Origin of the sequence: Streptomyces odontomachicola, from assembly GCF_039605595.1 — a bacterium.
GTDB lineage: Bacteria > Actinomycetota > Actinomycetes > Streptomycetales > Streptomycetaceae > Streptomyces.
The window spans coordinates 168,914-211,233 of sequence record NZ_JBCFOK010000018.1 but is presented as its reverse complement, the minus strand read 5'-3'; the positions used below and the strand labels follow the sequence as shown (position 1 = coordinate 211,233).

General features: G+C 72.9%; 43 protein-coding genes (1 of these 43 cut by a window edge). 27 read left to right on the top strand and 16 right to left on the bottom strand.

Annotated features, from left to right (window positions below; all coding sequences use genetic code 11):
* Positions 1–152 precede the first annotated feature (152 nt).
* Positions 153–710: an EF-hand domain-containing protein gene (locus ABEE00_RS29370; RefSeq protein WP_345748756.1), complete on the bottom strand. Its 558-nt coding sequence runs from the start codon at positions 708–710 to the stop codon at positions 153–155.
* A gap of 142 nt (positions 711–852) precedes the next feature.
* Between ABEE00_RS29370 and cqsA the strand changes: the two genes are divergently transcribed.
* Entirely contained in the window at positions 853–2,043 is a 1,191-nt protein-coding gene (cqsA, locus tag ABEE00_RS29365; RefSeq protein ID WP_345748755.1) for an alpha-hydroxyketone-type quorum-sensing autoinducer synthase, read from the top strand.
* 22 nt (positions 2,044–2,065) lie between these two features.
* On the opposite strand, the gene ABEE00_RS29360 is transcribed toward cqsA, so the two are convergent.
* From ABEE00_RS29360 to ABEE00_RS29340, 5 genes are all read right to left on the bottom strand, one after another.
* Entirely contained in the window at positions 2,066–2,653 is a 588-nt protein-coding gene (locus ABEE00_RS29360) for an O-methyltransferase (protein WP_345748754.1), read from the bottom strand.
* A gap of 64 nt (positions 2,654–2,717) precedes the next feature.
* Positions 2,718–3,587, bottom strand: coding sequence for an alpha/beta fold hydrolase (locus ABEE00_RS29355; protein ID WP_345748753.1), 870 nt, complete (start codon positions 3,585–3,587; stop codon positions 2,718–2,720).
* An 81-nt stretch (positions 3,588–3,668) separates the two neighbouring features.
* A complete protein-coding gene (locus tag ABEE00_RS29350; RefSeq protein WP_345748752.1) occupies positions 3,669–3,821 on the bottom strand; it encodes a hypothetical protein in 153 nt (50 codons plus the stop codon).
* Positions 3,822–3,845: 24 nt separating this feature from the next.
* A complete protein-coding gene (locus ABEE00_RS29345; protein WP_345748751.1) occupies positions 3,846–4,502 on the bottom strand; it encodes a restriction endonuclease in 657 nt (218 codons plus the stop codon).
* Between the two features lie 162 nt (positions 4,503–4,664).
* The gene (locus ABEE00_RS29340) at positions 4,665–6,539 is read right to left on the bottom strand and encodes a CASTOR/POLLUX-related putative ion channel (protein ID WP_345748750.1); all 1,875 of its coding nucleotides are present in this window, start codon (positions 6,537–6,539) and stop codon (positions 4,665–4,667) included.
* A gap of 496 nt (positions 6,540–7,035) precedes the next feature.
* Between ABEE00_RS29340 and ABEE00_RS29335 the strand changes: the two genes are divergently transcribed.
* From ABEE00_RS29335 to tatA, 3 genes are all read left to right on the top strand, one after another.
* Entirely contained in the window at positions 7,036–8,085 is a 1,050-nt protein-coding gene (locus ABEE00_RS29335; RefSeq protein WP_345748749.1) for a sporulation protein, read from the top strand.
* 121 nt (positions 8,086–8,206) lie between these two features.
* Entirely contained in the window at positions 8,207–8,788 is a 582-nt protein-coding gene (locus ABEE00_RS29330; protein ID WP_345748748.1) for a TerD family protein, read from the top strand.
* Positions 8,789–8,816: 28 nt separating this feature from the next.
* Positions 8,817–9,092 (top strand): Sec-independent protein translocase subunit TatA, encoded by a 276-nt coding sequence (tatA, locus tag ABEE00_RS29325; protein WP_345748747.1) that lies wholly within the window; start codon positions 8,817–8,819, stop codon positions 9,090–9,092.
* 86 nt (positions 9,093–9,178) lie between these two features.
* Here tatA and ABEE00_RS29320 read toward each other — a convergent pair whose 3' ends face one another.
* Positions 9,179–9,865 carry a DUF4232 domain-containing protein gene (locus tag ABEE00_RS29320; RefSeq protein WP_345748746.1) on the bottom strand — a complete coding sequence of 229 codons (687 nt, stop codon included), beginning with the start codon at positions 9,863–9,865 and terminating at the stop codon, positions 9,179–9,181.
* 528 nt (positions 9,866–10,393) lie between these two features.
* Between ABEE00_RS29320 and ABEE00_RS29315 the strand changes: the two genes are divergently transcribed.
* Positions 10,394–10,597, top strand: a complete 204-nt coding sequence (locus tag ABEE00_RS29315) for a hypothetical protein (RefSeq protein ID WP_345748745.1) — start codon at positions 10,394–10,396, stop codon at positions 10,595–10,597.
* Positions 10,598–10,704: 107 nt separating this feature from the next.
* On the opposite strand, the gene ABEE00_RS29310 is transcribed toward ABEE00_RS29315, so the two are convergent.
* Positions 10,705–11,976, bottom strand: a complete 1,272-nt coding sequence (locus ABEE00_RS29310; protein WP_451918689.1) for a CynX/NimT family MFS transporter — start codon at positions 11,974–11,976, stop codon at positions 10,705–10,707.
* A 22-nt stretch (positions 11,977–11,998) separates the two neighbouring features.
* On the opposite strand from ABEE00_RS29310, the gene ABEE00_RS29305 reads away from it, so the two are divergent.
* From ABEE00_RS29305 to ABEE00_RS29275, 7 genes are all read left to right on the top strand, one after another.
* A complete protein-coding gene (locus ABEE00_RS29305) occupies positions 11,999–12,685 on the top strand; it encodes a FadR/GntR family transcriptional regulator (protein WP_345748744.1) in 687 nt (228 codons plus the stop codon).
* 968 nt (positions 12,686–13,653) lie between these two features.
* Positions 13,654–14,316: an HAD family hydrolase gene (locus tag ABEE00_RS29300; RefSeq protein ID WP_345748743.1), complete on the top strand. Its 663-nt coding sequence runs from the start codon at positions 13,654–13,656 to the stop codon at positions 14,314–14,316.
* Between the two features lie 59 nt (positions 14,317–14,375).
* Positions 14,376–15,587, top strand: a complete 1,212-nt coding sequence (locus tag ABEE00_RS29295; RefSeq protein WP_345748742.1) for a questin oxidase family protein — start codon at positions 14,376–14,378, stop codon at positions 15,585–15,587.
* 194 nt (positions 15,588–15,781) lie between these two features.
* Positions 15,782–16,492, top strand: coding sequence for a uracil phosphoribosyltransferase (upp, locus tag ABEE00_RS29290; protein ID WP_451918688.1), 711 nt, complete (start codon positions 15,782–15,784; stop codon positions 16,490–16,492).
* A complete protein-coding gene (locus ABEE00_RS29285; protein WP_345748741.1) occupies positions 16,489–20,373 on the top strand; it encodes an amino acid adenylation domain-containing protein in 3,885 nt (1,294 codons plus the stop codon). Before upp ends, ABEE00_RS29285 begins: the two co-directional genes overlap by 4 nt.
* Before the next feature lie 138 nt (positions 20,374–20,511).
* Entirely contained in the window at positions 20,512–20,745 is a 234-nt protein-coding gene (locus ABEE00_RS29280) for a tautomerase family protein (RefSeq protein ID WP_345748740.1), read from the top strand.
* A gap of 35 nt (positions 20,746–20,780) precedes the next feature.
* Positions 20,781–21,722 carry a pseudouridine-5'-phosphate glycosidase gene (locus ABEE00_RS29275; protein ID WP_345748739.1) on the top strand — a complete coding sequence of 314 codons (942 nt, stop codon included), beginning with the start codon at positions 20,781–20,783 and terminating at the stop codon, positions 21,720–21,722.
* A 34-nt stretch (positions 21,723–21,756) separates the two neighbouring features.
* Here the strand turns inward: ABEE00_RS29275 and ABEE00_RS29270 are convergent, their stop codons facing one another.
* On the bottom strand, positions 21,757–22,188 hold the full coding sequence (locus ABEE00_RS29270; protein ID WP_345748738.1) for a hypothetical protein: 432 nt from the start codon (positions 22,186–22,188) through the stop codon (positions 21,757–21,759).
* A 139-nt stretch (positions 22,189–22,327) separates the two neighbouring features.
* Here ABEE00_RS29270 and ABEE00_RS29265 point away from each other — a divergent pair, with 139 nt between their 5' ends.
* Both ABEE00_RS29265 and ABEE00_RS29260 read left to right on the top strand, forming a co-directional pair.
* Positions 22,328–22,606 (top strand): hypothetical protein, encoded by a 279-nt coding sequence (locus ABEE00_RS29265; RefSeq protein WP_345748737.1) that lies wholly within the window; start codon positions 22,328–22,330, stop codon positions 22,604–22,606.
* A gap of 540 nt (positions 22,607–23,146) precedes the next feature.
* Positions 23,147–23,755 carry a MarR family winged helix-turn-helix transcriptional regulator gene (locus ABEE00_RS29260; RefSeq protein ID WP_345748736.1) on the top strand — a complete coding sequence of 203 codons (609 nt, stop codon included), beginning with the start codon at positions 23,147–23,149 and terminating at the stop codon, positions 23,753–23,755.
* Positions 23,756–23,764: 9 nt separating this feature from the next.
* Here ABEE00_RS29260 and ABEE00_RS29255 read toward each other — a convergent pair whose 3' ends face one another.
* Positions 23,765–24,217, bottom strand: coding sequence for a hypothetical protein (locus ABEE00_RS29255; RefSeq protein WP_345748735.1), 453 nt, complete (start codon positions 24,215–24,217; stop codon positions 23,765–23,767).
* Positions 24,218–24,480: 263 nt separating this feature from the next.
* Here ABEE00_RS29255 and ABEE00_RS29250 point away from each other — a divergent pair, with 263 nt between their 5' ends.
* From ABEE00_RS29250 to ABEE00_RS29240, 3 genes are all read left to right on the top strand, one after another.
* A complete protein-coding gene (locus ABEE00_RS29250; RefSeq protein ID WP_345748734.1) occupies positions 24,481–25,629 on the top strand; it encodes a hypothetical protein in 1,149 nt (382 codons plus the stop codon).
* 212 nt (positions 25,630–25,841) lie between these two features.
* A complete protein-coding gene (locus tag ABEE00_RS29245; RefSeq protein ID WP_345748733.1) occupies positions 25,842–27,338 on the top strand; it encodes an APC family permease in 1,497 nt (498 codons plus the stop codon).
* Positions 27,335–27,970 carry a GNAT family N-acetyltransferase gene (locus tag ABEE00_RS29240; protein WP_345748732.1) on the top strand — a complete coding sequence of 212 codons (636 nt, stop codon included), beginning with the start codon at positions 27,335–27,337 and terminating at the stop codon, positions 27,968–27,970. The genes ABEE00_RS29245 and ABEE00_RS29240 overlap by 4 nt, the downstream gene beginning before the upstream one ends.
* Before the next feature lie 136 nt (positions 27,971–28,106).
* Here ABEE00_RS29240 and ABEE00_RS29235 read toward each other — a convergent pair whose 3' ends face one another.
* Together ABEE00_RS29235 and ABEE00_RS29230 are read right to left on the bottom strand one after the other, a co-directional pair.
* The gene (locus ABEE00_RS29235; protein ID WP_345748731.1) at positions 28,107–28,814 is read right to left on the bottom strand and encodes a GAF and ANTAR domain-containing protein; all 708 of its coding nucleotides are present in this window, start codon (positions 28,812–28,814) and stop codon (positions 28,107–28,109) included.
* A 63-nt stretch (positions 28,815–28,877) separates the two neighbouring features.
* Positions 28,878–29,612 (bottom strand): GAF and ANTAR domain-containing protein, encoded by a 735-nt coding sequence (locus tag ABEE00_RS29230; RefSeq protein WP_345748730.1) that lies wholly within the window; start codon positions 29,610–29,612, stop codon positions 28,878–28,880.
* 414 nt (positions 29,613–30,026) lie between these two features.
* On the opposite strand from ABEE00_RS29230, the gene ABEE00_RS29225 reads away from it, so the two are divergent.
* Positions 30,027–30,359, top strand: a complete 333-nt coding sequence (locus ABEE00_RS29225) for a hypothetical protein (RefSeq protein WP_345748729.1) — start codon at positions 30,027–30,029, stop codon at positions 30,357–30,359.
* Between the two features lie 56 nt (positions 30,360–30,415).
* Here ABEE00_RS29225 and ABEE00_RS29220 read toward each other — a convergent pair whose 3' ends face one another.
* Both ABEE00_RS29220 and ABEE00_RS29215 read right to left on the bottom strand, forming a co-directional pair.
* Positions 30,416–30,769, bottom strand: a complete 354-nt coding sequence (locus ABEE00_RS29220) for an STAS domain-containing protein (RefSeq protein ID WP_345748728.1) — start codon at positions 30,767–30,769, stop codon at positions 30,416–30,418.
* A 571-nt stretch (positions 30,770–31,340) separates the two neighbouring features.
* Positions 31,341–32,132 carry a class I SAM-dependent methyltransferase gene (locus tag ABEE00_RS29215; RefSeq protein WP_345748727.1) on the bottom strand — a complete coding sequence of 264 codons (792 nt, stop codon included), beginning with the start codon at positions 32,130–32,132 and terminating at the stop codon, positions 31,341–31,343.
* Positions 32,133–32,200: 68 nt separating this feature from the next.
* Here ABEE00_RS29215 and ABEE00_RS29210 point away from each other — a divergent pair, with 68 nt between their 5' ends.
* The 6 genes from ABEE00_RS29210 (at position 32,201) to dgoD (ending at position 37,820) form a co-directional block, all read left to right on the top strand.
* Complete coding sequence (locus ABEE00_RS29210; protein ID WP_345748726.1) at positions 32,201–32,572, top strand: iron chaperone; 372 nt, start codon at positions 32,201–32,203, stop codon at positions 32,570–32,572.
* A gap of 174 nt (positions 32,573–32,746) precedes the next feature.
* Complete coding sequence (locus ABEE00_RS29205; protein WP_345748725.1) at positions 32,747–34,135, top strand: MFS transporter; 1,389 nt, start codon at positions 32,747–32,749, stop codon at positions 34,133–34,135.
* Between the two features lie 3 nt (positions 34,136–34,138).
* On the top strand, positions 34,139–35,152 hold the full coding sequence (locus ABEE00_RS29200; RefSeq protein WP_345748724.1) for a sugar kinase: 1,014 nt from the start codon (positions 34,139–34,141) through the stop codon (positions 35,150–35,152).
* Positions 35,149–35,892, top strand: coding sequence for an IclR family transcriptional regulator (locus ABEE00_RS29195; RefSeq protein WP_345748723.1), 744 nt, complete (start codon positions 35,149–35,151; stop codon positions 35,890–35,892). Before ABEE00_RS29200 ends, ABEE00_RS29195 begins: the two co-directional genes overlap by 4 nt.
* Positions 35,889–36,590, top strand: coding sequence for a bifunctional 4-hydroxy-2-oxoglutarate aldolase/2-dehydro-3-deoxy-phosphogluconate aldolase (locus tag ABEE00_RS29190; RefSeq protein WP_345748722.1), 702 nt, complete (start codon positions 35,889–35,891; stop codon positions 36,588–36,590). The genes ABEE00_RS29195 and ABEE00_RS29190 overlap by 4 nt, the downstream gene beginning before the upstream one ends.
* Before the next feature lie 84 nt (positions 36,591–36,674).
* Entirely contained in the window at positions 36,675–37,820 is a 1,146-nt protein-coding gene (gene dgoD, locus ABEE00_RS29185) for a galactonate dehydratase (protein WP_345748721.1), read from the top strand.
* Between the two features lie 43 nt (positions 37,821–37,863).
* Here dgoD and ABEE00_RS29180 read toward each other — a convergent pair whose 3' ends face one another.
* Both ABEE00_RS29180 and ABEE00_RS29175 read right to left on the bottom strand, forming a co-directional pair.
* The gene (locus tag ABEE00_RS29180; RefSeq protein WP_345748720.1) at positions 37,864–38,550 is read right to left on the bottom strand and encodes a DUF899 domain-containing protein; all 687 of its coding nucleotides are present in this window, start codon (positions 38,548–38,550) and stop codon (positions 37,864–37,866) included.
* Between the two features lie 263 nt (positions 38,551–38,813).
* Positions 38,814–39,767: a bifunctional helix-turn-helix transcriptional regulator/GNAT family N-acetyltransferase gene (locus tag ABEE00_RS29175; protein WP_345748719.1), complete on the bottom strand. Its 954-nt coding sequence runs from the start codon at positions 39,765–39,767 to the stop codon at positions 38,814–38,816.
* A 90-nt stretch (positions 39,768–39,857) separates the two neighbouring features.
* Here ABEE00_RS29175 and ABEE00_RS29170 point away from each other — a divergent pair, with 90 nt between their 5' ends.
* The 3 genes from ABEE00_RS29170 to ABEE00_RS29160 all read left to right on the top strand — a co-directional run.
* Positions 39,858–40,382 carry a MarR family winged helix-turn-helix transcriptional regulator gene (locus ABEE00_RS29170; RefSeq protein ID WP_345748718.1) on the top strand — a complete coding sequence of 175 codons (525 nt, stop codon included), beginning with the start codon at positions 39,858–39,860 and terminating at the stop codon, positions 40,380–40,382.
* A 192-nt stretch (positions 40,383–40,574) separates the two neighbouring features.
* Positions 40,575–41,792 carry a Cmx/CmrA family chloramphenicol efflux MFS transporter gene (locus tag ABEE00_RS29165; RefSeq protein ID WP_345748717.1) on the top strand — a complete coding sequence of 406 codons (1,218 nt, stop codon included), beginning with the start codon at positions 40,575–40,577 and terminating at the stop codon, positions 41,790–41,792.
* A gap of 94 nt (positions 41,793–41,886) precedes the next feature.
* A protein-coding gene (locus ABEE00_RS29160) for an FAD-dependent monooxygenase (protein WP_345748716.1) crosses the window boundary here: on the top strand, positions 41,887–42,320 show its beginning. The gene runs 1,135 nt beyond the window's last position; 434 of the gene's 1,569 nt are visible here — the first part of the coding sequence; the start codon lies at positions 41,887–41,889; its stop codon lies off the right edge, out of view.

Below are 42,320 nucleotides of genomic sequence, written 5' to 3'. Positions count from 1 at the left end.
GCGGCCCCCACCGGGGTGTTTGGGGGGTGCGCCCCGCCGGCTCCTACGGGCCGCGCCCGGGGCCCGACCGCGGGGCCCGGGGGCGCGGCCGCGTGCTGCTCACACCCTCAACGCGGGCCGGTCAACGACACGTTGAGGCCCCCGGCGCCATCTCACAGCGGTCCGAAGAGCCAGTTGCCCGGCGCCTGCGGGTCCTCGCTCGTGTAGAACTCCTGGGTCGCGCGGTGGATCTCCTCGCTGTCCAGGGTGCCGTCGCCGTTCAGGTCCAGCTTGGAGAAGGCGACCGCGAGGTCGTCGGGGTGGGCGCCGAGCGTCCGGTTGTACATCGTGATGAACTCCTGCTGGTCGATGAGGCCGTTGTCGTCGGCGTCGCAGACGCCCATCCACGCCCCCACCATCGCGCTCAGCCGCCCGAGATAGCCCTCCTCGTCGGCGGCCGCCGAGCGGCGCATGCCGGCGATGAACTCCTGCCGGTCCACCACCCCGTTGCCGTCCTCGTCCATGGCGCTCACGTCCGTCTTCCAGAGCTCCTCCAGGGCCGCCCTCAGCCGCTGGATCTTGGGCGAGTCGGCGGGCAGGGCGAAGGCGGCGCCCAGATGGTCCGCGAGCCCCATCACGTCGCTCTCGACGAGCCCGCCGTCCTTGTCGGTGTCGAGCATCGTGTAGACGCGATTGAGCTTGCGGTCCAGGACTCCGTCAACTGCGCTCATGTTCTCCCACCTCGAAGGTCGAATTATCCGGCCGATCCGACGCGTTGCCGCGAATCGGAAGCAAAATGCTGGCACCGATACCGCCCGCATTTCATCCGCCCCGCGGGTGGCGGAATTCCCGAGGCGTTGACGGAAGGAAAGCATGTACGAGCCCCTTCGCATCCCGGCCGGTTTCCGGGAACGCATGGACCATTTCCACTCGGCGCGGGTCCGGGAGGCCTGGGGCGGCCGGTGGCTCTTCGAGGGCGCGACTCCGGGTCCGGGTGCCGTACGCGTGTCGAGCAACGACTACCTGGCGCTGGCCGGCCACCCCGCGATCACCGGGGCCATGGCGCGCGCCCTCACCTCCCGGGGCAACGCCACCCTCATGTCCGGCGTGCTGCTGGACGACGGCGACCCGCAGGTCGTGCTCGAACGGCGGCTGGCCAGGCACCTCGGCTATCCGGGCGGCGTGCTGTGCCAGTCGGGCTGGGCTGCCAACACCGGCCTGCTGGAGACGGTCGCGGGACCGGAGACGCCCGTGTACGTCGACATGCTCGCGCACATGTCCCTGTGGTCCGGGGCCCGTTCGGCCGGCGCTCCCGTGCACCCGTTCCGGCACAACGACCCCGAGCGGCTGGCACGCGCCGTCGCCGCGCACGGCCGCGGGGTGATCCTGGTCGACTCGGTCTACAGCACCGACGGCAGCCTGTGCCCGCTCGCCGAGATCGCCGCTGTCGCGTCCTCCACCGGGTGCCTCCTGGTGGTCGACGAATCCCACTCGCTGGGCACACACGGGCCGCGCGGCGCGGGAATGGTGGCGGAACTCGGGCTCGGCGGGCAGGTGCATTTCCTCACCGCGAGCCTTTCCAAGGCATTCGCCGGAAGGGCGGGTTTCCTCGCCGCGTGCGAACCCGATTTCGCACGCTATTACAAACTCTCCTCCCATCCGGCGGTTTTCAGCTCCACCCTGCTCCCGCACGACGTGGCGGGAATCGCCGCCGCGCTGGAGGTGGTCCGCCGGGACCGGTGGCGCCGCGAGCGGCTGCACGCGGTCTCCTCCCGCGTACGGGAGGGGCTGCTGCACCACGGCCTGGATCTGCGCGGTTCGCTGAGCCAGATCATCGGCCTGGAGGCGGGCGAGGAGCGCGAGGTCATGAAGCTGCGCGACGCGCTGGAGCGGCGCGGCGTCTTCGGCGCGGTCTTCTGCGCACCGGCCACGGCACCGAAGCGCTCCATGGTGCGGCTGTCCCTCAACGCCGCGCTCACCGACGCGGAGGCGGACACGATCGTGTCGGCATGCGGCGAAGCGGCACGGGAACTGGCCAACCGCCCCCGAGCCCTGCGGTGTTGAACAGCGCCCGAGCGCGCACCGCTCAGCCCACCCGCACCCCCGTCAGCACCCCGTCCCCCACCTCGTGGAGCGCGACCGCGAACTCCGGTGCCCCGTCGAGCAGTTCACGGAAGGCGGCGAGCTGTGCGCCGTGGCTGACCGCGTTGTCGACGGCCAGCACGCCGTGCGGGGCGAGCACCCGCCGCAGGTGCGGCCAGTAGTCCGCGTACGCGGGCCGCTCGGCGTCCAGCACCACGAGATCGACCGAGGCGTCGGAGGCGCGGGCCAGCACCTCGCCGCCGTCGGCGTGCCGCACCTCCGCGTGGCCGGCGACCCCGGCGCTGCGCAGATTCCGCCGGGCCTCCTCCACCCGGGCACCGTCGGTCTCGACCGTGGTCAGCCGCCCTCCGGTGTCGCGAACCGCGTCGGCGAACCAGATCGCGGAGTAGCCGTTCGACGTGCCGATCTCCAGCACCGCCGCGCTGCGCTGCACGCGGATCAGCAGGGCGATCAGCCGGGCGGCCTCCGGCGTCATGTTGCGCAGCCGCAGCAGCCGGTCGGCCAGGGGCGCGTCGTGCGCACGCCCCTGGCGGTGCAGCTCGTCCAGTACGCGCGCCAGTTGATGATCCATCAGCTTCCCCCGTCGTCGCATGCCGCCCCGGCGCCGCCGTTCAGCCGGGCAGTCCCCGTACGAATCAGCCGGGCAGCCCCCGTACGAACTCCGTGACCAGCTTCGCGACCGCCTCGGGCGCCTCCATGATCATGGGGTGGGTCGCGTCGATGCGCTCGGTCTCCACCGTCGGGCGGGTGCGGGCGACCACCGCCAGCTCGTCGGCGACCTCCCGCGCGAACCGGTCGGTGAAGTCCTCGAACCACTCCATCCCCTGCACCGACGGCGGCCGCCGCCCGGCCTGCACGACCAGCAGCGGGCGCTCCACGCCCGCCAGCCACCCGGCGACGCCGGGCGCGCCCAGCCGGTGCAGTTCGTCGACGATCTCCAGCGCGGCCGCGCGCTCCGGCAGGGTCTGCCAGGTGCCGTCGGGCAGCGCGCGGGCGGCGGCGCGCGCCGCGGTCTCCGCGCGCTCGGCGGGAATCCCGAACCGTACGGCGTCGGCGACCTGTTCCGTGAGGTACGCGGGCGGCGCGACGGCTCCCGCCGAGGCCAGCAGCGCCTCGCCCACCTGCTCGGCGCCGGGGCGGGCGCTCCCCCACCAGAAGCCGTCGAGGTTCACGGCGCCGCGGACACGGGGTCGGCCCCCGCGCTGCGGGTCGCTCCTCGCGTACTCGACCGCGAGCAGCCCGCCGAGCGAGTGGCCCACCACGACGGCCTCCGGCACGCCGTGCGCGTCGAGCGTCTCGTCGATGCAGGCCAGCACGGCGGGAACGGTCCAGCGTGGGACGGAGGGAGAGCCGCCGTGTCCGGGGAGGTCGAGGGCGAGGACGCGGTGGGAGGGCGTGAGCAGCCCGGCCGCCGTGTCCCAGTCGGTGAGGGAGCGGGAGTATCCGTGCAGGAGTACCAGCGGGGGGCCGTCGCCGCCGTGGTCATGAGCGCGCAGAACAGTCATAGGCGCCTCACTGTAGGCGAACTCCCGCAACTCCGACCCGGTCCCGTACGGCTCCGATTGCCGGCCCGTAAGGCCCAACAATCAGTCGGCGAAGGAGATTTCCTCGCAGCGGGCGATGCTGCGGCGGATCGAGGACTTGTCCAGGCCGAGGAGGGCCGTCAGCCACAGGCCGTTCCGGATGACGTCGATGTCGGCCGACAGTTGCAGGCGCAGTATCCCAGTTGCCGCGATCACGACTGGACACTCGTTCAACGGATTTCAACGGCGCCAGGGCGGCGGCCCCGTACCGCTCGCCCACGCCGCCAGCGCGTGGCCGTCGACCCGCACGATGCCGTGCTGCCGCGCGTACTCCGTCGCGGGCTTGGTGAACGCGCTCGTCGTGACCACCACGGCGAGCCGCGCGGCGTGCACGGAGCAGCAGGTGCCGCCGAAGCGCTGGAGCGCGGGCGAGCCGACCTTGGTGTCGGGCCCGTAACGCTTGCACTGGACGGCCATCCGCCGCCCGTCGGGCGCCTCGGCCAGCACGTCGGCGCCCAGGTCGCAGGCGCCGCCGTTGACGCGCACGTCCCGGCAGCCGTCGCGCGCGCACAGGAACGCGACGGCCTCCTCGAACTCCCCCGCCGTCATGGCCGCATAGCGGGCGGCCTCCCGGGACCGCGCCTCCAGGACCGCCAGGCGGTGGCTCCGTATCCGCGCGCCGAGGGTGAGCGCGATGGCGACCCAGGCGACCGCGAGGACCCACAGGCCGACGGCGAGGCCCGGCTCCTGCGCCTCCCAGGCGCCCAGCCCGAGAAGACCCCAGAAGACGAAGAAGGCGGCGTGCGGGCCGCCGGTGTCCTGAGGCCGGCTCGGTGACCGTCGAGCGGGGCGCGCCGCCATGGCCCCATCGTCCTTGCCGCGCACGCGGAGCACCATGCGCGCGAGGGAAGTCGGTCCGGGCGACGACACGCGCGGCGGATCGCGCGTACGCCGCGAAGCGCGGGGCACCGCCCGTACGCCCCGAAGCGCGGCCGGCCCGATCACCCCACGTCGCGTACGCCCTGATCCGGCGCCCGCGGGGTCCCAGAGCCTGTGCTCTCAGCTCTCCGCGAGCACCACCACGGTGTCCGCCTCCTCCAGCGCGAGGGGCTCGGCCTTCGGCGGGTTGAGGAAGACGCCGTAGCGGGGCGGCGCGTCGCTCTGCCGGGCGACGCGGTAGCCGATGGCGGTCTCGCCGCGCTGCCTGGCCGCCTCGATGACGGTCGCGAAGTTCGCCTCCTCGCCGGGCACCACGTAGTCGTACGCGGGCTTGAGGTAGATCTCCGAGCCCTCGGGGTCGAAGAGGTCGGCGAAGACCGCGTACAGGTGCCGGTTCTCGGTGAGCTGGGTCAGCAGGAGGCTGATCACCTTGGTGCTGACGATGAAGTCGTCGGCCTCGGTGACCTGCGCGACCTCGCGATTGCTGTCGTCGTTCATCTCCGTGACGATCGAGTACGGCGCGTCCAGCCTGAGTTCGATGTCGCGCAGGTGCAGCAGGGTCACCAGCGTGCGGTCGTCGGCGCGCGCCGGGTCGATCCCGTCGTCGGCGAGCACCACGATGTGCCGGTATCCGTCCAGACCCACGGAGTCCAGCGAAGGCCGCACGGTCGGCTCGCACTGCCGGTAGCCGAGGGTGATGTTCTCCAGCTTCCCCTGGAGGTCCTCCTTGGGGCGCAGCGGGGCGGCGACGTCGACCACGGAGCCCGGTTCCACGAGCCGGTCGAGCAGCAGGATGAGCTTCGCGGCGCGGGCGTTCCAGCCGATGACCAGGGTGTGGTCGGGGGTGGAGTGCCGGGGCGCCGGCGCGGCGACGGCGGAGCGCACGACCGGGGTCCGCTCGGCGGCCGCGCGGATCAGCAGGTCGTCCTCGGCGATCATCAGCAGCCGGTCGCCCTCCCCGATGACGGCGTCCATCGGCGGGTTGACCTTGATCGTCCCGTCCGCGCGGTGCAGCCCGACGGGGATGCCGAGCTCGAAGTGGCCCAGCGCCTCCCCGTAGGTGGCGCCGGTCAGCGCGGGCTCGCGCCAGGGGTAGAACTCGTTGCCGTAGAAGCTCAGCAGCTCGTCGAAGACCGCGGAAAGGCCCGCCTGCCGGTGCGACTGCGCGATCAGGCGTACGGCGATGTCGTCGGCGTCCACCACGAGCGCGGTGTCGCCGGCGGCCAGCCGGGCCGCGGTGAGGTTGGTCGAGCTCTGCACGGCCGCCGCCACATAGGGCCGCGAACTGCCGCGCCACACCCGGCTGTTGAGCAGCAGCAGGACCTTCATCACGTCTATGTCGCCCTCGTCGCCGGCGGGCGGCAGGACCATGAGCGACTTGGCGGTGTCGGGGCTGACCAGCTCCACGTCCTCGCGGCGCAGCGGGCTGCCGGAGCGGCAGATCACCCGGGTGCGCCCGGTGTCCGGGATCCGGCGGCGGATCTCGTCCTCCATGTCGACCTTGTCGCGGTCGGCGAGGATGACGACGCAGGAGCGCCGCTCGCTCAGGTTGGCCTCGGCCAGCTCCGCGATGACCGTGAACACCTGCTCCGACCAGCCGAGCACGATGGTGTGCCCGCGCTCGACCAGGCGGCCCTTGCCCTTGCGGAGTTCCTGGATGCGGGCTTCGAGTCCCGTGGTCAGCACGCCGATGAGCGCGCTGACGATGAAGATCCCGCCGATGGTCACCACGAGCATCAGGATCAGGAACAGCGGATGCCCGCTGTCGTCGCCCATGGTGCCGGGGTCGAGGGTGCGCAGCAGGCTCATCCAGGCCACGCCCGGCCAGCCGCCGTGCTCGTCGGAGTCCCCGTGCGCGAACACGGCGACGAGCGTCGAGACGACGCCGACCAGCCCCACCGAGGCCAGCCCCAGCCAGCCGATCAGGGCCGGAGCGCCCCGGTCCATGGTGCCGTCGAACCAGTACCGCAGCCGGTCCCGCAGCTTCACACGCACGTGGAGAACCTTTCCTCTTCCGCCGCGCGCCGGGCCGCGCGCTCCGCCGCCGCGCGGCGCTTCCGCGGCCACATGTTGGTCATTGAGTTGCGCAATATTCAAATCGTTCCCCGGAGGGCCACCGCGCAGACGGAGACGCCGGCGCTCGCGAGCCCCGTACCCCAACGGGCTTACGGAACAGGTGCGTTGGAGAGCCGCGATGACCCCACAGACGATCTCCCCCACCCGTCCACGACATCTACAGAACTGTAGAAATCAAGCCGTATCCCCGGCGCGTGGACCGGGCGCGGAGGGAGCTTCCGCGCGCCTCCCGTACCGAAGGGCGCACCGCCGGCAAGGGCGCCGCACACCCGGCGGGCACCGCGGCGCCGCACCGGCACGGCGACTGAAAACGGCTGCTCACGCCTTGGACTTGGCAATTCCTTGACCAGAATGGGCCGCGGGGACCCGACAGGGAACGGCAGGACCGGGAACGAAAGAAGGAGTGGACGCCACGATGGTGTTCAAGAAGCTGCTCGGCGCACTGGGAGTCGGCGGCCCGTCGGTGGACACCGTGCTCCAGGACGGCGCGGCCACCCCGGGCGGCACCCTCACCGGCACGGTGCGCCTCCAGGGCGGGAAGAGCGCCGTCGACATCGAGCGGATCACCCTCGAACTGGTCGCCCGCGTCGAGGCCGAGGGCCACGGCGGGGAGCACGGCGAGGAGCACGAGGGCACGGTGGGCTTCGACCGCCACGTCGTCGGCGGCGGCTTCCGGCTGGACGAGGGCGAGGAGCACGAGGTCCCCTTCACGCTCACCCTCCCCTGGCAGACCCCGCTCACCGAACTGCACGGGCAGCCCCTGGGCGTGGTCCTCGGCGTGCGCACCGAGCTGGAGGTGGCGGGCGCGAAGGACAAGGGCGACCTGGACGCGCTGGCCGTCGCCCCGCTGCCGGTCCAGGAGGCGGTGCTGGAGGCGTTCGGGCGGCTGGAGTACGGATTCGCCTCGGCCGACCTGGAGTTGGGGCACATCGGCGGCACCGGGCAGGAGCTCCCCTTCTACCAGGAGATCGAGCTGAGCCCGCCGCCCCGGTACGCCGACGCGGTCAACGAGATCGAGGTGACCTTCCTCCCCCACCCGCGCGGCATGGAGGTCGTGCTGGAGGCGGACAAGCGCGGCGGCTTCTTCACCGGGGGCCACGACGCCGTGCACCGCTTCACGGTCACCCACGAGGACGCGGCGCGCACCGACTGGAACGAGGTGGTCGACGGCTGGGTGCGCGAGCTGGTCGAACACCGCGGCGGCCCGGGCCACTTCGGCCACCACCAGGGCCCGTACGGAGAGGCGTACGGGGAACGGCACGGGGACTCGTACGCGCACAAGGAGCACGGCGACGCGCACGGCCACCACGGGGACGGCTCCTCGAAGTCCGGGACGGGCAAGGCGGTGGCCGCCGGGGCAGCGGGCCTGGCCGTCGGGGCCGCGGGAGGCTTCGTCGCCTCCGAGCTGATCGACGAGCTCGGCGACTCCGACGAGGAAGAGGACGGGGAAGAGGAAGAGGGCTGAGCGCGCGGCTCCCCGTACGGCGGGAACCTGTTAGTTTCTACAGACTTGTAGATTTCTTTACGCTCGCGGATGCGGTACGCCGCACCCCACCCCGCAATCCAGCTCTGGGAGTCAGCAGCAGATGAGTGTGAACCTGTCCAAGGGCCAGCAGATCAGCCTGGCCAAGGAGAGCGGAGGCGAGCTCACCTCCGTGCGCATGGGGCTGGGCTGGCGGCAGGCGCGCCGCAAGGGGCTCCTGGCGCGGCTGACGGCGCGCGAGATCGACCTGGACGCCTCGGCCGTGCTCTTCGCCGGCGAGGAGCCGGTGGATGTGGTCTTCTTCCAGCACCTGACCAGCGACGACGGCTCCGTACGGCACACCGGCGACAACCTCACCGGCGGCGCGGGAGAGGGCGGCGACGACGAATCCATCCTGGTGGACCTGCACGCCGTGCCCCAGCACGTCGACCAGATCGTCTTCACCGTGAACTCCTTCTCGGGGCAGACCTTCGAGCAGGTGGAGAACGCGTTCTGTCGGCTGGTGGACGAGACGAACGGGCAGGAGCTGGCGCGCTATACGCTGACCGGCGGCGGCCCGCACACCGCGCAGATCATGGCCAAGGTCCGCCGGGAGGACTCGGGCTGGGCCATGGCCGCGCTCGGCGCGCCGACGGCGGGGCGCACCTTCCAGGACCTGATGCCCACCATCGTCGACCACCTCTGAGCGCCGGCCCGCAGAAAGGGAACCGCACATGTTCGGCATCTCCGAGATCGTGATCATCCTCATCGTGGTGATCCTGGTCGTGGGCGCGAAGAAGCTCCCCGAACTGGCGCGCTCGGCGGGCAGGTCGGCGCGCATCCTCAAGAGCGAGACCAAGGCCATGAAGCAGGACGGCACGGAGGTCGGCACCCCGACGTACACCGTCACCGACGCCCCGCACCCGCAGGGCCCGCAGACCGCGCAGGACAAGCAGGGCGAGCAGAACACGCAGGACGCGCGGGGCTCGCAGGAACCGCCCCGCGCCTGAGGCGCCCTCCGCGCACACGGCACCGGCGGCCGCAGACACCCCTCGTACGTCTGCGGCCGCCGGTGGGTCCAGGCGATCGGCGGCGGTCAGCCGACGCCGATCGGGTTCACGAAGGTGCCGGGGCGGGTGGCGGCCGACTGGTCGAGGATGGCGCCGCCGTAGGGCCACTTGAAGGTCACGCTCTTGGTCTCGTTCGGCGGGGTGATCATGACCTTGCTCGGGATGAACGGCTTGGTGTCCTTGATGTCCTTCGGCACCGGCAGGATGGTCATGTCGATCATCGCCGTGTCGTCGCCGGGCTTGAGGGTCCGGGTGGTCGGGGTGACCGAGGAGCGGCGCAGGTCCCACTTCTCGCCAGACTCGCTGATCAGGCGGACGCCGGGGAAGCCGTGCAGGGTGCAGGTGCGGTTGGCCTTGTTGGTCAGGCGGATCGAGACAGCCTGCTGGTTCTCGGCGTTCATGTCGGGGCGGCCGCCGTGCGGGCCTCCCCAGGTGAACTTGAGGTCGTCGGTGTGGCAGCGCTTGCTCGCGGCGCCGGCGGCGGGGTTCACGGCGTCGGCGCGCGACCCCGCGGCGGCCGTCTTCAGCTTCTTGCCGGCGGAGTCCTGGGTCTTCTCCTGCGCGCCCTGCTCCGTGGACGAGGAGGCGGAGGACGCCTTGGAGTCCTCGCCCTTGCCGGAGTCCTGGCCGCCCTGGCAGGCGGTGAGCGAGAGACCTGCGGCCAGAGCCACGGCGGCGAGGGTGGCCTTCTGTGCAGCCTTCTGAGCGCGCATCGTTCCGTCCTTTGCGTTGGGTTGCGTGCGGTTGCGTGCGGTCGGCCCGCCGAAAGCGAGCGTTCTTGATGATGTGGACCCGTCAGGCCCGCGGAACGTTCCGTCACACCGCTCGCTCATACATGGCTGTGACACACGATTTCGGAACGGGTGCGGCCACGCCGCCCGTCGCACGCCTTCGGATCCGAACGCCGGTGTCCTGCGCCGAAGTTGCCAGCGGGCCCGGGATTCCGGGGCGGGAGCGCCCTGCGGGGGCATCGCTTCGAGGCGTACGGCAGCTCTGCGGAGCGACGGATTCCGTAGCCGCCACAGACGCTCTGAGGGCCCATCGGCCGCTGGGACAGTTCCGTGACGCGGCGGTCATTGAACATCGCGGGGTCGTGATCTCTCCCGGCGCGCCCGTGTAACCGCCGTGTCCCAGGCCGCGGCGCGGAGCAACGGTCGCGCGGCCGCCCCACGTCCTCCTGACCAGCAAAGCAACGAAGAAGTCGCGCCCGGCGACGGGCGCGCGGGAAAGGGGAATCCACCATGGCGGACGGCTGCCGGGACTGCGCGACGTGTACGAAGTCGTGGCTGGGCCGGGTGGCGCAGAAGGCGGCGGTCGGTCTGCTGTATCTGTGCACCCTCGGCCTCGCCTTCCTGATCAAGCGGGGCGTGATGCGGCACTGCCCCCAGTGCCACCACCTGCTCTCCCGCCACGCGCGCCGTGCGGACGGGTCGTTCCGCGACTGAGCCCGGTCTCGTTCCGCGACTGAGCCCCGTCTCGTTCCGCGGCCGAGGCGGGTCATTCCGCGAAGGGGGCGGGGCCGGAGAACCGGGGCCCCGCCCGCACGGCCCGCTCAGTCGATCTGCCGGTTCCGCCCCGCGAAGAAGCCGGCGGCGAGCTGCGGCAGCATCAGCACGGCCATGAAGATCAGCGGTGCGTGCCAGCCGCCGGAGTGTTCATAGAGGGCGCCGACCAGGATCGGGCCGGGGATCGAGAGCAGGTAGCCGGTGCTCTGCGCGAAGGCGGAGAGGCGGATCACGGTCGCGCTGTCACGGCCGCGCATCCCGATCATGGTGAGCGCGAGGGGGAAGGAGCAGTTGGCGACCCCGAGCAGGCCGGCCCACAGCCAGGGCGCCGCGGTCGGCGCGGTCAGCAGGCCGAGGTAGCCGCCCAGCCCGAACAGCCCGATGGTGACGGCGATTCCGCTCTGGTGGCGCAGCCGCCCCGCGACGGCTGAGAGGGCGAAGGACAGCGGGATGCCGAGCACCGAGGTGACCGCGAAGAGCAGTCCCGCGGTCTCCGCCGACAGCCCCGCGTCGCGGAAGATCTGCGGCAGCCAGCCGATGATGACGTACGCGGCGGTGGCCTGCAGACCGAAGTACACGGTCAGCGCCCAGGCGGTGGGGCTGCGGGTGAGGCGCGTGTGCGGGGCCCCGGAATCGGGCTCCGATGCGGCGCCGGGCTCGGAAGTCCCGTACCGCTGCGCCTCCTTGGCCGTACGGGAGCGCTCGCGGGCGAGGGCCAGCCACGGCGGCACGGCGACGGCGGCGAGCAGGGCCCAGGCGCCGAGCCCCACGCGCCAGTCGGCGCCGAAGGCGCGGGCCAGCGGAACGGTGACGGCGGCGGATGTCGAGGCGCCGAGGTTGAGCGCCATGGAGTAGAGGCCGGTCATGGCGCCGACGCGGTCGGGGAAGCGCTGCTTGACGACCACGGGCAGCAGCACGTTGGTGACCGCGATGCCGCCCAGCGCGAGCGCGCTCAGGGCGACGAACAGGGCGCTGTTCCCGGCGAAGGGGCGCGCCGCCAGTCCTGCGGCGAGCGCGACGAGGCCGCTCACGACGATCGCGTCGGGCCCGAAGCGGCGTGCCAGCCGCGGGGCCATGAAGCCGAACAGCGCGAAGCACACGGCGGGCATGGAGGTCAGCAGTCCTGCGGTGACCGCGCTCATCCCCAGGCTCGCGCGCGCCTCTTCGAGTACGGGGCCGAGGCTGGTGACAGCGGGCCGCAGGTTCACTGCGGCTAAGACGAGGGCGAGGGCCGCGAAGCGGCGCCTCCAGGCGATGGACGGTGAGACGTGGGGACGCGGTTCCGCGTCGCGCGCCGACGCTGTCTTCTTCTCCAACACGCGGGCATCGTATAATCATTGGATGACTCTGTGTCCAGCTCCTCGCCCCACCGGTCTGTTCGATCACGTGGTCGCCGGACTGCGCCGGCAGATCGTGTCCGGGGCCTGGCCCGTGGGCTCGCGCATCCCGACAGAGCCCGAGCTCGTACGGCAGCTCGGGGTGGCCCGCAACACCATCCGCGAGGCCGTGCGGGCGCTCGCGCACAACGGGCTGCTGGACATCCGGCACGGGTCGGGCACCTATGTCGTGGCCACGAGCGAGCTGGCCGGGGTGATGCAGCGCCGCTTCGCCAGTGCCGAGCAGCGCGATGTCATCGAGGTGCGGGGCGCGTTGGAGGCCAAGGCCGCGCGGATGGCGGCGCGGCTGCGCACCGAGGAGGACCTGCGGCGGATGGACGAGCTGCTGGAGCGGCGCGAGGAGTGCTGGGCCTCGGGGGACCGGGACGCGTTCGTGGACGCGGACGCCGCCTTCCACCAGGCGATCGTGGCCGCCTCGCACAACGAGGTGCTGGCCGCGCTCTACGCGGACCTGGGCACCGTGATCCGCGATTCCCTGCGCGGCCACTTCAGCGCCGCACTGCGCCCGGAGGAGTACGTGGACCACGGCCGGCTGCTGGAGGCGATCCGCTCCTCCGCCGAGGACGCGGCCGAAGCGGAGGCGACCGCCCTGCACCCCTCCATCGGCGGAGCAGGGCGGACGCGTACGTGACGAGCCCGCCGCCCGCGCCGTGAAGCGGGCAGGAGCCGACACCGCCCGACGGTGAAGCGGGCGATGGGAGCGCTCCACCCGCCCGAACGGGCGCGAGGGGGCGCCTCCGGTTCCGCCAGCAAACGCGCGGCCCCGAGGACGCCCCGCGCCGGCACCACATGCGCGCCATGTGCGCGCCGCCGTCCGGCAGTTGGCGCCAAGTGGTCTGAACCAGCCAACATGACCGGTCCTCTCCGTTACCCGCGCTCCGGTGCGGCGCGCCACGCCCGCCCGAGGTCACTCGCGCGGAAGCCGCGTGCGGATACTTCTCCCGCCGCCGCGGAACGGCACCTGTTTCCTGCCAGAAAAGCCGGCACGCCTTGACCGGCATGTGACGGCTCTCCAGAGTTGAGGGGCGCAACTGCGCGTACCAGCACGGGGGATCAAGCTGTACGCGGCGTTTCGCCCTGCCCGCGGTGCACCGCACCCGGGCCGCTGCGCTGCGGTGTCACGCGAACCTCCGGGGAATGTCTCTCTCCCAGGAAAGTCGAAATGACACGTACGACGTCACCGGTCCGTTCCTTGACGGCCGAGGAATCCCACCACGCGCCATCCGCGCGCCCGTTGGGGGCTTCTCCGTAATTCAGCGCGTCTCACCGACCCTCACATCATGGCAGGTCAGACGGCACGGGTACGCCCGTCATCACGCCCATGAACCACGCCGGAATCGCCGTGCAATTCTGCCCGTGCACCTCCAACCACCGTTCACCACACGGTGTTTCCATGGCTGTTTGCGCAGCAATTCCACAGAATCCCGTCAGTGATCAGTGGCCTTGACATCCACCAGGGCCGCGTTGAGGATCTACGGCGATGAGACGGGTCCGGATTCCGGAATGCGCGGAACGGTTTGCACGCGATAGCCGTACCGCCATGCCGCGTCCATGAATGCGCAAAGCAATTCCCATGCCCCGCAATGCCGAAAGGAACCCATGCGCCAGTTAGCCGTGTTCGATCTCGACGGAACGCTCGTGGACACCCCGCGCGCCATCGTCGAGACCTTCAGCGCGACCTTCGCCTCGCTGGGCGAGACCGTCCCCGACGCCGACGTACGCGCCACCATCGGACTCCCGCTGGAGCGGGCCTTCGGCGGCCTGCTCGGGCTCGACCCCGGGGAGCAGCGGGTACGGGACGCCGTCGGGCAGTACCAAGTGCACTTCAAGGAGCTGGTCCTCCCCCGCGCCGCCGAGCTGCTGTATCCGGGCGTGGCTCCAGGGCTGGCCAAGCTGGACGCGCAGGGGATCACCCTGGCCGTGGCCACCAGCAAGTTCCACGCCAGCGCCGAGGCCCTGCTGAGCGCGGCCGGGCTGCGGGAGCTGTTCGCCCAGGTCGTGGGGGCGGACGACGTACAGCATCCCAAGCCCCACCCGGAATCGGGACTGTTGATCCTGCGCACCCTCGGCTTCGCCGCCGAGCAGGCCGTGATGGTCGGCGACACCACGCACGACCTGGGGATGGCGCACGCCGCGGGGATGCGGTCGCTGGCCGTCACGTACGGCATCCACGGGCCCGGGCAGTTGGCGGCCGCCGGGCCGACCTGGACGGCCGGCACCTTCGACGACGCCGTCGCGCTCCTCGTCGCCCGCGCGGACTGACCCCCGCGCGAGGCCCCGCCGTTCCACCGCCCGTACGAGCACCCCAAGGACTGCACGGAATGCCTGACCAGGACCGCGAACTGATCGACCGGCTCCTCGACGACCGCACGTACCACATCGAGTTCAACGGCCATCTGACCAACCACTCCAAGCACGCCGTGGTCGCCCTCGCGGGCCTCGGCGTCCCCGCCGAGCGGATCAGGGCCTATTACGAGAACTACGCCAAGCTCACCACCTACGGCTTCGGCCTGGAGCCGCCCAAGCCCGACCGCGTGACCATCACCGAGGACAACTGGCGCGAGCACCTGGGGCAGCGCACGAGCTTCTGGTCCTACACCGCCTTCTTCGAGGCGCGCGTCGAGGAGCTGGGCCTGCGGGACGCCGTGCGCCGCTACGTCCCCGCACTGCTCCCCGGCTGGACCGGCGCCTTCACCCACGCGACCATCCACCTCGGCTGGGCGCTGGAGTACGGCCACCGGTGGATGGCGATCGAGGGCCTCGCCTACATGGCGTTCAGCTACGCGGACTGCCACCCGGAGCGGATGGTGGACCGCTACGAGGAGGCCACGCCCTATGCCTCGCTGCTGCGCGTCGCCGGCGAATGGGACCTGCGCCGCGACGAGCTGAAGCACTCCGTCGCCGACCTCATCGCCGACACCTCGCCCGTGGACGAGGGCCGCATCCACCCGGAACTGCTGCGCTCGGGCCTCCAGTTCCGCATCGCCCGCACCCTGGACGCGGGCCCCGCGCTCATCCGCCCCGCCGAAGCCTGGGCCGCCGACGAGGCAGCCCCCCTGGACTGGGACGGGCTGTACTACGCGGTCACCCTGCTCTATCTGGCGCGGCCCGGCGACTTCGTGCTGCTGCACCTGATCACGTCGCTGTACGCGGTGGAGCACATCGCCGCCGAACTCCCCGAGGAGCAGCGGCAGTTCGCGGTGCGCTGCTTCTGGACCGGGCTGCTCGGCGTGGTCTTCTCCGGCGGCGACTTCCCCGAGCGGCACAAACTCGCCGCGCTGCACGAGCTGTTCGCGGAGGCCCACGACGAGGGGCCCGAGGACTTCCTGCGCCAGGAGTGGGAGCGGACCGTGGCCCGCGCCGTGCTGGAGGAGGAAGAGCACAACCCCAAGCTCGTGCACGTGCTGCGCCGGGTGTGGGAGCGCGGGGGCCGCCGCTCGGTCTACCGGGTCGCCGCCGCCCAGTTCACCGCGACGCCCGACCTGCCGCCCACGTTCGAGGAGCCACCGGCCGAGGAGCCCACGGCCGGGTAGCCGCGCCGCGCGCACGGCCGCGCCGAGCCGTACACGCAACCCGTACAGGCGAACGGCAGCCGCACACCGCACAGCACCCGATCACCGCGTACGCACGCCCACGTACGCGCGTCCGCGTACGCCCACCCACCTACGCGCGTCCACCTACGCCAACAGGCAAGCGCTCACGCACCTCCCACAGGAGAGCTCCAGGAATGTCAGCGACCACCACGTCCGCGACCGCGCACACCACCACGCCGAAGGCGGGCGGAGGCCGGGTGCACTTACTGCCCCAGACCCGTCAGCTCCGCGCCCTGCACACCGTCATCCGCGACCGCACAGCCAGCCGCGAGGACTTCGTCCACCACTCGCGCAGGATCATCAGGCTGCTCCTCGAACACGCCCTGGACCAGCTCCCGTTCGAGGAACAGGAGGTGACCACCCCGTCCGGCGGCACCTACCAGGGCCTCAAGTTCACCGACAAGCTGTGCGGGGTGCCGGTCATCCGGGCCGGCGAGAGCATGGAGGGCGAGCTGCGCGCGCTGCACCCCGCCCTCCGCATCGGCAAGATCCTCATCCAGCGCGACAAGCAGACCAAGCTGCCGCACCTCTACTACGCGCACCTGCCCGCCGATATCGCGGAACGCCATGTACTGCTCCTCGAACCGATGCTGGCCACCGGCGGCTCGGCGAACAAGGCGCTGACCGTGCTGCTGGACGCGGGGGTGCGCGAGGAGAACATCGTCCTCGTCGACTTCCTCGCCGCGCCCGAGGGCATCGCCGCGGTCCACGAGGCGCACCCGCGCGTGCAGATCGTCACCTCGGCCATCGAGGAACGGCTGAACGAGCACGCGTTCATGATCCCGGGCATCGGCGACTTCGGGGACCGCTTCTTCGGCACCGCCGACGCGGGGGCCGTCCGATGACCGCGCCCTGCCCGCTCACGCCGACCGCGTCGGCCGGCCGGTCGCCCGTCCGCACCGGCGCCCACGCCTGCCTGCCCGACCTGCTCCTGGACCGCGTCAAGTCCCGCCCGGACGCGGTCGCCGTCGCCGGGCACACCGGCAGCCTGACCTACCGCGACCTGCTCCGCTCGGCCTTCGGCACCGCGGCGCGGCTGACCGCGCTCGGCATCGGCCCCGACGACACCGTGGGCCTGTACGCCGAACCGTCCGCCGACCTGATCACCGGCGTCTGGGGCATCCTCTTCGCGGGCGGTGCCTATCTGCCCCTCTCCCCCGAGTACCCGGACGAGCGGCTGCGCTACATGATCGAGGACAGCCGCACCCGGGTCGTCCTCGCGCCCGGCCACCTCGCAGGCGACCTGGCCGCGCTCGCGCCGCCCGGCACCCGGATCGTCCCACTCGGCGACGCCGCCCCCACCGAGGAGGTGCCGCAGGCCGCCTGGCGGCCCGACGCCCTCGCGTACGTCATCTACACCTCGGGCAGTACGGGGAAGCCCAAGGGCGTGATGGTCGAACACCGCGCCGTGGTCTCGCAGTTACGGTGGCTGCACACCCACGGGCACCTCGACCAGCACTCGGTCATTCTGCAGAAGACCCCGATGAGCTTCGACGCGGCCCAGTGGGAGATCCTCGCGCCGGCCCTCGGCGCCCGCGTGGTGACCGCGCCGCCCGGCAGCCACCGCGATCCGCAGGCGCTGATCAACGCCGTGCTCGCCCACGAGGTCACCACCCTCCAGTGCGTGCCCACCCTGCTCCAGGCGCTGATCGACACCGCGGAGCTGGGCCTGTGCACGAGCCTGACCAGGGTGTTCTCCGGCGGTGAGGCGCTGACCCGGCATCTGGCCCGCTCCTTCTTCGCCGAGCTGCCCGGCACCGCGCTGATCAACCTGTACGGCCCGACAGAGACGACCATCAACGCCACCGCACACGCCGTGGATCCCGCCGCGGTCCCGGAGGGCTCCGGCACGCTGCCCATCGGCACGCCGGTCGACAACACGACCTGCTTCATCCTGGACGAGCACCTGGCCCCGGTGGACATCGGCGAAACCGGCGAACTCTTCATCGGCGGCGCGCAGTTGGCCCGCGGCTATCTGCACCGCCCCGAGCAGACGCGCGAGCGCTTCATCCCCTCGCCCTTCAACCCGACCCAGCGCCTGTACCGCACGGGGGACCTGGCCTGCTGGAACGCGGACGGCACGATCCGGTTCGCCGGCCGCACCGACAATCAGGTCAAGCTGCGCGGCCACCGCATCGAGCTGGACGAGGTGGCCACCGCGATCGAGCAGCACGCCTGGGTGCGCAAGGCGGCCGCGGTCGTCGTGGACGACGCGCGCACGGGACACCGGCAACTGGTGGCCTGCGTCGAACTCGACCCCAGGGAAGCGTCGCTGATGGACCAGGGCCACGACGCGGGCCACCACCGCTCCAAGGCCGGGCGGCACCAGGTGAAGGCCCAGCTCTCCGATGCGGGGGTGCGCACGGGGGCCGAGCTGTCCGGGCGCGCCGAGGTGCGGCTGCCGGGCGCCGAGGGCACGGCACACCAGCGCGCGACGGCCTTCGCCCGCAAGACGTACCGCTTCTACGAGGGCGGACCGGTGCGCGAGCAGGACCTGCTGTCACTGCTGGCGCCGCCCGCCACTCCCGCGTACGCGACACGGGAACGGGCCCTCGACCTGCACGAACTCGGGGAGATCCTGCGCTGGTTCGGACCCTTCCACGGCGCCGAGCGGCTGCTGCCCAAGTACGCCTACGCCTCCCCCGGCGCCCTGTACGCCACCCAGCTCCACGTCGAGACCGGCGGCATCCCGGGGCTCGAAGCGGGCGTGTACTACTACCACCCGCTCGACCACAGCCTGGTGCGCGTCGGCGACAGCACCCCGGCCGCCGCGGCCGAGGGCATGCTGCTGCACTTCAGCGGACGCAGGAGCGCGATCGAGCCGGTCTACCGCACGAACGTCGACGAGGTGCTGGAGTTCGAGGCCGGGCACATGCTCGGCGTGCTGCGCGAGGTGCTGCCCCAGCACGGGCTCGGCGTACGCCCGCTGCACCGCGACCCGGCGATCGCCGAGCGCCACCTCGATCTGCGCGAAGACGACCACTTCATCGGCAGTTTCGCCCTCGGCGTGCACAGCGGCACCTCACGCCCCGACCCCGTGGAGCTCTACCTCCAGATACACCCGGGCCGCGTCGAAGGGCTCGCCGCGGGCACCTACCGCTGCCTCTCCGACGGCCGCCTGGAGCGCATATCCGACGCGCTCGTCCAGCGCCGGCATGTCGTCGCCATCAACCAACGGGTGTACGACCGCGCCGCGTTCGGCATCAGCGCCGTGAGCCGCGGCGCCGAGCCGTGGCTGCACTATGTGGCCCTCGGCGCCGCGCTCCACCGGCTCCAGCGCAATGACCTGGGCATCGGCCTGATGTCCTCGGGCTACAGCTCCAGGAGCGGGCACCCGCTGCCGGCGGCCCGGCGCCTGGACACGCTGCTCGCGGACGCCGGGGAGGCGCCGGCCGGGGCCTCGTACTTCTTCGTCGGCGGGCGGGTCTCCCGGGAGCAGATCCGCAGCGAGGGCATGTACGAGGACACCGTCCACATGAAGGGCCCCACCGAGCTGATCAGGGAGGACCTGGAACAGCAGCTCCCCGACTACATGCTGCCCAGCCGCGTCCTGCTCCTGCACGCGCTGCCGCTCACCGCCAACGGCAAGATCGACACGCGGACGCTGGCGGCCTCGCCCGAGGTGTCCACGGCCGTTTCCGACGCCCCGTACGTGGCCCCCGCGACGGCGACCGAGCGGCGGCTGGCGACCGCGTGGGGCAAGGCGCTCAAGTACGAACGGGTCTCCGCGCTGGACGAGTTCTTCGCCTGCGGCGGCAACTCGCTCAGCGCCGTCGCCCTGATCAACGGCATCAACCGCGACTACGGGACCCGGCTGCCGTTCCAGGTGCTCTTCGAGTGCCCGCGGCTGGCGGACCTGGCGGCACGCATCGACGCCGAGGCCGAGGCGGGCGAAGAGGCACCCGCCGGCCGCCTGGTGACGCTCCATCAGGGGGAGCCCGACCAGCCCGTGTTCTGCTGGCCGGGACTCGGCGGCTATCCGATGAACCTGCGCCGCCTCGCCCGGGAGACCGCGCAGGGCCGGAGCTTCTACGGGGTGCAGGCGCACGGCCTGAACGCCGGGGAGAGCCCGTACGCCACGATCCGCGAGACGGCGGCGGCCGACATCGCGGAGATCCGCAGGGTGCGGCCGCACGGCCCGTACACGCTGTGGGGCTACTCGTTCGGCGCCCGGGTCGCCTTCGAGACGGCCTTCCAACTGGAGCAGGCGGGCGAGAAGGTCGCGCAGCTCCTGCTCATCTGCCCCGGCAACCCGAGGGTGCACGGTACGGGGGCCGGCGCGGGCACCGGCGAGGCTCCCTCCCGCACGGCCTCGTTCGCCGACCCCTCGTACCTGACCATCCTGCTGTCCGTCTTCACCGGCACCACCAGCGGTCCCGAACTGGAGCGGTGCCTGAGCGGGCGGCACGACGAGGAGAGCTTCACGGCTTTCGTTCACGAGCTCGTGCCCGATCTCGACCCCGCGCTGATCCGGCGGATCGTGCGGCTGGTCGGGGCCACGTACGAGTTCGAGTACACCTTCCGCGAGCTGGCGGAGCGCCGGATCCAGGCGCCGGTGACCGTGCTCAAGGCCAGCGGCGACGACTACTCCTTCATCGACGCGCACTCCGGTTACGCGGCCGAGCCGCCGATGGTGGCCGAGCTCGCCGGCGACCACTTCGGCGTGCTGCGGGAGCCGGGCGTCGCCGAGCTCGCCGAGGCGGTCCGCGCCGCGCTCCTGCGCTGACGAGCCTGCGCCGACGAGCCGTTAGCAGCTCGCGTACGCGAAACCCACGTACACAAGAGCCCACGTACGCAAGGGCCCGGTTACGCGGAACCCACGTACGCCACAGCCCACCCACGCAAGCCCACGAAAGGCACGGCCATGCCCCATGTGACGATCCAGCACTTCCCGAAGGACTTCTCCGACGCGCAGCGGCGCGAGCTCGCCGACGCGCTCACCGCGCTGATCACCGACCGCTTCGAGGTGCCGCCCGGCGCCGTGTCCATCGGTCTGGAGCCCGTGCATCCCGACGAGTGGCAGGCGCGGGTCTACGGGCCCGTCATCGAGCCCCGGCTGCCCGCGCTGCTCAAGCGCCCCGACTACGACCGGCAGTGAACGATCCCGTGACACAGGCAAGGACAGGGACACCCATGCGCACCCACACCCCCATACCGCTCGTCTGCTCCGAGGAGGTCGCCGAGGCCCTGCACGCGGGAGATCCGGTGGTGGCCCTGGAGTCCAACGTCATCACGCACGGACTGCCCTATCCGGACAACGCCGCGACCGCGGCCAAGGTGGAGGCGGCCGTCCGCGCGGGCGGTGCGGTCCCCGCGACGATCGGCGTGGACGAGGGCCGCCTCCTCATCGGCCTGAGCGACGAGGACATCGAGCGCTTCGCTTCCACACCGGGCATCCCGAAGGTCAGCAGCCGCGACCTCCCCGTAGCGCTGGCCCGCGGCGGCAAGGGCGCGACCACGGTGGCGTCGTCGCTGGTCGCGGCCGAGCTGGCGGGCATTCCCTTCTTCGCCTCGGCCGGCATCGGCGGGGTGCACAGGGGCGCGGAGACCAGCATGGACATCTCCTCCGACCTCGTGCAGTTCACCCGCTCCAAGGTGGCCGTGGTCTGCGCGGGCGCGAAGAACATCCTCGACCTGCGGCTGACGATGGAGTACCTGGAGACCCAGTGCGTACCGCTGGTCTCCTACCGCTCCGACGACTTCCCCGCCTTCTACTGCGCCTCCAGCGGCATCCGCAGCCCGCACCGGATCGACGAGGCGGAGACCGTGGCGCGGGTGGTCGAGGCGCACTGGGCGACGGGCAGCGGGAGTTCCGTGGTCATCACGACTCCGCCGCGCGCCGAGGACGCGGTCGACAGCGAGGTCGCCGAGGCGGCCCTGCGGGAGGCGCTGGCGGACGCCGAGCGGGACGGCGTACGGGGCAACGCGCTGACCAAGTACCTGATGCGCGCGATCGACAGGACCACGGGCGGGCGCACCTCGCAGGCCAACATGGCGGTCCTGATCAGCACAGCGGAGACGGGCGGCCGGCTGGCGGCGGCCCACGCGGAGCTGTGCCGGGAGCGGGAAGCTTAGGACCCGGGGCGGCGTGCGGGCGGGCGGGCCGTCGTCAGGTCCGGCCGTCCGCCGGCCTGTGCAGCACGTAGCGCTCGCAGGTCTCCGCCTCGTGGTACGCGAGCACGCCCGGGACGCAGGAGACCAGCACGCCGCACCCCGAGCCGACCGCGTACTCCAGCGCGGCGCCCAGCGGCACCTCGCCCCCTGCGCTCCCGCCGTCCCTGAGCACCACGCAGACGTCGGGCGCTCCGGCGTCGCGCAGCAGCCGCTCCACCTCGGCGGGGTGCTCCTCGGGCGGGGCGAGCCGGCGCGCCCAGCGGGGGTCGAGGTGGGCGGAGAAGGAACCGGCGAGTTCGCTCTCGAACTTCCGCCAGTGCTTCGGGTTCCCGCCGTCCAGCAGGGCCAGCAGCCGGGACCTGCGGTCCGGCGTGAGGAAGGCGCGGGCGGCGGCCGCGGCGTGTTCCAGGAGAAGGTCGTTCGGCACGGCACCACGTTCTCAGGGGCGGGTGCCGTGCCGGGAGGGCCGCGCCGACCGCGCCGACTCCGTCCGTGTACCGCCGTTCCCCCGGCATGCGTAAGGCTGTGCGCTGGGGCGACGTGCGTGGCGCAGTATCCTCGTGCGCATGGCCGACATCATCGATCCGGAGCAGCACGCAGCACTCATCGAACACCAGCGCGAGGTGTACGCCGCCTTCGCCACGCTGGACTCCTTCGACGGTCCCGACGACGACCGTCCCGCCCTGCGCGAGAAGGCCCGCCAGACCGTCACAGCGAAGGAGGCCGCACTCCACGCGAGCGGCCTGATCGAGCAACACGGCTACCACAAGGCGTCCCAGGCGTTGAAGGACGCGGCGAAGGATGCGGGGGGCGAGGGCGCGGGGGCTGGGGTGGCCGAGGAGTAGCGGCGGGGCAGCGCGGGTTGGCGCGGAAGCCGCCCGGAATTCGGCGCAGACCGCGCGCAGGCCGTCCAGCGGTGCCGGGCCCGCCTCTCTGGGCCCAGCAGCTCGCAGGCACTTCCCGCGCACCGCGCGGTGCGGCCGGGCGCGGGATCACGACGGCGAAGGCGACCGGCGGGACGAGCGGCACCCCGCTCCGCGTCGGTGCCCGGCGGAAGCGTGCCGGAGGACGAGATCAAGGGACTGGTGACGGCGGCCCTGCGCTGACCCGCACCCCACTGCACCACGCTGAACCGCGCCGCGGGCCCGGACAGGAGAAGGGCCCCGCCGACGGGGGAACAGCGGGGCCCGCCCCCAGTGTGCCACGCCAGGACGTGTGAGCGATACATCGAGCCGAGGGTGATCGAGGTGGTCAATGTCCTTGCGCAGCACGGCAGTTGGGCCCGGGAGGGGCCGGAGCCCCTCCCACGTCCGAGCCCCCTGCCGCGTTCTCTTGCAGTGCGCAAAGGCCGTCGGGCGGGGGCGGCGCCGGGGTACAAAGGAGCGATGACGGAGCATGCGGAGCCCGCGCGGGACGCGGACGATGTGGACGCGGTGACCAACGCGGTGCTGACCGCCTCGCGCCTGCTGGTCGCCGTCGCCGCGCGCTCGCTGGCCTCGGTGCAGGACCGGGTGACCCTGCCCCAGTTCCGGCTGCTGGTCGTGCTGTCGCAGCGCGAGCACGCCACGCTCACCGAGCTCGCCGAGCAGTTGGAGGTCAACCCCTCGACCGCGATGCGCATGATGAGCAGGCTCACCGCCGCGGGGTTCACCGACCAGCAGGTCAACCCCGACAACCGGCGCGAGCGCCTGCTGCGGCTCACCGGCGCCGGCCACCGCATCGTCGGCGAGGTCATGGCGCACCGCCGCGCGGAGATCGCCGCGGTGGTGGAGCGCATGCCGGCGGACCAACGCGGTTCGCTGGTCGACGCGTTGACCGCCTTCGCCGACGCGGGCGGCGAACTCCCCGCGCCCCGCGAGAGCCGCGACCTCCACCCGCTGGGCTGGACGACACCGGCACCACGGCAGCACGACGCTCGACAGCGCAACACACGACAGAGCAACGCGCGACAGAACGGCACGCCAGGGAACGGCACGCGGCAGCGCAACGGCTGAAGCCCCGGCTCACATGTACGTGCCAGGCGACTCCATGACCAGCAGGGCGACCGCCAGCAGCAGGCCCAGCACGATCAGCGCCGGCCACCGCGTCCGCTCCCTGGTGGCGAGGACGACGAGGGCCGGGCCCACCGCGTTCGCGGCGAGGAACCACCAGGCGGGGGTGGGGAGTACTCCGTTCCACGGCCCCGCGACGAAGATGACGAACACGGCGAGCGCGAGACATGCCGGAACGGTGAGCACGAGGGGGCGCGTCGCGGTGAGCCGGAACAGCACCGCGTACCCGACGGCCACGGCGACGAGCCAGCCGATCAACGCCACGAACTGGTGCAGCGGGAGGCAGAGCGTGTCACTGCCCTCGCAGGCACGCGCGTTCAGCCGCTCGGCCCACGCCCACAGGGCACTCGCGCTCCACCCGGCCAGCAGCCCGCCGAGCGCGCCCACCGCCACGGGGAGGGGCAACCGGCGGACGGACAGGAGGGACAAGGGGACGGACAGCCGGCCACCGGACAGTCGGCCGCCGGACAGCCGACCGCCCGACGACCGCCCACCGGATAACCGGCCTCTGCCTCTGTCTGCGCTCTCGCCTCTGCCCGTGCTCTGCTCGCCGCTCCCGCTCTCCCCGCCGCTCCCGCTCTTCTTCATGCGACCGCCCTTCAGGAACGTGTGGTGAACGGACACCAGTTTCCCTGGGCAGCCGGGCCGCCCCTTGCCACACTCGGCTCATGCGGGAACGTCAAGGCTGGCGCGTGGGGGACCCGTTGGCGCCCCCGGCCGTGGGCCTGCTCCTGATCGCCGACGCGTACGTGGTGTGGAACGCCCTCGGTCACGGCCCACCAGTGATCAGGGGCGCCGCCCTGGTGGCGGCCGCTGCGCTGCCCCTCGTGCTGGGCGCGCACCAGTGGGGCGTCCGCCGCCTCGCGGTGCATCTCGCCCGCGTACAGCATCAGCGCAATCCGGCGGGGCCGAGCGGACTGCAGTACGGGGCCATCGCCCGCGTCACACTTCCCGAGGGCCGCATGCTGCTCCTGGCGTGGCTGCCGCCCGGCACGCCGGAGTGGCTGCGCCCCGCCGACCGCATCCTGGTGTGGGCGCGGCGGGTGCTCGGCTGCCTCGTGCTCGCCGCCGCCGCGTACTACCTGGTCTTCAACGCGCTGTACCGCGGCGGGACCCTGGTCGCGATCATCGTCGGCGCGCTGGCCGGCGCCGCGCTGCTGGGCCGGCTCGGGTACGCCGGCTACCACGCCGTCGAGCTGCGGCGCGAGGCGCGGGGCAGACGCTCGGCCGGAGTGTCCTGGCGCGGGCTCGCCGCGCCCGCCGCGTGGCTGGTGACCTGCGCGGGCCTGTTCGCCGCCGCGTGGTTCCCGCTGCGGCACGCGCACCTCGCCGGCACGGACGGGCTCGGCGTGGTCGAACTCGGCTTCGTGGTCACCGGGTTGAGCATGGCCTCGGCCCTGGGCGGCGCCCTGCTCCTCGGCGTGTCGCGGCTGCTGCACGGCCTGGGCGCCCGAGCGAAGGGCACAGGCGAGGGCTCCAAGGCGCACGACGAGGGGCGCGCCGCGCTGCAGTTGGCCGCCGCCGAGCAGCGGCGCGCCGAGGCCGACCACGAGCGCGCGGTGGCCGACAGGGAACGCGCGCGGGCCGACCGCGTGATCGCCGAGGCGCGGCTGCGCGAGGCGGACGCGGAGCACCTGCGGGCCGAGGCCGACTACCGGCGCGCCGAGCGCGGACTGCCCCCGCTGACCTCCGGAGGTGCGTCCGGAGGGGCGTCCGGCGGTGATCCGGGAGGGCCGCGGCCCGACCCGGGGAACGGCGAGGCACCGCCCCCGGTTCCACCCCCGACCCCGCCACCGGTGCTGCCTCCGGCCGGATGACGGACAGTGCTGCCCCGCATTCGACGTAGCTCACCTCATCCCATCGTCCAACTCTCCCTCCCCCACCGCGCGTTGGCGGATTGCGTCGTACAGACGTGCCGTACCGGTCCGCGTACGCTGCCAGCGCGATCCGCTGGTGCCGCGGCGGCGCCCGCTCCGCTCCCGCGGCGGCCACGGCCGCCGGTGCCGGGGGCCGACGACCTGGAGGACCCATGCCCGAGCCCGCGCTCGCCTCCGACCGCCTCGGCGTGCCCTCGGTCGTCTTCTTCGTGATCTCCGCCGCCACGCCGCTCACCGTGGTCGCGGGCGTGGTCACCACCGGCTACGCCACGACGGGCCTGACCGGGCTGCCGCTCGCGTACCTGGTCGTCGGGGCGGTGCTGGCGCTCTTCTCCGTCGGGTACGTGGCGATGGCGCGTGACGTGGCCAACGCCGGTGCGTTCTACGCCTACATCGCCCGCGGTCTCGGCCGCCCGCTGGGCGTGGGCTCGGCGTGGGTGGCGCTCGCCGCGTACAACGCGCTCCAGGTCGGGCTGTACGGCGCGATCGGCGCGGCCGCGAAGCCGCTGCTGTCCGACTGGTTCGGGCTCGACGTGGCCTGGTGGGTGATCGCGCTGGTGTCCTGGGCCGCCGTTGCCGTGCTCGGGCTCCAGGACATCGGGCTCAACGGGCGGGTCGTGGCCGTGCTCCTGGCCGCCGAGATCGCCGTCATCCTGATCTACAGCATCGCCGACGTGGCCCACCCCGCGGGCGGCGCGGTCTCCCTCACGACCCTCGCCGCAGGCAACCTCTTCGGCCCCGGGCTCGGCGCCCTGCTCGCCCTCGCCGTGCTGGGCTTCGTGGGCTTCGAGTCCTGCGTGGTCTACAGCGAGGAGGCGCGCGACCGGCACCGCACCGTACGGGTGGCCACCTACACCGCCGTCGCCCTCATCGCGCTGCTCTACACCTTCGCCTCCTGGGCGATGAGCGTGGCCACGGGGCCCGCGCGTATCGTGGGGCGCTCGCGCGCCGAGGGCGCCGACCTCGTCTTCCACCTGGCCGCTGGGCACTTGGGCACCGGCTTCGTGCACGCGGGCCGCGCGCTGTTCGTGACGAGCGTGCTCGCCGCGATGATCGCCTTCCACCACACCACGGCCCGCTACGTCTTCGCGCTCGGCCGCGAGCGGATCCTGCCCGCTTCGGCGGGGAGCACCTCGCCGCGTACCGGTTCCCCGCGGGTGGGCTCGCTGGCGCAGACCGTGCTCGGCCTGGCGGTGATCCTGGTCTACGCGGCCGGGGGCTGGGACCCGCTGGTGCACCTCTTCTACTGGGGCGGCACCATCGGCGGCCTCGGCATCCTGCTGCTGCTCGCCGCGACGGCGCTCGCCGTGGTCGCGCACTTCGCGCGCGAACCGGGCGAGCACGGCCTCGGCAGGCGCGTACTGGCCCCCGTTCCCGCCGCGCTGTTGCTGCTCGGCGTGCTCGCGCTCGCCCTCGCCAACTTCGACACGCTGCTGGGCGTTTCCCCGTCCTCGCCCCTGCGCTGGGGCGCCCCGCTCACGTACGCCGTGCTGCTGGCGGCCGGCACGGGCTGGGGCCTGCTGCTGCGCCGCCGGAGACCGCGGGTGTACGAGGCGGTCGGGCGCGGCGGCGTGCCGCACCCCGGCACCGCACCCCCGCAAGCACCCCCAGGCCAGTCCGCCGCCCGCGACGAGGAGGCTCCCCGATGACCCGAAGCACCGCCCCCGCGATCCAGTCGGCTGGGCTCGACGACGTGCCCGAGATCGCCGAGTTGATCGCCACGGCCTTCGCCCCGCTGGCCGTGGCCCGCTGGCTGGTGCCCCACGGTCCGGGCGGCCCGGACGACACGACAGAGCGGGTACGACGGCTCACCGCCAACTTCGCGGTGCACGTCGAACACGCCCTGGAGCACGGCCACATCGACCTGACCGGCGACCGTACGGGCGTCGCCGTGTGGGTGCACCAGGAACCGGGCGCTCCCGAGCCGCCCGAGCCCGCCGGCTATCCGGCCCGCCTCGCCGCCTCGGCCGGGCCGCATCTCGCCCGCTTCCAGGCCCTGGACGAGGCGTTCGGCGAGAACCATCCGCAGGAGCCGCACCACCACCTCGCCTTCCTCGCCGTACACCCCGGCCGTCAGGGCGACGGCCTGGGCACGGCGCTGCTGCACCACCATCACGCGGCCCTCGAAGCGGCCGGGCGCGCGGGCTACTTGGAAGCGTCCAGCGAACGCAGCCGCGCGCTCTACCGTCGGCACGGCTACCGCGACATGGGCGACCCCTTCCATCTGCGCCCCGACGGACCGCCGATGTGGCCCATGTGGCGCGAGGCGGGGGCGCGGTGATGTCCGGACCGCTGACACGGTGAGGCGCCGACGACTGGCACCGTGAGGGGCGGACCGCCGGCGCCGTGAGGCGCGGGCGGCGCACGCGGTGAGGCGTGAGGGAGCGACCGCAGACCCGCTGAGCCCTACGCCGCGCTCACGTCCCGTCGAGGTGGAGCCTGCGCGCGATGACGTCCCGGGCGACCTCGTACAGCGGGCGGTCGTGTGTCCAGGCGTGCACCCGCAGCCGCAAGAGCGCGGCGTCGATGGGCACTTGGAGCTGGACGGTGAGCATGCCCGCCGCCTGGTGGACCTCGGCGCGGTGCAGGTCCAGCGCCTCTTCGGCGAGGTGGTCCCCGGCGCCGTCGAGCACCCCCGTCGGTGTCTGGAGCAGCAGGTCGAGGGCGACGCGCGCGAAGGCGCGCAGGTCGGCGAGCTGCGCGGGCGAGGGCGGCACGGCGGTGGCCCGGTAACCGGTGAGCACCCCGATGGTCGCCTCCCCCAGCCGCAGCGGGAGGGCCACGACGGCGCGGGCCCGCAGCAGCCGCGCCGCGTCGGCGAGCGCGGGCCAGCGCAGGGTGGCGGTGAGGTCGGCGGTGGTCACGGCGAGCCCGGTCTGCGCGGCCTCGGGCGTGGGCCCCTCGCCCACGGCGTACTGCAGGTCGTCGAGCGCGGCCCCGATCTCGTCGGCCGGGTCGACCCACAGCAGCTCCAGGCGCCCGCGCGCCGAGAGCAGGCTGACGGTGACCGAGTCCAGGCCGAGCAGCGGCGCCATGGTGGCGGCCGAGGCGGTGGACAGGTCGCGTCCGTTGCGTACGTCCTCGTGCAGGCCGTCCAGAACCCGGGTCAGTTCACTTGTGGGCATGGCAAGCACCCCCCGGTGCCTGGTCGGCGGAGGCGGCCCGGGTGGTGGCGGCGCGGGGCGCCATCAGGGGGACCTGTGGAGCGCGGCGGGGATATCGCGCTGTGCGATGTGGGAGGCGAGCTCGGTGAGCTTCCGCTGCCGTGAGCGGGCGTGGCTGCGCAGGCGGGTGAAGGCATCGTCCATGGTGATGCCCAGACGTTCACTGAGCACACCCTTCGCCTGTTCGATGACGAGGCGGCTGTCGAGGGCCGTCTGCAGCTGCCGGGCGACCTCTTCCCGCGTGTGCAGGGCCCGTTGGTGGGCGAAGGACACCGCGGTCGCCCTCGCCAGGGTACGGGCCAGCCGCAGGTCCCGGTCGGTGACATAGGGCGGCCCCGCCATCAGCAGGTTGGCCGCGCCGAGGGGCGTCTCGGGGGCGCTGAGGGTCACCGCGGCCACGACCGTGATCCCCTCGGCCCGTGCGCGCGGGGCGAAGCGCGGCCAGCGCTCCGCCACTCCCGGCTCCCGCGTCAGGGGCGTGGGCGGGAGGGGGCGCTTGCTGCGCGCGCTGTCCAGGCACGGCCCCTCGTCCAGGTCGATCTGCTCCTGTTCCAGGCGGCGGCACATCTCGTCGGAGGCGGTCAGATAGGTGACGCGGCCGGCCTCGTCCATGGTGGTCACCCCCGCGGCCCGGATCGGCAGCAGGGCGGCCAGATACTCGGTCAGATCGTGCAGCAGTTCCAGCGGATCGAAGCCGACGGGCCGGTGTACGAGGTCCAGTACCGCATCGGCGACACGCACGTCGTGGTCGGTGTTCATGCGGAGCCTGCCAGTTCGGGGGCGGGCTCCCGTCGGCGCGACAGCGGCGGGGTCCGGGCCGGAAACGTCAATCGGGAGTGGTCACGGCCTCGCCAGGGAGGCCCCGCGCGGCCCGACGCAGGGGGCCGCGCGCCCCGCTCGTTCTGCGGTCCGGCGCCTCGGCGCCCGGCCCTGGAACCCGCGGAGCACCCACCACGCTACTCGCGGGGAAAGGAGGCCACCAGGGTCGGTCGGGGGCGGTTCGCTGACGGAAACGTGCGGCCGCACGGAGGCGCCGGAGCCGGACCCCGTACAAGCGGAACCGTCCGTTCGAACAGTCTGTACAGGGCCCGGGGGCACGCCTACGCTCGAAGGCGTCAGGGGTCAGGAAGCGGCCCGCCACAGTGAGTTGAGCTGTGCGGGGACACGATTTCCTTGAAACTGCCGACCCGGACCATCGACGGACACCTCCTGATCACGGTGTACCGCACTCCCCCGGTGGCCGAAGCCCAGGAGCTGGCCGCCGCCCTCTCCCGGGCGCTCGCCGGGCATCACGGCCCCGTCAGCGTGGTGGACTGGCGCGCCGGTTCGCTGCCGCTGCCGTACGCGGAGGTCCTCTTCCGCGCGCAGCAGCAGGCCGCGGCCTCGGGCAGCACGCTGCGGGTCGCCGCGCCGACTCAGCTCGCGCGCGGGGTACTTCGCTTCGCGGTGAACGACGGGGTGCTGCACATCCACCCCTCGCTCTCCAGCGCGCTGCGGACGCCGTGAGGGGTGACGGGGCGTCAGGCGTGCACCGCCGGGAGTCATGCGTGCACCGCCGGGCGTCAGGCGTGCACCGCGGAGAAGAGGTCGGTGTGCACCTCGATGCGCTGGTCGGTGCCCGCGAGCTGGAGCACCCTGTGCACCAGGGGCGCGGTGGCCACGATCCGTACGCTGATCCCGCGCTCGGCGCCCTCCCGCCAGATGTGCTCCAGCACATCGACGCCCGTGGTGGTCAGCACCGCGGCGTGCAGGTTGATCACGAGGACCGAGGAGCTGCAGCGGCGTAACGCGCGGGTGAGTTCGCCGGTGACGCGCGAGGCTGTGCCCAGGTCGATGACCTCGCACAGGAGGACGAGGTGGGGGATGTCCGCATGACCCCGCACAGGCATGGTCGTCTCCGAGACGCTGATAGGCATCCGCAACGCGGTGGCCGACTGCCTGACCACTCACTGGTGTCGGTGACGCGGGCCCCGCGCACGGCGCGGTCCGAGACCATCGGGAGCACCGCGGCGCGACGCCTGGTGTGGGCGTACCCGGTTGATTCCCCCTGCGCGTGCCGCCGTCACTCCCTGCCCTGCCGGAATTCCGCCGGCACGGGGTGCGGACGCCACCGTGCGCCGTGCGGGCGGGCGTTGGCGCGAGAGGGCGGCGGCCACGGGCGCGGGAGGGCTGCGGCGTGGGCGGAAGAGTCCGGCCGCAGCTCAGGAGAAGACGGTTCGGCTGCGGCCGGCCGGGGCGGGGACGGTGCCTGTGGCAACCCGTGCGCCTGTTTCCGGGTGCCGGGGAGGCTGGGCGTACAGGCGCGCGCGGTGGGCTCGCGCCGTCGGCCCACCCCGGTTCCCCGTGCGCAGACAGTAGCCGGACAAGGGGGATGCGGGAAGACAACTGCCGCCATCTACGCGCCTGTACGCAGAGCCGTACCGCTCCCCCACGGCACGCGCCGTACCCGGTGGCCTCCCGCCGCCGGTCACCCGGCCGCGCCCGGGGTCAGGCGCGGCGCCCCCACGCCGTGATCATCGGTGAGGTGGCGAGGTCGAGGCGGCCGCTCGCGACGTTGGCGAGGTGCCGCTCGATCTCCTCGTCCGTGGCGAGGCCCGCGGCGGTGAGCCTGCCGCGCACCTGGTGCACGGTGGCCGTCTCCAGCGCCGCGCACGCGGGCGAGGTGATCGGGAAGTAGGCGTCGGCCTGCACCCCGTCGAGCCCCGCCTCGCGCAGCAGCCGCGGCAGCTTGCGCCCGTAGGAGAGATCGGCGCCGCGTTCCGCGAGCAACTGCCGGAAGCCGCGCCGCAGCCGGTTGGCCAGCTCCTGTTCGGGCCCGTACTCCTCGGGGCAGATCAGCGGCTGGAGCGCGGGGTCGGCGTCCTCCAGCACCAGCCACCCGCCGGGGCGCAGCGAGCGGATCATGGAGCGCAGGGTCGCTTCCCTGTCCGGTACGTGGACGAGCACGAGGCGTGCGTGCACCAGGTCGAAGGGCCCGTCCGGCGGCTCTTCGGCGGACACGTCGTGGCGCAGGACCTCGACGCCGTCGGGCGCGGCGCGCGTCCAGGACACGTCGATGTCGGTGGCGAGCACGCGCCCCTGGGGGCCGACGCGCCGGGCGAGCCACCCCGCGACGCTCGGGCCGCCGGCCCCGGCCTCCCAGCAGTGCCAGCCCGACTCGACTCCGACGGTCTCGAAGTGCCGGAAGGTGGAGGCGTCGAAGAGCTCCGCCAGCGCGTCGAACCGCGTACCCGCCTCGACCTGCTGGTTGTCCAGCAGATATCCGTCCTCGTGAGCCATGCGGCGCATCATGCCACGCGCACGGAAGCCGCCCCTGCGCTGACGGTCCCCGCTGCCACACTGGCCCCATGACCAAGCCGCAGACGATCGACGAGTACGTCGCGGCGCTCCCGGAGCCGGGGCGCGCGATCGTGGAAGAGGTGCGGGAGCTGGCCCGCGAGGTCGTGCCGGGCGCGAGCGAGGCGATCAAGTGGGGCAACGCCGCCTGGGTGCACTCCTCGGGGACGATCCTGTTCGCGGCGAGCGCCCACACCCACCACGCCAACGTGGTCTTCACGCCCAGCACCCGTGAGGCGTTCGACGCCGAGCTCGCCGGTTTCACCACCGGAAAGGGTTCGGTGCGGATCCCGTACGGCGAGGACGTGCCCGGCGATCTGCTGCGCCGCATGATGGCGTTCCGGGTGCGCGAGCACGAGGTGGACGGCGTGCTCTGGAAGTGAGCACCCAACAGGGCGCCGCAGCACCGCACTTGGCCGCGGGCCTCCTCGCCCGCGGGGCGGGGTGCCGCCGCAGGCTGTGCACCCTGTGCACAGCCGGTGTGCACTGCGCTCAGGGCTCGTTAGCTTGGGCGAAATCCCCCGGGCGGCGCACGCCCCGTGTGCAAAGGAGCACGTATGCCCAGAACCGGACGCCAGGCGGCGGCCGAAGACCCCGCGCGGCGGCGCACCCGCCGGAGGAACGCGCTGGCAGCCGTCATCGGATCGGTGCTGGAGTGGTACGACTTCTTCCTGTTCAGCACGTCGGCGGCGCTGGTCTTCAACAAGATCTTCTTCTCCGGCGAGTCGGAGTTCGCCGCCACCCTCGCCTCGTTCGCGACCTTCGCCGTCGGCTTCGCCGCGCGGCCCGTGGGCGGGCTGATACTGGCCCACCTGGGCGACCGCTGGGGACGCAAGCCGGTGCTGCTGGCGACGGTGCTCCTGATGGGCGCGAGCACGCTCGCCATCGGCGTGCTGCCCACGTACGACCAGATCGGCATCTGGGCCCCGGCCCTGCTGGTGTTCTGCCGCATCGTCCAAGGGCTCGGCGTGGGCGCCGAGTTGGCGGGCGCATATGTGTGGACCACCGAGAGCTCCACCCCGGAAAGGCGCGGCTACTACGCGGCGCTGCCCGGCGCGGGCGAGTTCCTCGGCGTGGTGTGCGCCTCGGGTGCGATGGCGGTCGTCTCCTCCATGGACGAGGAGAGCTTCCTGAGCTGGGGCTGGCGCATCCCCTACCTCGCCTCGCTCATCGTGGTGGCGGCCGGCGTGGTGCTCCGCTACCTCTCCGAGGAGAGCGAGACCTTCAAGAACGCGCGGGCCGAGGGCAGGACCCGCAGGACGCCGCTGGTCACCGCCGTACGCGGGCACGGCAAGCGCATCCTGCTGATGATCGGCGCCGGGTGTGCCACCGCGGTCGCCTCGTACTCGATCCAGGGCTATCTGCCCTCCTACACCACCCAGCAGCTCGGACTCCCGCCGAACGTCGCGGTCATCGCGATCACCGTCGCCTCCGCTGTCTCGGTGCTCGGCGTGCCGCTGTGCGGCGCGCTCTCGGACCGGGTGGGCCGCCGTCCGCTGATCATCGGAGGGGGCGTGGCGATCGCGGCCTTCGCCTTCCCGTTCTGGCTGGTGGTGGGCACGGGCTCGCTGCCGCTGATCACCCTCGCGGTGATCCTGGGCTTCGCCGTGCTGCTCAATTCGCTGATCTTCGCGCCGTCCGGGTCCTTCTTCTCCGAGCTGCTGCCCACCGAGGTGCGCTACAGCGGCCTGGTGCTGGCCCGCGAGACGACCGCCGTCCTCTTCTCCGGCACCGCGCCCTTCGTGGCCACGCTGCTGGTGCACGCGGCGGGCGGCACGCCGTGGCTGCTCGGCGGCTACATGGCGCTGTCCGGGCTGATCACCGCCGGGTGTGTTCTGCTGCTCCCGGAGACCGCGCCCCGGGTGCTGCGCCGCAAGGGCGGCGGGCAGGGGGACGAGGGCCACGGGGCCTCCGCCGACACCGACGTCGACCGCGCAAAGGTGTAGAACGTGCCCGTAACCCCCACACAGGACCACGGCCCCGAACCGGCACCCGGTCCCGTACGAGCCCCCGGACCCGCCCCCGAAGTGCTCTGCCTCGGCGAGTCGATGGTGCTGCTCACGCCGCCCGCCGCGCGGCCGCTGGGCACCGCGCACGAGCTGGAGGTGAAGGTCGCGGGGGCGGAGTCCACGGTCGCGCAGTACCTCGCCGACCTCGGCCACCGCGCCGCCTGGGCCTCCCGCCTCGGCGCCGACCCGCTGGGCGAGCAGGTGCTGGCCGCGGTGCGCGCGCCGGGCGTGGACGTCTCCCCCGTCGTACGCGATCCGGACGCGCCCACCGGGGTGTACTTCAAGGACCCGGGACCGCACGGGACGCGGGTGCACTACTACCGCGCCGGCTCGGCCGCCTCCCGCATGACACCGGACTGCCTCGACTCCCTGCCGCTCGCCTCCTGCCGCCTGGTGCACGTCTCGGGCATCACCCCGGCGCTCTCCCCGGACTGCGCGCGGACCACGGCCGCGCTGCTGCGCCGGGCCCGGGAGGCGGGCGTGACCAGCTCCTTCGACGTCAACTACCGCCCGGCGCTGTGGCGTACGAGGGAGGAGGCGGCCGCGGTCCTGCTGGACCTGGCGCGGCAGGCGGACGTGGTGTTCGTCGGCCTGGACGAGGCGCAGGACGTCTGGTCGGCGGCCACGCACGACGAGGTACGCGAACTCCTGGGCGGCGACGGCGAGTTGGTGGTGAAAGACGCCGCGCACGGGGCGACCGGGTACGAGGCCGGCGCGCGCGAAGGCGTCTTCGTCGCCGCTCCGCGCGTCGAGGTCGTCGAGCCGGTCGGCGCCGGGGACGCCTTCGCCGCGGGCCACCTCTCGGCCCGGCTGCACGGCGTACCCATGGCAGGGCGGCTCGCGCGCGGCCACCGCGTCGCCGCCTTCGCGCTCTCCTCCACGGAGGACCACGCGGACGCGCGGAGCCTGCGCGGCGAGCTCACCGGCGAGGCCCCCGCGGAGGCCGCCCGGTGAGCCAGAGCGTCGAACGGGCCATCCGCGTCATGGAGTCGCTCACCGAGGGCCCGCAGCACCCCGCCGGCGTGGCCGAGCGCCTGGGCGTGCACCGCACCACCGCGCTGCGGCTGCTCCAGGACCTGTGCCAGGGCGGGCTGGCGCGCAGGCAGCAGGACGGCACCTTCGCCGTGGGCTACCGGCTCGCGGGGCTCGCGCAGGCGGCGCTGGAGCAGTACGACCTGCGGGCCGTGGCGCATCCGCACCTCATGGAGCTGTGCCGCAAGCTGCGGCTGACGGTGCACATCGCCACGCTGGAGAACGACCGCGTGATCTACGTGGACAAGACCGAACCGCCCGGCACCGTGCGGCTGTACTCGCAGATCGGCAAGCCGGTCGTGCTGCACACCTCGGGTGTGGGCAAGGCGATCCTGGCGTACCTCCCCGAGGACGAGCGCGCCGGGCTGCTCCGCGACCACCGCTACACGCGCTTCACCGACACCACCGTGACCACGGCCCGCCGCTTCGCCGCGCGGCTGCGCGAGATCCGCGCGGCGGGCTGGGCCGAGGACGACGGGGAGTACGAACCGTTCATCAACTGCGTCGCCGTACCGGTGAGGGACGGCACGGGCGGCGTACGCACGGCCCTGTCCGTCACCGCCCTCAAGGCGCAGAGCGACATGGCGGACCTGCACAGCATGCTCCCCGCCATCCGGCACACCGCACAGACGATCTCCCGAGGACTGGGGTGGACGCAGTGAACGCGACCGATCACGACGCGGCCGGGAAGGCGACCGGTCACGGCGCCGAGAAGGCCGACGCCGAGAGCGCCGGGGAGGCGGCGGCCCGCTTCTTCCGCGAAGCCTTCGCCGGTCTCCCGCTGATGGCGATCCTGCGCGGCTTCGACGTCCCGCGCACCCTCCAGGTCAGCCGCCGCGCCTGGGACATCGGCATCGAACTCGTAGAGGTGCCGGTCCAGAGCAGGGAGGCGTTCGAGGCGCTGCGCGCGGCGGTCACCGCGGGCGCCGAGCGCGGCGCCGCCGTCGGCGCGGGCACCGTCATCAGCGTCGAGCAGGTCAGGGAGGCGGCAGCGGCGGGCGCCCGCTTCACCGTTGCCCCCGGCTTCGACCGCGAGGTGGCCCGCGCCTCGCTCGACGCGGGGCTGCCGCACCTGCCGGGCGTGGCCACCGCGTCCGAGGTGCAGCAGGCCATGGGCCTCGGCCTGACCTGGCTCAAGGCGTTCCCCGCCGCCCAGTTGGGCGCCGACTGGCTCGGCGCGATGGCCGGGCCCTTCCCGCGGGCGCGCTTCGTCGCCACCGGCGGCATGCACCTGGGCAACGCCGAGGAGTTCCTGGACGCGGGCGCGGGCGCCGTGTCGCTGGGCTCGGCGCTGGCCGACGACGCGCAGTTCGCCCGGCTCCCCGAGCTGGTCGAGACGATCGCGCAGCACACCGCGTAAGACCACGGCCACCACGCCCGACGCGACGCGCAGTTCGCGACACACAGCGCGCGACGCACAGCTCAAGGAAAGGCACGAGCAAGCATGAAGATCACCGCCCTGGAGACGTACTCCGTCGCACCCCGCTGGCTGTTCCTGGCCGTACGCACCGACGAGGGCGTCACCGGCTGGGGCGAACCGGTCGTGGAGGGGCGCTCGGCCACCGTCGCCGCCGCGGTCGAGGAGCTGTCCGACTACCTGGTGGGCACCGATCCCTTCCGCATCGAGGACCACTGGCAGGTGCTCACCAAGGGCGGCTTCTACCGGGGCGGCCCGGTGCTCTCCAGCGCCGTCGCGGGCATCGACCAGGCGCTGTGGGACATCAAGGGCAAGGCGCTCGGCGTCCCCGTGCACGAACTCCTCGGCGGCGCGGTCCGCGACCGCATGCGCACCTACTCGTGGATCGCCGGCGACGACCCCGACGGCGTGGCCGACCACGCGCGCGAGCGCATGGAGCAGGGCTTCGACGCGGTGAAGATGAACGGTACGGGGCGCATGCGCGGCCTCGCCTCCAAGCGCGAACTGGACGAGCTGGTGGGCCGCGTGGCCGCCGTGCGCGAGGCGATCGGCGACGAGGCGGACATCGCCATCGACTTCCACGGCCGCCTCACGCCCGCCGTCGCGCGCGAGGCGTGCCGCCTGCTGGAACCGCTGCACCCGCTGTTCGTCGAGGAGCCGATCGTGCCCGAGCTGACGGCCGACTTCGGCTCCGTCTGCTCCTCCACGGTCGTGCCCATCGCGACCGGCGAACGCCTCTACTCCCGCTGGGACTTCCGCGAGGTGCTGGGCTCGGGACTCGCGGTGGCCCAGCCCGACCTCTCGCACGCGGGCGGCGTCTCGGAGGTGCGCCGCATCGCCGCGATGGCCGAGGCGTACGGGGTCTCGCTGGCCCCGCACTGCCCGCTGGGCCCGATCGCGTTCGCCGCTTCCCTCCAGATCGACTTCGCGACCCCGAACGCGCTGATCCAGGAGACCAGCCTCGGCGTCCACTACAACACCGGCTCCGACCTGCTCGACTACCTCGTCGACGCGAGCGTCTTCGACTTCGCCGACGGACACGTGGAGCGCCCCACGGGTCCAGGACTGGGCATCGAGATCGACGAGAAGGCGGTGCGCGAGGCGGCCGAGAAGGGCCAGCGCTGGCGCAACCCGGTCTGGCGCAACACGGACGGCTCGCTCGCCGAGTGGTGAGGCGGTCGTACGGAGGAGTCGTACGAAGGGGTCGCCGACGCCCTCACCCCTTGGGACCGTAGGCGGCGGCGATCTCCTGCGACGAGCTCCACCTGCTGTACGTGGGCGACTGCGGCCACCCCTCGGGCACGTCCTGCCACTCCTCCTGGCGCCCGTACGGCAGCACGTCGATCAGCGAGAAGCCGTAACCGAGCAGTTCGACGCCGCGGCCGTCGGTGTGCCAGGTGCGGTAGACGGTGTCGCCGTCGCGGAGGAACACGTTCAGCGCGAAGCCCCCGCCGGGCGGTGCGCCGACGTCCGCGCCGAAGGGGCTGTTCGCCGTGGAGTACCAGTCCATGGCGTTGCCGACCCGCCGCTTGTAGGCCAGGGCCTCGCCGAGCGGCCCCTGGGTGACGATCACGAAGCGGGCGTCGTAGTTCTTCAGGAACTCCAGCCGGGTGAACTGCGTCGTGTACCCGGTGCAGCCGGGGCACTGCCACTCCTGTCCCGGCGACCACATGTGGTTGTAGACGATCAACTGCGCCCGCCCCTCGAAGAGATCGGCCAGACGTACGTCGCCCTCCTCCCCCTCCAGGGTGTAGTCGGGCATCTCGACCATCGGCAGGCGCCGGCGCTGCGCGGCGATCGCATCGAGCTCCCTGGTCGCGGCCTTCTCGCGGGCGCGCAGCGCGTCGAGCTCGCGCCGCCAGGCGGCGGCGTCGACGACGGGCGGCAGTGCGTTGGCGGTCATGGTCCCTCACGGCTCCTGTTCACGGCGTTCGCGGTGGTGCGGGGTTGCGGTGTCCGGAGAGGGGGACCATGCGGCAGCACGGAATTCATCGGCCGGCCGCGGTCGGGGTGCGGCGCGGGCGACCAGGGTGCAGATATCGCCCGCGCCGCGGGAACGCGGAAGGAGACGGGGGGTGCCTTCCTCCGCGCCGTTGCCGATGACCAGTCGGCAGCTAAACACTCAGCGCCAAGGCATCCTCCTGTGTCACAGCAGTCACATACGAGTCACCCGCGCCCGCCGATCCGCTTCTCGAACCAGTGGTGCGCGTACCGCTCGTCGTTGAAGGCGGGGACCTCCTGGAAACCACAGGAGTAGTAGAGCCCGATGGCCGCCTCCAAGGTCTTGTTGGTGTCCAGGCGCAGGAGCTCGCGCCCCTCCTCCGCCGCCCTGCGCTCCAGCTCGGTCAGGAAGCGGCGGCCGAGCCCGAGCCCCCTGGCCTGCGGCGCGACCCACATCCGCTTGATCTCGGCCGGCGCGTCCCGCGGCAGCTTCAGCCCCGCGCACCCCAGCGGTTCGCCGCGCAGCCGCGCGAGGAGGAACAGGCCGCGCGGCGGCCGCAGTTCGCCCGCGTCGGGCAGCAGGCTGCGCGCCGGGTCGAAGCCGGTCTCGAAGCTCGCCTGCATCTCGGCGAAGTAGGACCGCAGGCAGTGCCGCGCGTCGGGGTGGCCGGGGTCGGTCACCTCCAGCGTGACGGTGGCCGCCGTCAGCAGCCGCTCGACCTCGGCCATGGCTGCGGTGAGCCGGGCGCGCTGCGCGGAGTTGAGCGGCTGGAGCAGCGAACCGGCCAGCTCGTCGCTGCGGTCGTCCAGCAGCTCCCGCTCCCTGCGCCCCGCCTCGGTCAGCCGTACGGTGCGCACCCGGCGGTCCCCCGGCTGGGGCTCCACGGTCACCAGGCCGTCGGCCTCCAGGGCGCGCAGCAGCCGGCTGACGTACCCCGAGTCGAGACCGAGGCGCTCGCGCAGCCGCCGCACGTCCTGCCCCTCGGCGCCGGTCTCCCACAGCAGCCTGGCCTCGCCGATGGGGCGGTCGCGGCCCAGATAGCGGTCGTGGAGCACGCCGACCCGCTCGGTCACGGCACGGTTGAAGCTGCGCACCTGCTCGATCTGGTCGCGCGCGTTCTCCTCGCGGCCGGCCTGTGCGCGGTCGGCCCGTCCGCTGTCCGTCTCTGATGCAGCCATTCTCTGACTCTAGTCAGGTAATTGCTCGGGACGCCAGCGCCCGCCCCTCTTCGTTTCGACGCCGAAGGGTTCTCGGCTACCCTCGCCCGCATGGGGAAGCAGGTCAGCGCCGCACAGCAGGACGCGATGCCGGTCGTGGACCGGCTGATGCACGTCTCGCGGCAGGCCGAGCTGCGCTTCGGCCGCACCTGTTCCCGGTTCGGGCTCCAGAGCTGGGAGTTCGACGTACTCACCGCGCTGCGCTCGGCGGGGCCCGAGCCGGAGCTGACCGCCGGCGCGCTGGCCGAACGCGTCCTGGTCTCCAACAGCACGATGACCAACAGGCTCAACAGGCTGGAGGACTCCGGCCTGGTCGAGCGCCAGGTCGATCCCGCCAACCGGCGCGTGGTGCGGGTGCGCCTGACCGCGCGGGGCTGCGAGCGCGTGGACGAGGTCATCGCCGCCCGGCGCGAGACCGAGGGCGAGGTCCTGGGCAGCGGGCTGAGCGAGCGCGAGCGGGCGCAACTGTCGGCGCTGCTGGGCAAGTTGGGGACCGCGCTGTCCGCGCCCGCGGAGTCGCGCTCGGAGTCGTCTTCGGAGTCGCCTTCGGGGGGCGACGCGCCCCGCGAGCTCTGAGACTCGCGACTCCGTAACTCCCTGCCCCACCCCCTCTCCCTCACTGGGCGGCGTACGTCCTGACACCCCGTCCCACCCTGACCTGCCCTTTTCCGTAGGTACTTGCACGCGCGGCGGTTGCAGCCTTAGCTTCGTTTCCACATCGAATAGTCCCGCATCGAAATGTTGCACGGATCCGATCCGGAGAAACGCATGCCGCTCGCCGTGTTCGTCCTCGGACTGACCATCTTCAGCCTCGGCACCACCGAGTTCATGATCGCCGGGCTGCTCCCCGAACTGGCCGGGGCCTTCGGGGTCCCGCTTCCCGCCGCCGGCGGGCTCATCTCGCTCTTCGCCCTCGGCGTGACCGTCGGCGCGCCGGTACTCGCCCTCCTCTCCTCCCGCCTGCCGAAGAAGGCCACGCTGGTCGCGCTGCTGGCGGTGTTCGTGGCCGGCGAGGTCCTCGCCGCCTCGGCCGGCTCCTTCGGCGTCCTGATGGCCGCGCGTGTGGTGACCGCCCTCGCGCACGGCGCGTTCTTCGGCATCGGCGCGGTGGTCGCGGCCGGCCTCGTACCGCCCGGGAAGAAGGGGCGCGCGCTCTCGGTGATGTTCGGCGGGCTGACCATCGCGACGCTCGCCGGGGCGCCGCTCGGCGCCTTCCTGGGCCAGCACCTGGGCTGGCGCGCCCCGTTCTGGGCGGTGGCCGTGTTCGGCGCGCTCGGACTGCTCGGCGTGGTCTTCCTGGTGCCGCGCCAGGAGCGGGAGGAGGCCGCCGGGGTACGGCGCGAACTGGCCGCGTTCCGGCGGCCGGCGCTGTGGTGGGCGCTGGCCACGACGGCGCTGAGCCAGGCGGGCCTGTACGCCGTCTACACCTACCTCGCGCCGTTGCTCACGCACGCGACCGGCTTCGCCGCGTCCGCCGTGCCGCCGCTGCTGGCGCTGTTCGGCGCCGGTACGGTCCTGGGCAGCGTGCTCGGCGGGCGCCTCGCCGACCGCTCCCTGTCGCGCACGCTGTGCTGGGGCACGGTGCTGCTCGGCGGCGTACTCGCGCTCGTCTCCGCTGTGGCGCACAGCAAGCCGCTGATGACCGGAACCCTCCTCGCCTTCGGCATCGCCGCCTTCCTGATCAACCCCGCCCTCCAGGCACGCGTCCTGAACGAGGCCGAGGCAGCCCCCACCCTCGCCAGCGCCGCCAACATCTCCGCCTTCAACATCGGCAACGCGGCGGGCCCTTGGGCGGCGGGCCTGGCCCTGGACGCCGGCCACAGCCACCTCGCCCCGAGCTGGGTGGGCGCGCTGTGCGCGGCGGCAGCGCTGGGGACGGCACTGCTGGGCGGGGTCGCGGCAGGGGGTGTTGCGCGCGGTGCGGGGGTGCGCGCTGGGGGTGGTTTGGAGGAGGGGCGCACGGAGCGGGTGGTCGCCGGACGCTGAGCGTTGAGTGCCACCCCTGACCCGGCAGAGATCTCGGGCGTACGTCGTCGCCCCACGCACATCCCGCAAACGCCCCCATAGAACGGAGTCCCCCATGAGCCCCGCACCCGAACCCCGCCCCCGTACGGACGCACACTTCCCCGTGCTCATCGTCGGTGGTGGGCCCGTGGGGATGTTGTTGGCCGCTGAGCTCGGGTCGTGGGGCGTGCGGGCCGGGGTGGTCGAAGCCCACACGCGTACGCCGGATGTGCCGCGTGCGGGGACCCTGCACGCCCGGAGCGTTCAATCGCTGCTGCGCCGTGGTTATCTGCGGCAGCCCGTGCCGGGGCGCGAAAACCGCGCCGGGTTCCACTTCGGCGGCATGCCGTTGCTGAGCCTCTCCTCCCCCGCCGGGGAGGGGCCGCCCCTCGTGGGGGTGCCGCAGGCCCAGTTGGAGCGGCTGTTCGAGGCGCGCGCCCGGGCGTTCGGGGCCGACGTACGGCGCGGGCACCGCCTCTCCGCGCTGCGGTACGCGGAGGACGGCGCGGA

Coding starts and splice junctions, on each gene's coding strand:
- ABEE00_RS29370 (WP_345748756.1), bottom strand. CDS start 710: ATGAGCGCAGTTGACGGAGTCCTGGACCGCAAGCTCAATCGCGTCTAC.
- cqsA (WP_345748755.1), top strand. CDS start 853: ATGTACGAGCCCCTTCGCATCCCGGCCGGTTTCCGGGAACGCATGGAC.
- ABEE00_RS29360 (WP_345748754.1), bottom strand. CDS start 2,653: ATGGATCATCAACTGGCGCGCGTACTGGACGAGCTGCACCGCCAGGGG.
- ABEE00_RS29355 (WP_345748753.1), bottom strand. CDS start 3,587: ATGACTGTTCTGCGCGCTCATGACCACGGCGGCGACGGCCCCCCGCTG.
- ABEE00_RS29345 (WP_345748751.1), bottom strand. CDS start 4,502: ATGGTGCTCCGCGTGCGCGGCAAGGACGATGGGGCCATGGCGGCGCGC.
- ABEE00_RS29335 (WP_345748749.1), top strand. CDS start 7,036: ATGGTGTTCAAGAAGCTGCTCGGCGCACTGGGAGTCGGCGGCCCGTCG.
- ABEE00_RS29330 (WP_345748748.1), top strand. CDS start 8,207: ATGAGTGTGAACCTGTCCAAGGGCCAGCAGATCAGCCTGGCCAAGGAG.
- tatA (WP_345748747.1), top strand. CDS start 8,817: ATGTTCGGCATCTCCGAGATCGTGATCATCCTCATCGTGGTGATCCTG.
- ABEE00_RS29320 (WP_345748746.1), bottom strand. CDS start 9,865: ATGCGCGCTCAGAAGGCTGCACAGAAGGCCACCCTCGCCGCCGTGGCT.
- ABEE00_RS29315 (WP_345748745.1), top strand. CDS start 10,394: ATGGCGGACGGCTGCCGGGACTGCGCGACGTGTACGAAGTCGTGGCTG.
- ABEE00_RS29305 (WP_345748744.1), top strand. CDS start 11,999: ATGACTCTGTGTCCAGCTCCTCGCCCCACCGGTCTGTTCGATCACGTG.
- ABEE00_RS29300 (WP_345748743.1), top strand. CDS start 13,654: ATGCGCCAGTTAGCCGTGTTCGATCTCGACGGAACGCTCGTGGACACC.
- ABEE00_RS29295 (WP_345748742.1), top strand. CDS start 14,376: ATGCCTGACCAGGACCGCGAACTGATCGACCGGCTCCTCGACGACCGC.
- upp (WP_451918688.1), top strand. CDS start 15,782: ATGTCAGCGACCACCACGTCCGCGACCGCGCACACCACCACGCCGAAG.
- ABEE00_RS29285 (WP_345748741.1), top strand. CDS start 16,489: ATGACCGCGCCCTGCCCGCTCACGCCGACCGCGTCGGCCGGCCGGTCG.
- ABEE00_RS29280 (WP_345748740.1), top strand. CDS start 20,512: ATGCCCCATGTGACGATCCAGCACTTCCCGAAGGACTTCTCCGACGCG.
- ABEE00_RS29275 (WP_345748739.1), top strand. CDS start 20,781: ATGCGCACCCACACCCCCATACCGCTCGTCTGCTCCGAGGAGGTCGCC.
- ABEE00_RS29265 (WP_345748737.1), top strand. CDS start 22,328: ATGGCCGACATCATCGATCCGGAGCAGCACGCAGCACTCATCGAACAC.
- ABEE00_RS29260 (WP_345748736.1), top strand. CDS start 23,147: ATGACGGAGCATGCGGAGCCCGCGCGGGACGCGGACGATGTGGACGCG.
- ABEE00_RS29250 (WP_345748734.1), top strand. CDS start 24,481: ATGCGGGAACGTCAAGGCTGGCGCGTGGGGGACCCGTTGGCGCCCCCG.
- ABEE00_RS29245 (WP_345748733.1), top strand. CDS start 25,842: ATGCCCGAGCCCGCGCTCGCCTCCGACCGCCTCGGCGTGCCCTCGGTC.
- ABEE00_RS29240 (WP_345748732.1), top strand. CDS start 27,335: ATGACCCGAAGCACCGCCCCCGCGATCCAGTCGGCTGGGCTCGACGAC.
- ABEE00_RS29235 (WP_345748731.1), bottom strand. CDS start 28,814: ATGCCCACAAGTGAACTGACCCGGGTTCTGGACGGCCTGCACGAGGAC.
- ABEE00_RS29230 (WP_345748730.1), bottom strand. CDS start 29,612: ATGAACACCGACCACGACGTGCGTGTCGCCGATGCGGTACTGGACCTC.
- ABEE00_RS29220 (WP_345748728.1), bottom strand. CDS start 30,769: ATGCCTATCAGCGTCTCGGAGACGACCATGCCTGTGCGGGGTCATGCG.
- ABEE00_RS29215 (WP_345748727.1), bottom strand. CDS start 32,132: ATGGCTCACGAGGACGGATATCTGCTGGACAACCAGCAGGTCGAGGCG.
- ABEE00_RS29210 (WP_345748726.1), top strand. CDS start 32,201: ATGACCAAGCCGCAGACGATCGACGAGTACGTCGCGGCGCTCCCGGAG.
- ABEE00_RS29205 (WP_345748725.1), top strand. CDS start 32,747: ATGCCCAGAACCGGACGCCAGGCGGCGGCCGAAGACCCCGCGCGGCGG.
- dgoD (WP_345748721.1), top strand. CDS start 36,675: ATGAAGATCACCGCCCTGGAGACGTACTCCGTCGCACCCCGCTGGCTG.
- ABEE00_RS29180 (WP_345748720.1), bottom strand. CDS start 38,550: ATGACCGCCAACGCACTGCCGCCCGTCGTCGACGCCGCCGCCTGGCGG.
- ABEE00_RS29175 (WP_345748719.1), bottom strand. CDS start 39,767: ATGGCTGCATCAGAGACGGACAGCGGACGGGCCGACCGCGCACAGGCC.
- ABEE00_RS29170 (WP_345748718.1), top strand. CDS start 39,858: ATGGGGAAGCAGGTCAGCGCCGCACAGCAGGACGCGATGCCGGTCGTG.
- ABEE00_RS29165 (WP_345748717.1), top strand. CDS start 40,575: ATGCCGCTCGCCGTGTTCGTCCTCGGACTGACCATCTTCAGCCTCGGC.